Raw genomic sequence first — 57,671 nt, 5'->3', positions numbered from 1 at the left:
AAATTGGTGAAGATGGCAAAGCTGTTGCGATGGATGAAATGCTAAATCTTGAAAATTTAATGGATGCATTAGGAATTGATTCCGAGCAGCTTCAAAAATTAGTACAACAGTTGCTAGGAGACGATAAAGAAGCTAAAGATGTATGGGAGCTTTTAGCACTAGTAGATGTTCAGGCGCCAATGTTACAAGCACAAGTTGTTGCAGCATTACAGGGTGAAGGGCAAGTAACACCAAAAGAGGCAACACAATTACTTCAAGTATTAAAGCTAGCACAATTAGTTGGACAAAAGACGGATCTAACAGCTCAACAAGAAAGTTTGTTATCTAACGTTAAAGATCTTTTAACGACGATGCAAACACAAGTGGAGACAATTCAATCTGCTCAGCAAGTGACAACCAAAACTACCTTAACATTACCGATACAGGGCTTTCAGAAAGTGGTTCAACAAGTAGTTCAACAAGTTGAGGCTACTCAGAAGACTGACACAAGTGCTAATGAAATGGTGACATCCAATACAGTTCAAACAAAGGCAGATACTTTCGAAGTAACACTGCCAGCAGCAAGGCCAGCACAGTCTGAAGCATTACTGAAAGAGATGCAAGCAATCATCAATAGAGCTCAAATCTCTAATGCACAAGGTATTACGCGTTTAACATTGAAATTGTATCCTGAAAATCTAGGGACAATTCGTATTGAACTTGTACAAAATGACGGTGTACTTACAGCGCGACTACTTGCTTCAACTGCTCATGGACGTGAATTACTTGATAGTCAGTCACATCAACTTAAGCAAGCCTTTGTACAGCAAAATATCCAAGTGGATCGTCTTGATATTGCTCAATCATTACAAGATGCAGATCGCCAACAACGCGATCAAAGCTTCTTCAATAATTTCTTTAAGCAACAGCAGGAAGATGAGCAACAGCAAAATAATGACGATGATGATGAAGGCAAATCCTTTAGTGATTACCTAATAAACGAGGAGGTGTAAATATGGCAGATACAACGACAAATACAACATATTCAACAATAACTGATGACTTATATTATTCAAATTATCAGAAACCAACAAAGCAAACAGGTAATAGTGAACTTGGGAAGGATGCTTTTCTTCAATTACTCATTACGCAATTACAACACCAAGATCCAACAAATCCAATGGACGACCGAGAATTTATTTCTCAAATGGCTCAATTCTCTTCATTAGAGCAAATGCAAAATATGACGAAGGCAATGGAATCATTACTGGCTTCCCAGCAGCAAACGCAAATGATGAGTTATTCATCCTTTATTGGTAAGGAAGTGAAATGGCATGAGGTTACCGATGAGAAGGATGAAAAAGGTGATTTTGTTATCAATGAAGGAACGGGCGTTATTGAATCATTAAAATTTGTTGATGACAGTGTAGTGTTCACGTTGGCTGATGGTAAGGAAATAACTCCTGGCAATATCTCGGGGATATTGGGTGGTTCAGGAACGGCTTCAAATGGCAATAACATCACGGAATCGCCACTAGTACAGGCTAGTAAACTAATTGGTAAAAATGTTACGTATATGGACGGCGAGCAAGAACTACAAGGACGTATCGTTTCTGTAACAAATAAAGATGGCGTTATTCATTATGTATTAGACAATGACAAAAAATTAACTGATAAAGAATTTACTGTAATTAGCGAATAAAGGTGGAGAAGAATGATGGACAAGTTTTCAATTCATCGTGTACCCTTGCATCCATCTATTCGTCAAACGCAACCTACAGCTATAAAATCACAGCAATCGTTTAAAGCGCATTTACAGGAAGCTACCAATCAACAAGAGTTAAAAGTGAGTAAGCATGCGCATGAACGTATCATCGAGCGTAATATAGCGATTTCTGAACAAGAGTGGCAGGTTGTATCGGATAAGGTATTTGAAGCACACTCTAAAGGTGTCAAACAGCCATTAGTCTTGATGGATCAAGCGGCTTTAATTGTCAGTGCTAAAAACGCTACTGTCATTACAGCAATGGATCGCACGGAGGCAAAGCAACAATTGTTTACAAATATTGATGGCACTATAGTGCTTTAAGGGCTGGACCTTTGATAGGAAGCCTAGGTGTGCTGATTGATCGAGGCACCCAATTATAAACGAAGGGAGAACGACATTATGTTACGTTCTATGTATTCAGGTATTTCAGGTCTTAAAAACTTCCAAACAAAACTAGACGTTATTGGTAATAATATTGCTAACGTTAATACTTACGGCTTTAAAAAAGGTCGTGTAGTTTTTAAAGATTTAATCTCTCAAATGAATTCAGGTGCATCTTCACCGACTCAAACTCGAGGCGGTGTCAACGCTATACAGATTGGGTTGGGGGCACAGCTAGCGGCTATTGATACAATTCATGGTTCTGGTTCACTACAAACAACTGCACGCGTATTAGATTTAGCTATTTCTGGTGATGGTTTCTACATGGTGGGCGACGCAAATGGCTCTCCAAATGATGAGGGGGTAATTGACGATGAGGGATATAGCAATATTCTCTATACACGTGCTGGTAACTTTTATTTAGACAGAAATGGTTATTTAGTAAATGCTGATGGTAAATATTTAGTTGGTCACGCAAGTGACGAGCTATCAATTTCAGAAGATGAAACAATTGATGGTTCTGCTGCTGATGAACAAAAGGCTGATAATGGATTAGCGGATATCGAAGGTAATATTACAGAAGAGATGGATTTTGCCGCCGATATTTCGCCAATTCGAATCCCTACAACTGCTCAAAAAATGTCTATTGGACAAGATGGTACTGTTGAGTATGTTGACTACAAAGGGGACCGTCAATATGCAGGACAGCTAATACTTGTTAAATTCCCGAATGCTGGAGGCCTTGAAAAAGTTGGAGGTAACTATTATCAATCTACAGCTAACTCTGGGGACCCATATGCCCAAGTAGCAACGGTGGCAGGAATTGGTTCTGTTGAATCTGGCTTCCTTGAAATGTCTAACGTAGACCTTTCAGAAGAATTCACAGAAATGATTGTTGCACAACGTGGTTTCCAATCGAATACTCGTATAATTACAACTTCAGATGAAATTCTTCAAGAGTTAGTAAACTTAAAACGATAGGTTAAAAGAATTAAATTATTTTTAGTTCTGTCGCCAAGTGCGTGTAGGAATGCTTTATTCACGCATATATTACTAGGACAACTTCTTAGTAAGGCAAGCTGGTGTCAGACTGCCAAAACATAATTTCATATGAGGGAGGGTCGGGCCGGCTCTCATGCTAGACCCGGCCCTATTTCAATGATTGAACTAACACGTCTAAATGGCAAAGCATTCACATTGAATGCTTTATACATAGAAACGGTCGAATCTTTTCCTGATACGACCATAACATTAACGACTGGAACCAAAATCATTGTTTTACAGAGTGAAGATGAGGTGCGACAAAAGGTAACAGCCTTTTATAAAAATATACAAATACTATCAAACCCGCATCTACGAGGTGAAGAAGATGAAGAATAACAAAATGTTGACGATGATTATCATCGTACTAGTAGCAATCATACTTATCGGGGGTGTTGCTTTTGTATTGTTTACTCAATTCAATAAGCCATCAGGATCTCTTGAACCGACGATTGATGAAATCGTAGTAGCATCTGTTGAAATTCCGGAAATTACAACTAATCTAGCCGATAACAGAGTTGTGCGTATGTCTTTAAAAATTCAAACATCCAATAAAGATGCTGCTGCTGAATTAACGAAGCGTACTTTCCAAGTGCAAAACATTGTAATTCAAGAGCTTTCCGAAATGGAGCAAAAAGATTTAGAAGGTAAACAAGGTAAACAAATTTTCCAAAAATCATTAAAAACAAGATTAAATGAATTGATGCAAGAGGGAGAAGTTCAGGAAGTTTATTTTACCTCCTTCATCACTCAATAAAACACAAACTGCTTGAAATGGAGGTGGGCAAATGGCAGGAGATGTGTTATCTCAATCTGAGATAGATGCGCTGCTTTCCGCGATATCAACCGGGGAAATGTCAGCCGATGACATAAAAAAAGAAGACGAGGGGCGCAAGGTTAAGGTCTATGACTTTAAACGAGCACTTCGCTTCTCAAAAGATCAAATCCGAAGTTTGACCCGTATACACGAAAATTTTGCACGACTACTGACAACATTCTTTTCTGCACAGCTAAGAAGTTATGTGCAGATTACTGTTGCTTCGGTGGACCAAATACCATTTGAAGAGTTTGTTCGTTCGATTCCGAACATGACACTCATTAATGTGTTTGAAGTGCCGCCATTAGATGGTAATATATTGATGGAAATAAACCCAAACATTGCCTACTCAATGTTGGATCGTTTAATGGGTGGTAGCGGGGCGAGTCATAGTAATGTGGATAACTTAACAGAAATTGAAACAAAAATTATGACGAACCTTTTTGAGCGTTCATTCGACAATTTACGCGAGGCCTGGGAAAATGTTGCAGAAATCGATCCGATTTTAGTAGAGCTTGAGGTCAATCCTCAATTTTTACAAATGATTTCACCCAATGAAACGGTTGTCGTTATTTCATTAAATACGATAATTGGTGAGACAAGCGGTATGATTAATATTTGTATCCCGCATGTTGTATTGGAACCAATTGTTCCAAATCTTTCAGTTCGCTACTGGATGCAGACAAATACAAAAGAGATGTCTCCAGAGCAAACAAAGATGCTTGAAACACGTGTTAAACAAGCAAAATTACCTCTTTCCGTTGAACTAGGTATTACAGACATCACTATTGAGGATTTCCTTACAATGCAAGTTGGGGATGTTATTCAGTTAGAACAAAAAATTGAAGATCCACTACTATTAAAGGTAGGGACATTACCGAAATTTACAGTTCAACCAGGAAAGCAAGGCAAAAAATTAGCAATCCAGATTATCGACCCTTTGAAAGGAGGAGACGAAGATGAGTGATGAAATGCTCTCCCAAGAAGAAATTGAAGCGTTATTAAGGGGCGAAACGTTGGAAGATAAAAACAGCGGCACTGAAGCTTCTACAAATGATGACATGAATGATATGCGAGTAGAGGATTACCTCGATTCGTTTGCACAAGATGCATTAGGTGAGGTAGGAAATATATCTTTTGGTAGCTCTGCCACAGCACTTTCAGCGTTATTAGGTCAAAAAGTAGATATTACTACCCCAAGTATTTCAATGATTAACCGTAATAAATTAGAAGAGGAATTTCCTCATCCTTATGTAGCAGTACAAGTTGAATATACGATTGGTTTAACAGGTATGAATTTACTTGTTATTAAACAATCTGATGCAGCGATAATTGCTGATTTAATGTTAGGTGGAGATGGATTAAATCCGAAGCCAGACTTAGGTGAGATTCAGTTAAGTGCTGTTCAAGAAGCTATGAACCAAATGATGGGTTCTGCAGCTACTTCGATGTCGACAGTATTCAACAAAAAAGTGGATATTTCACCACCGACAATCGATTTAATGAATATTTCCCAAAATGAAGGCCGAGAAAATATCCCAGAAGATGATTTACTCGTAAAAGTATCCTTCAGATTGAGAATCGGTAATTTAATTGATTCAAATTTAATGCAATTATTACCGTTGAAATTCAGCCAAAATATTGTCAAATCTCTATTAGGAGAAACCGAATCAATCGAGGAACCTGTGGCAGCGACGATTGCACCTGAAGCGCCAATAGCACCGCAGCCTGTGCAACCACAAGCACCTGTCACATTACCAACACAGCCAGTATATCAACAGCATGAAGCGCAAGCACAGCAACCAATGTATCAAGAACAACAACAGATACCTTATGCAACTAGACCAGCTCAACCAGTCAATGTTCAACAAGCGCAATTTGCTAGTTTTGATACAAATGTAGTCTCGCAATCTGAAGCTAGAAATTTAAATATGCTACTTGATATTCCATTGCAAGTTACTGTAGAGTTAGGACGTACGAAACGTTCTGTTAAAGAGATTTTAGAACTATCTAGTGGTTCGATTATTGAACTAGATAAATTGGCTGGTGAACCAGTTGATATTTTAGTAAATAGCCGTTTAATCGCTAAAGGTGAAGTCGTTGTTATTGACGAAAACTTCGGTGTCCGCATTACAGATGTTTTAAGTCAAGCAGAGCGTTTGAATAATTTAAGATAGTTTCAATTGGAGGAGTTAACCATGTCTAAAAGAATTTTGATTGTAGACGATGCTGCATTCATGCGCATGATGATCAAGGATATTTTATCGAAAAATGGGTTTGAAGTTGTTGGGGAGGCAGCTGACGGTTTACAGGCTGTTGAAAAATACAACGAATTAAAACCAGATTTAGTAACGATGGATATTACGATGCCTGAAATGGATGGTATTGCCGCTCTTAAAGCTATTAAGGGTTCAGATCCGAGTGCAACTGTAATCATGTGTTCAGCAATGGGACAACAAGCAATGGTAATCGATGCAATTCAAGCTGGTGCGAAAGACTTTATCGTTAAGCCTTTCCAAGCTGATCGTGTAATTGAAGCGATTCAAAAAGCTCTAGGATGATCGCATGCAAATGTTAAAATCATTTCGTCTAACGATGATTTTCGCATTTCTTGTATCCTTCCTATTTTTGTACCCTACACCCGCTTCTGTGTATGCAGAATCTGATACGAATAGTGTCGATGATTGCATTAATAAACCAGAAGCTTGTTATGGAGATAATAGTGATCCAGCTGCTAAGGAAAATTCAAATCTATCAGCAGCTGGAGACATATCTGCATGGGAATACATAAAAATGGTTTTGGCGCTTATTTTTGTTGTAGCTTTATTTTATGGGTTGATGAAGTTTTTAAATAAAAGAAATTTAAACTTTCAACGCAACCAAATGGTACAAAATTTAGGCGGTTTATCGTTAGGTGCACAAAAGTCAGTACAGTTATTACAAGTTGGTAAAACACTCTATTTAGTTGGGGTCGGTGAAAATGTCCAGCTGTTACGTGAAATTACTGATCCTGATGAAGTTGCAACACTTTTAGCACTTTATAATGAACGACAAGAACTTGCAGCAACATCACCGTATATTGCAGAAGTATTATCTAAGTTTAAGAGAAAAAATAGTGAGAGTTCATCAACACAACAAAATCAAGACTCGTTTGGTGAACTATTTGAAAAAAAGATTTCCGAAATTAAACAGGAGCGCAGTGAAGAACTGGAGAGATGGAAGCAGAAGGAGAATGATGATAAATGAATGATGCAATCAGTATTTTTTCTAACAGCGATCCGACAAATGTCTCAAGTGCTGTGAAGCTCCTCTTGCTATTGACAGTTCTTTCTCTGGCACCAAGCATTTTAATTTTAATGACTTCGTTTACACGAATTGTTATCGTTCTATCGTTTGTCCGTACCGCGCTGGCGACACAGCAAATGCCTCCAAATCAGGTCATTGTAGGTCTTGCCTTGTTTTTAACTTTCTTTATTATGGCGCCAACTTTTCAAGAGGTTAATAAAGAGGCATTACAGCCGTTATTTTCCGAGGAAATTGGGATTGAGGAAGCATATGATCGGGCAAGTGTACCTTTTAAAGAGTTTATGAGTAAGCATACAAGGCAAAAGGATCTTGATTTGTTTTTAAAATATAATCAAGCCGAAAAGCCAGCGTCTGTAGAAGATATTCCTCTTACAATGCTTGTACCTGCGTTTGCATTGAGTGAGATTAAAACAGCGTTCCAAATAGGGTTTATGATTTTTATACCATTCCTAGTAATCGACATGATTGTAGCGAGTACGCTAATGTCGATGGGGATGATGATGTTACCACCGGTTATGATTTCATTACCGTTTAAGATTTTATTATTTGTACTCGTCGATGGCTGGTACCTCGTGATGAAATCCTTACTACAAAGTTTTTAGGGGATGATACAGTATGACAGGTGAATTGGTTATTTCAATTGCAGAGCGTGCCATTACGATTATCCTTCTAACAAGCGGTCCGCTATTATTAGTTGCATTAATCACTGGTTTAGCGGTAAGTATTTTTCAGGCAACAACTTCGATTCAAGAGCAAACTTTAGCATTTGTTCCAAAAATCATCGCTGTATTAGTGGCTATCGTATTTTTTGGTCCATGGATGTTATCACAGGTGACAAGCTATGCGAGAGACATTTTTGAGAATTTAACGCGTTATATAGGGTGAGTAGATGAATGAATTAATCCCGCATTTTACGGTTTTCTTATTAGTACTTGTTCGCATATCGGCATTTTTTGTCACTGTGCCTTTTTTCTCTTATAGAACGATTCCGCAACAAGTCAAAATTACTCTCGCACTAGTTTTAGCTTGGATGATGTATTACACAATTGACGTCGAGCCATTTGTATTAAATGGTGATTACATACTTTTAGTGATGAAGGAAGCACTAATTGGACTATTACTTGGTCTAGTAGGCTATATCATTATGTCGGCCATTCAAATTGCCGGAAGCTTTATTGATTTCCAAATGGGGTTTGCCATTGCCAATATTATTGACCCACAAACAGGTGCACAAAGTCCGTTAATTGGTCAGTTTTTTAATATGCTAGCATTCCTCTTATTATTAGCAATAAATGGACATCATATGATTCTGGATGGTATTTATTATAGTTATCAATTCTTACCGATGGATCAGGGATTTCCTAATTTCGAAAATGACGATTATATTAAATTTATCATGACCACATTTACTGCTGTTTTTGGGATAGCCTTCCAAATGGCTGCTCCTGTAGTAGCAACATTATTTTTAGTCGATCTGGCACTAGGAATAACAGCAAAAACTGTGCCACAATTAAATATTTTTGTTGTTGGTTTTCCTATTAAAATTGGTGTTAGTTTTTTAGTGTTATTCACTATGATGGCTGTAATGATTCAAGTTATTCAAAAGCTAATTACCATTATGATTTATGCTATGCGTGATTTTATGGCTATTTTAGGTGGTGGATAAAATGTTGCTACTACTGGACTTAGATTTACAGTATTTTGCGGGAGAAAAAACGGAAAAGGCGACACCCAAAAAACGTCAAGATGCTCGAAAAAAAGGTCAGGTTGTCAAAAGTCAGGATATTTCCAGTGCGATTGTTATGCTCATGGTATTTATCTTTCTATTTTTCTTTGCAGGTTCACTGCGAGATGATCTCCTTGCTTTTTTTAGACAAACTTTTATTCATAACATACGCGTAGAATCACTTACCATTGATAGTGTAATGCGTTTATTTACAGAAACATTAGTACAAATGGCTTTTATTGTTGTTCCAATCATGGCAATTGCATTTGTTGGAGCATTAGCAGGTAACTTTCTACAGTTTGGCTTTCTATTTACATTAGAGCCGATGAAATTTGATTTAAAAAAAATGGACCCGATTAAAGGCTTGAAAAAAATATTTTCTGTTAAAGCAATTGTAGAGCTTTTAAAGTCAGTATTAAAGATTGGGTTCATCGGCGGCGTTACAACCATTATTATTTGGACAAATTTACCAGAGGTTTTAGCACTATCCTTTAAAAGCCCCTGGATGACTCTTATTACAGTAGGTAAGCTTGTTGGTATTATGGGAATAGCAGCGTCCCTCGTTTTACTTTGTGTATCCACTTTAGACTGGATGTATCAAAAACATGATTACGAAAAAAATCTTAAAATGTCTAAGCAAGATATTAAAGATGAATATAAAAATAGTGAGGGTGACCCGCTGATTAAATCGAAAATCAAACAACGTCAACGCGAAATGGCGATGCGTCGTATGATGTCAGAGATTCCAAGCGCTGATGTAGTTATAACAAACCCTACTCACTATGCGATTGCCCTCAAGTATGATGAGGAAAGTATGGATGCCCCACGTGTCGTTGCGAAGGGAACAGACTTTATCGCTCAGAAAATTAAACTGATCGCCAAAGAACATGATGTCATTATGGTTGAAAATAGACCATTAGCACGAGCAATGTACGATCAGGTAGAAATCGGCGATCAGGTACCAGATGAGTTTTTCAAAGCAGTAGCAGAAGTACTTGCTTATGTTTATCGAATTAAGCGGAAAATTTAAAGCTTTTATGTAGGAGGGACACAAATGAAAGTTCGCGATATAGGGGTTTTAGGAGCGGTTATTTTAATCGTTGCGATGCTCATCATCCCTCTTCCTCCGTGGATGTTAAGTTTCTTAATCGTCATTAATATTACATTAGGATTAATCGTACTTTTAACAGCAATGAGTATGAAGGAAGCGTTAGACTTTTCTATTTTTCCCTCAGTGATTTTACTGTTAACCTTATTCCGACTGGGACTGAGTGTTTCCACAACACGTGCCATTTTAGCGAATGGTAATGCTGGTGCTGTTGTTGAAACCTTTGGTGATTTTGTAGTCGGCGGGAATGTACTTGTTGGTTTAGTTGTATTCTTAATCCTTGTGTTAATTCAGTTTATCGTTATTACAAAAGGAGCGGAGCGTGTTGCAGAGGTAGCGGCACGTTTCACGCTTGATGCGATGCCTGGTAAACAAATGAGTATTGATGCTGACTTAAATGCAGGAATTATTTCCGAGCGGGAAGCACGTGAACGACGCGATAAAGTAGCGGGTGAAGCGGACTTCTACGGAGCGATGGATGGTGCCACAAAATTCGTAAAAGGGGATGCCATTGCCTCAATGGTCATGGTTATTATCAACTTATTATTTGGTATCATCATCGGTGTTGTGCAGATGGGCCTTCCATTTGCAGATGCAGCAACTCATTTTTCTAAGTTAACAGTTGGGGACGGTATTGTCTCACAAATTCCTGCGCTACTTATCTCTACAGCGACAGGGATTGTTGTAACACGTGCATCTTCTAAGGGAAGCCTTGGTGAAGATATTACAGGGCAGCTTTTTGCTCAAGCGAAACTGCTCTATGTATCAGGTGGTACAATTGTTTTACTTGGATTATTTACGCCAATACCTAACTTGATAACACTTCCAATTGGTCTATCACTAATTGTTGGTGCTTATATGATGGATCGTAAGAAACCAGAGGATGAAGAAGAATTACTTGAAATTGAGGAAGAAGTGGCAACAGACGGCATGAAGAGCCCTGAAAACGTTGTGAATTTATTAAATGTGGACCCAATTGAGTTTGAATTTGGCTATGGTTTAATACCGTTAGTAGATGCTGCTCAAGGCGGAGACTTATTAGATCGAGTCATCATGATACGTCGACAGTTAGCATTAGAATTAGGAATTGTCATTCCGGTTGTCCGTATTCGTGATAATATTCAATTACAACCAAATGAATATCGAATTAAAATAAAGGGTAACGAAATGGCACGAGGTGAACTGTTACTGGATCATTATTTAGCAATGAGCCCAGGAGACGATGATTCTATCGAAGGAATTGACACAGTAGAACCGTCATTTGGACTTCCGGCTAAGTGGATTACAGAGCAAGTTAAAGAAGATGCTGAAATGTTTGGCTATACAGTTGTTGACCCACCGAGCGTTGTGTCAACACACTTAACAGAAATGATTCGTGCAAATGCTTATGAATTACTTGGTCGTCAAGAGACGAAGCAGCTAATCGATCATTTACGTGAGACGCATCCAATTTTAGTTGAAGAATTAACACCTACACCATTATCAACAGGTGAAATTCAAAAGGTATTGGGAAAACTTCTTCGAGAGAATGTTTCAGTTCGTAACCTACCAATTATTTTTGAGACACTAGCTGACTATGCAAAATTAACGAGCGATACCGATATATTAACAGAGTATGTACGTCAATCATTAGCACGTCAGATTACGTCCCAATACGTAGGAGACAGTTCATCATTGAAGGTCATAACTGTTTCAGGTACGGTAGAGAAATTGATTGCAGATAGTATTCAACAAACTGATCATGGAAATTACTTAGCGATGGATCCACAAGATTCTCAAACCGTGCTAGAGACTATTGCTACAGAAGTAGAAAGAGTATCCTTTATGGAACAATCTGCAATTATCTTATGCTCTCCAGCAGTTCGTATGTACTTACGTCAACTAACGGAGCGTTACTTCCCACAAATTCCAGTTTTATCATATAATGAACTTGATTCTACGGTTGAAATTCAAAGCGTTGGGGTGGTGAATGTTGAATGAAAATGAAAAAATATTATGCATCTTCCATACCAGAGGCGATGAAGCAAGTGCGTGCTGAATTAGGCGAGGACGCTGTCATTTTGAATTCAAAAGTAGTAATCACAAAGAAATTTTTTGGAATCATTAAAAAGAAAAGTTTTGAGGTTGTGGCAGGAATCGATTCAGTGGGGCCAAGTAATTTGGCTCCAGCTCCTGCGGTTTTACCTATAACAACACCAAAAAAAGAAAATGCAAGGCTACAAGAGATTACGAGTGCTGTTCAAGCTAAAATACACCAAGTACAGCCACAGCATGATGCGACTTTGCAAGAAGAAGCTAGCATTCCTGAAGAATTGAGGAAGGAAATTGCAGATTTAAAATCTTTAATGCAATCTATGCATAAGAAGACTACCCAAGCTCAATATCCCGATGAACTCTTACCTTTCATTGAATACTTAAGACAGCAGGAGCTAAGTGAGGAGCTCATCACAACGATTGGTGATGAGCTTTTTATGCATTTTAAAGAAGCGTCAGAAATCAATTTTTCACAATGCAAGTTGATTACGAAAAATTTATTGCGTAAAAGTCTTGAGAATCATCCAATCGGAGGCTTATCTTACGAAAAAAAATATATTAATGTTCTAGGTCCAACAGGCGTTGGGAAGACAACGACAATTGCGAAAATGGCAGCTAGAGCGGTTTTAGAGAAAAAGAAAAAAATAGGATTTATAACGACAGATACTTATCGGATTGCTGCAATTGAGCAATTAAAAACGTATGCTGGACTTTTGCAGGCACCTGTTGAGATTGCTTATAATGCAACAGATTTTGAACAAGCAATCCAAAGGTTGGCGCATTTAGATTTAGTGTTTATAGATACAGCAGGCCGGAATTATAAAGAAGTAAAATATGTTGATGATTTACAACGTCTCATAAAATTTGATGACCAAGCTGAATCCTTTTTAGTACTTGCCATGACGACGAAAGAAAAGGACATGGTCAACATTGTGGAGCAATTTAAGCAATTACCAATTGAAAAATTCATTTTCACAAAGATTGATGAAACAAATTCTATTGGCACATTGATTAATTTAATGATTAAATATAATAAAGGACTTGCTTACTATACAAATGGTCAAGAAGTACCAGAAGATATTGAGGAAGCTGATCTAGAAGCAGTGCTTAATTTGTTTTTCCAAGGTGAAGAAAAATGAGAGACCAAGCTGAAACATTACGCTTGAAAATGCTGAAACAGCAAGGTGATTTAGGTAGAGCTATTGCGGTTGTAAGTGGCAAGGGTGGGGTAGGTAAAAGTAACTTCACCATGAACTTTGCAACTACGTTAGCGAAAAAAGGGAAAAAAGTTGCAATCGTTGATATGGATATTGGTATGGGGAATATCAATATTTTAATTGGAAAAAATGCTTCTTATAGTTTAAAAGATTACTTGGAAGGAAATAAGTTACTAGATGAGGTAATGTTTGAGGGTCCTTATGGTTTAAGGTATATTTCAGGTGGGTCTGGTATGTCAGGTGTCTTTGAGTGGTCAGAGGTCATGTTTGATCGACTCATACATGCTTTTGAGCAACTTCAAAAAAACTTCGATTACATTTTATTTGATATGGGGGCAGGGGCTACTAGTTGGTCATTAGATTTACTTACTTCAATAGATGAAATTATTGTTATATCAACAGCTGAGCCCACCTCAGTTACAGATGCATATTCGATGATGAAATATATTCATGTACGAGATGCGGACAAGCTATTTTATATACTCTGTAACCGAGCTTTTAGTAAAGAAGAAGGAATGGAGACCAATGAACGATTAAAACTCACGATGAAGCGTTTTTTGGACAAAGAGGTTACTATATTAGGCTCATTACCAGAAGATTCTGTTGTGCGTAAGGCTGTGCGCGAGCAAGTACCTTTTTCACTTGCTTATCCAGACGCACTTATTTCAAAGACACTTCAACTCATAGTAGCTCGTTTTATGGAACACCGTGCTGAGGAAGTTCACGCACATGATCAGTCAGCGAGTAAGTTTTTATCTAAATTAAGAAGTATTTTTTCGAAAGGGCGTGATTAATTGGACTTTTTACATAAAAGCAAGCTATTAGTTGTTGATGATTCTGCTTTTATGAGGAAGCTAATTAGTGACTTTTTTGTTGGCAATTCAAAGGTTGAAGTAGTTGGAACAGCACGAAATGGGAAAGATGCGATAAAAAAAATCCAAACATTGAAGCCGACAGTTGTGACAATGGATATTGAAATGCCTGAAATGAATGGACTTGATGCTTTACAAGAAATTATGACCATATGTCCAGTACCTATTGTTATGCTTTCCAGTACAACTCAACAAGGGGCTGAAAATGCATTGACAGCAATTGAATTTGGGGCAGTAGATTTTGTCGCGAAACCGAGCGGAACAATTTCTCTTGATTTACATAAAATCCAAACTGAACTTGTCCACAAGGTTGAACAAGCATCATTGGTACCTATTTCGAAATTGAAAAAACCTTCTGGTAGTAAAAGACAACAAGAACTGGCATTAAATGCGAGTACCATAAGAAGAGAACTACTGAATGAAGGAAGGATAACGCCTTCTGTCAATGTTACCTCTACTAGGGTAAAACTATCGAAGCAACGTGTAGAATGGAGTAAAGCAGGTAGGAAAATTGTTCTGATTGGTACTTCCACTGGTGGACCAAGGGCGCTGCAAGAAGTAATTACAAAAATTCCTAAGTCTATTCAAGCGCCAATTTTAATTGTCCAGCATATGCCAGCAGGATTTACAAAGTCACTTGCTACTCGTCTTGATCAATTGAGTGAGATCACCGTAAAGGAAGCTGAGCAAGGTGATATTCTCCAAAATGGAGTGGCATATATTGCACCTGGTGGGTATCATATGAAACTTCGAAAAGTAGGTACCTCCTTTGGGGTTGTCCTTGATAATCATGAACCACCTAGATCTGGACATCGCCCTTCTGTAGATGTGATGTTCGAAGATGTGAGCCAATTTAATGATTTTGATAAGGTAGCAGTTATTATGACAGGTATGGGCCAAGATGGCACTAACGGTTTAAAAGCACTAAAAAGTACCGGGAATGTGATTGCTATTACTGAGTCAGCCGAAACTTGTATAGTGTATGGTATGCCAAAAGCAGCAGTGGAAACGCAGCTTGTCGATGAAGTTGCAGATGTAGATGATATTGCACAAACAATAATGAAATATTTGCCTTAAAAGGGGTGTCCTCTTATGGAAGTCAATCAATATTTAGAGATGTTTATCGAAGAAAGTAAAGAACATTTACAAGCGTGTAGTGAACATTTATTAGAACTAGAAAAAAATCCGGAAGATTTGACAATTGTTGGGGAAATTTTCCGCTCTGCACATACATTAAAAGGTATGTCTGCAACAATGGGCTTCGAAGATTTAGCAGATTTAACACATAAAATGGAAAACGTATTAGATGCAATCCGTAACGAGAAAATTCATGTAACTCCTGAAATTTTAGATGTTGTATTTGAGTCTGTAGACCATCTTGAAGAAATGGTTATGGATATTGCGAATGGTGGAGATGGCAAGCGAGATGTATCTTCAACTGTAGCTCAGTTAAAGCGTATTGAATTAGGTGAGGAAGCGATTCAGGAAGTAGTTGCAACTACTGAAATACCAGCTCCTGTTGAAGCAAGTTCAAGTGTTTTGGAATTTGACAGCTTTGAACAAACGGTTATTACACAATCGGCTGAGCAAGGTTTTAATGCCTTTGAAATTTTAGTGAGATTACGCGAAGACTGCCTTTTAAAAGCAGCGCGTGTATTCATGGTGTTTGAGATATTGGAAAAGGATGGAGATGTTATTAAAGCAAATCCATCTGTAGAGAAGCTTGAAGACGAACAGTTCGATCAACAATTTTATGTTGCATTTGTAACAAAAGAATCTGCTGAAGATATGCAGAAAAAGATTATGAAAGTTTCGGAAGTTGAAGAAGTTGTTATAGTACCTATCAATCAAAAGCAATTTAGTGAAAAACAATATCAAGCAATTCAAGAAGTTGCAGCAACGGCTACAGCAACAGTAGAAGCGAAGACTACACCTGTTACTGCACCTGAAAACAATACATCAGCAGCTAAGCCTGCCAAAGCGGCAGCTCCTGCTAAGGCTGATAAGAGTCATGCGCCTGTTGGTAATAAAACAATTCGTGTGAATATCGAGCGTCTTGATATTTTAATGAACTTATTTGAAGAGCTTGTAATAGATCGAGGACGACTACAGTCTATTGCGACTGAGGTTAATCATGGCGAATTAAATGAAACGGTAGAACGTATGAGCCGCGTTATGGGTGACCTACAAACAATTATTTTAACGATGCGAATGGTACCAGTTGAAACAGTATTCAACCGCTTCCCAAAAATGATTCGTCAACTGTCTCGTGATCTTAACAAGAAAATTAACCTTGAAATTATTGGTGCTGAAACTGAGCTAGATCGTACAGTTATCGATGAAATTGGGGATCCACTTGTTCATTTAATCCGAAATTCTGTGGACCATGGTATTGAAAATCCTACAGCTCGCCGTGCTAAAGGAAAGCCAGAAGAAGGAACGGTTGAACTACGTGCTTATCATAGCGGTAACTATGTCTTTATTGAAATTGAAGATGACGGCGCGGGTATTAACCGTGAAAAAGTACTAGCGAAAGCTATTTCAAAAGGTATTGTTACACAAGAACAATCATATTCAATGTCAGATAAGCAAATCAATGAACTTATTTTGGCTTCTGGGTTCTCAACAGCAGATGTCATTTCTGACGTATCTGGCCGAGGCGTTGGATTAGATGTTGTGAAAACAACAATTGAATCATTGGGTGGAAATATCTCTATTGAATCTACGCAAGATGTAGGATCAATTTTCTCTATTCAATTACCACTAACATTATCGATTATTTCTGTAATGCTTGTGGAAATCGAAAAAGAGATCTATGCAATTCCACTTTCATCAATTATTGAAACTTCAATTATCCGTTCATCAGAAATCATGAATGCGCATAATCAAAAAGTAATTGACTTCCGTGGCAAAGTTGTACCACTAGTATTTTTAGAAGAAATCTTTGAAGTACCTCGCAAAGAGCAACAGGATGACGAATTCCATTCAGTGGTCATCGTTCGAAAAGGTGAGAAGCTTGCAGGTTTAGTAGTAGATTCATTCATTGGACAACAAGAAATTGTACTGAAGTCATTGGGCAATTACTTAACGAATATCTTTGCAATTTCAGGTGCAACAATTTTAGGTAACGGGAAAGTGGCCTTGATTGTAGATTGTAATGCACTTATTAAATAAGGTGAATGAATAAGAGAGGTGTAAACAATGACAAACGCAGTGGAACAAGAAAGTATTAAAGTGATTGTTTTTCAATTAGCAGATAAAGAATATGCGATTCCAGTGTCCCATGTACAAGGAATTGAAAAATTAATGCATATTACTCGAGTACCAAAAACAGCGAAGTATGTAAAAGGTGTTATCAACCTACGCGGTGTCGTAACACCAATTGTGGATTTACGTGAGCGCTTTGAATTACCTATCTCGGAACATGAAGAAACAACTCGCATTATCATTATTTCGCTTGAAGATATGGAAGTAGGCTTTGTAGTAGACTCTGCAAATGATGTTTTAGACATCCCTGCAAGCTCCATTGAACCGCAACCAGAAGTAGTGGGTTCCCTTGAAGAAGAGTTTATTTCAGGAGTGGCTAAAATAGATAAACGTTTATTAATTTTATTGCATTTAGAGAAAGTACTAAATCCACTAAAGTAGGGATCGATAATGACATTTAATCAAAAGATTACATCGCTACATTTAGATGTATTAAAAGAAATTGGAAATATTGGTGCTGCGCATGCTGCGACAGCACTTTCCAATTTACTTGGTAAAAAAATAGATATGCGGGTACCAAAGGTTGAGATGGTGTCATTTAATGACATGATGGAGCTTGCTGGAGGATCTGAAAATGTCGTAGTAGGCATCTATTTGCGCATCGAAGGTGATGCTGAAGGCAGTATGTTCTTTATCCTACCGATTGAACAAGCAAATCGTTTTATCCGTCGCCTCATATATGATGAATCATTCGACTTTAAAAAACGACCTGTTTCAGAGTTAGGGTTATCAGCAATGCAAGAAATGGGTAATATTTTATCTGGGTCATATTTATCCGCGTTATCAGATTTTACAAATTTAAAAATTTATCCAACTGTTCCGGGATTAAGCGTTGATATGTTTGGAGCTATTATTAGTATTGGCTTGATTGAATTATCACATGTTAGCGATAATGTTATCGTAATAAACACATCCATTTTTGAAGACGGTGTTGAAGACCAAGAAACGGTAAGGGGACATTTCTTCTTACTACCAGATCCAGACTCATTTGATGCTATTTTTAAAGCATTGGGAGTTTCATAGATGATGCTAAACAGTTATGGACAAGTTATTAAAGTTGGAATTGCACAAATGGATGTAGTAAAGTTACCAAACACTATCAGAACATCAGGTCTTGGATCTTGTGTAGGTGTTATTTTATACGATGAGTCAAAAAAAATTGCTGGTTTAATACACGTGATGTTGCCAGATTCGAGTTTAGGTCGACAAGAGTCAATTAATGTAGCTAAATTTGCTGACACAGGCATTGAGGCTATGATAGACCTATTAAAATTAGAGGGCGTGCAAAAATTCAAGCTAAAGGCAAAAATTGCGGGAGGTGCGCAGATGTTTCAATTTACATCAGATAAAGACTCCATGCGTATCGGTCCACGCAATGTAGAAGCTGTAAAACAAGAGCTGAAGCGACATAGCATTCCATTAGTTGCTGAAGATACTGGTGGTAATAGCGGTAGAACCATTGAATTTAATCCTGCGACGTCAACATTACATATCCGAACGGTTAACCAAGGAGTGAGCGAAATATAATGTTTGGTTCTATTTTTTACAACCTATGGGGAGCGTTAATTGCCTTTTCTATTTATTTTTTTAGTACATTTCAAAAACCATTTACACCACTACGTATTATCATAGGTTCACTTGTAACGGCCATAATTGTGTTTTTTGTTATGTATATTGTTCGTTTTTTAATCTCTTATGTTTTGTTCACACCAGAGGTTAATGAAGAAGCGATTGTTGAAGGTGAACTAGAAGAAAGTGAAATTGACAATCGGGAAGACGAACAACAAGAAGCGCATACAGCGAGTTCAACAGTTGAATTTCAAGATGAGAACTCAGAGGAAATTGCACAAGTAGTACGGACAATGATGCACCGAGAAGATGAACAGCAAGTAAATGCATAAAGCAGGGAGTCGCAAATAGCGGCTCTTTTTTTGTATCTAGATTAACAAATAACTGGGATACAGTTTTCATGTGCAAAAAGGCAAAAATAAAACAAAGGAATATATGAGAGACTTAGAGAAACAAATGAAATTATAGTCGATTCTTGTTATAATATAGGAAAGATGGCAGCAGTTTATTGATTTTTAGCTAGTTGTGAATCAAGGATATTAATGCATGCTTATTCTGTAATGGTATTTTGTAAGTGCTGGTAGTTAATGGCAAACAGGCACGAATGCGTTTTCTAAAGAGAGGTGGATTTCATGACACAACCAATTCTGAATGATGAACAAAATCTGTGGAACCGCTGGATACATGAGCGCGATCCAGATGCTGGCGATTTACTTATAAAAAAATACATTTCCTTAGTATCTTATCATGTACAACGTATCGGTGCGAGTTTACCTAAGAGTGTATCCCGAGATGATTTAACGAGCTTAGGCATGCTAGGTCTTTTTGATGCGTTGAATAAATTTGATATTAATAGAGACTTAAAATTTGATACATATGCTTCTTTTAGGGTAAGAGGAGCAATTATAGATGGTTTGCGTAAGGAAGATTGGTTGCCACGATCTGCGCGTGAAAAGGCAAAGAAGTTAGATGCACAAATTGAACAATTAGAACAAAAATATATGCGGCATGTAACGCCAGAGGAACTTGCTGAGCATATGGATTTACCTATTGATGAAGTTTACCAAACTGTACAAGAGCATTTCTTTTCAAATGTTCTTTCCATTAATGAGCAACAAGATCAGGAAGAAACGGATGGAAAGTCGTTTGTTATCCGAGATGATACTACTAAAACTCCTGAGCAGGTAATTATCAAATCGGAATTATTGGATGATTTAGCTGGAAATATCCAAAAGTTAAATGAAAAAGAACAGCTAGTGCTTAGCTTATTTTATACTGAGGAATTAACATTAACAGAAATTGGTGAAATGCTTGAGTTATCTACATCACGTATTTCACAAATCCACTCTAAGGCACTATTAAAATTACGGAAATTGTTATCTAATGAGATGATTAATGCGTAATATTCTTATAAATACATACCGTTGAAGGAGGGGTTCTAATGAGTTTAAAGGGTGTCGAACTACAAATAGCTATACCTAAGACTTTTGAAGCGGGGAAAATGGCAGATCAGGCACAGCAACAAACTTTAGCCCAACAAGCGCATGCGAATGAAGCGTTAAAAAAAGAAATAGAACGCAAGCAAAAAGTTGTAAATACTTCTGAAGGTATGGATGAAATTAGTGAAGATGAAGAAGCGGGTGGCGAGTACATTAAAGGTACCCGAAAGAAAAAAAACAAGGATAACGGCAAGAGCGAAAAACAGGCGCAGCATCCGTTTAAAGGGAATTTTGTGGATTTTAGTGGATAGGAGTTTACTATGACAACCATACTAATTGCGGTTCTATTTTTTTTACAAATACTTTCATTTTATTTCCTGATTATTTTAAATACGAAATTAGCAAAGTTTAAGGACTTAGAAAAAAAACAGGAACGTTTAATGCGTGAAATGGATGATACTATCAGTGTCTATTTAGCTGATATGAAAGATGAAAATGACCGCCTAATTCAAGAGTTGCAAAGAGTTTCTAAGTTAGAAACTAAAACGAACGTAGTACAACAGACAGAACAGATTGTGGGACAAAAGGAGCAACCTCAACTGCTTTCACCGAAAAAAGAACAAAGCACAATAGACGGTTCTATTAATCTAGATAATGAACCGCGAATGTATATGCCTAAAAATATTGTAGCTAGTGCTTATTCACGACAGCAACAGACTGGAGCTAAGGCAGTAAAGTCAGCTCAGCAATCGACTGATGTAATAATCAAGGAAGAAGCAAAGCCATTAACAATGGAACAACAGGTTATTGAATTAGCGAAACAAGGAAAAACACCGGAAGAAATTGCCAAACAGCTTCAAAAAGGAAAAACAGAAATCGAGCTTTTATTGAAATTTCATAGCTAAAAGAGTTGCGAATAGGGTAAAGCTATGATATAGTTGCAAATGGTGTTATTACTACACACGCATTTTGATGTAGTAAGTGGTGCTCTAAGTATAGGGTAGCTTGTTGCAAGTGATAAATGCGGAGGATAAAAACCAAACATACTAGGAGGAAATTCACATGTCAGTAATTTCTATGAAACAATTACTTGAAGCTGGTGTACATTTCGGTCACCAAACTCGTCGTTGGAACCCAAAAATGAAGAAATATATCTTCGTTGAGCGTAACGGGATCTACATCATCGACTTACAAAAAACTGTTAAAAAATTAGAAGAAGCTTATGACTTCATGCGTCAAGTTGGTCAAGACGGTGGTAAAGTTCTTTTCGTTGGTACGAAAAAACAAGCACAAGAAGCGATCAAAGATGAAGCTGAACGTTCAGGCAACTACTACATCAACCAACGTTGGTTAGGTGGTACTCTTACAAACTTCGGTACAATTCAAAAACGTGTTGCGCGTATGAAAGCAATCGAAAAAATGGAAGAGGATGGAACTTTTGAAGTTCTACCTAAAAAAGAAGTAATCCAACTTAAAAAAGAACACGAACGTCTAATCAAATTCTTAGGCGGTATCCGTGATATGCACGATCTTCCAGACGTAATGTTCGTGGTTGACCCACGTAAAGAACGTATTGCTGTTGCAGAAGCTCGTAAATTAAACATCCCTCTAGTAGGTATTGTTGATACAAACTGTGATCCAGATGAAATCGACTACGTAATCCCTGCTAATGATGATGCTATTCGCGCTGTTAAACTTTTAACTGCTAAAATGGCTGACGCTTTAATCGAGTCAAAACAAGGTGAAGAGGAAGCTCCAGCTGTAGAAGCTGCTGCTGAGTAATTCACATTTACAAAAAGGTGATAAGTGGCTCAAAACCCTTATCACCTTTTTTAGAACCTATCACTAAAATTTGTTCAACCAATTTGAGGAGGAAACACTAAATGGCAAACATTACTGCACAATTAGTAAAAGAATTACGCGAAAAAACTGGCGCTGGAATGATGGATTGTAAAAAAGCATTAGTACAAACTGATGGTGATTTAGAAGCTGCAATCGATTTCCTACGTGAAAAAGGGCTTTCTTCAGCTGCTAAAAAAGCTGACCGTATCGCTGCAGAAGGTACAACTTACATTTTAGAAAAAGGTAACGAAGCAATCATCCTAGAAGTAAATGCTGAAACTGACTTCGTTGCTAAAAACGATAAATTCCAAGTATTAGTTGCTTCTTTAGCTGAACAATTACTTACTGCTAAACCTGCATCAGTTGAAGCTGCATTAGAGCTTTCAAATGCAGAAGGTGTAAAAATTGTTGACCAAATTTCAACAGCAGTTGCAACAATTGGTGAAAAAATCACTCTTCGTCGTTACGAAGTAAAAACAAAAACTGATGCAGATGCATTCGGTTCTTACTTACACATGGGCGGCCGTATTGGTGTATTAGTGACTTTAGAAGGCTCTACAGATGCTGCTGCAGCAAAAGATGTTGCTATGCACATCGCAGCAATCAACCCAACTTATGTTTCTCGCGATGAAGTTTCTGCAGAAGAGGTTGAACGTGAGCGTAAAGTATTAACTGAACAAGCTCTTAACGAAGGTAAACCAGAAAACATCGTAGCAAAAATGGTTGAAGGTCGTCTTGGTAAATATTTCGAAGATGTTTGCTTACTTGACCAAACATTCGTTAAAAACTCAGATCAAAAAGTACGTGATTTCGTTGCTTCAACTGGCGGTTCTGTAAATAGTTTCGTACGTTATGCTGTTGGTGAAGGTATCGAAAAACGTGAAGATAACTTCGCTGAAGAAGTAATGAGCCAAGTTAAAGGAAACTAATTTAGCTTGCATTTGATCCTAATCAAATAATATCTAGATTTTCTAGACAAAAAAATGGGGAACACAACATAGCGTGTTCCCTATTTTTCCGAAAAGAGCGAAAAAAGATATAATTTTCTATTCTGCCTTATTCACAACTAGCAATTATTGTTATATATACTATAATGGAAAAGGGAATAGAGATGTTTTAAATAAAGTCTGACGGAGGTTTACAATGAGTGTGCCACAATATAAACGAGTAGTTATAAAATTAAGTGGTGAAGCGTTAGCTGGAGAAGCGGGCTTCGGTTTATCACCAAAAATAATCAAGGCTGTTGCAGAGGAAGTAAAAGAAGTAGTAGATCTTGATGTAGAAGTTGCTGTTGTTGTAGGTGGCGGTAATATATGGCGTGGGAAAATAGGTAGTGAAATGGGAATGGATCGTGCAGCAGCCGACTATATGGGAATGCTTGCAACGGTAATGAACTCCTTAGCATTACAAGATGCCCTAGAAAAATTAGGAATTGAAACGCGTGTACAATCATCTATCGTGATGACACAAGTAGCAGAACCATATATTCGTCGTAAAGCAGTTCGTCATCTAGAGAAAAAACGTGTAGTAATTTTTGCAGCAGGTACGGGTAACCCGTTCTTCTCTACAGATACAACTGCTGCATTAAGAGCAGCAGAAATCGACGCAGATGCTATTTTAATGGCAAAAAATAATGTAGATGGTGTTTATTCTGCAGATCCAAAGGTAGATACAACTGCCATTAAATATGATACACTCACATACTTAGACGTTATTCAACAAGGTTTACAAGTAATGGATTCAACAGCTTCTACTTTATGTATGGATAACGATATTCCGTTAATTGTCTTCTCAATTACGGAACCAGGTAATATTAAACGTGCCGTACAAGGCGAGAAAATTGGAACAGTTGTTAGGAGGAATGCATAATGGCTAAACAAGTTTTAGAACAAGCTAAAGAAAAAATGAACAAAACAATTGCTGCTTTTTCGCGAGAGCTAGCATCAATCCGTGCAGGTCGTGCAAATGCATCTCTATTAGATCGCATTACTGTTGATTATTACGGTGCACCAACACCAATTAATCAAATTGGAGGTGTTTCTGTACCAGAAGCACGTTTACTAGTCATTACACCTTACGATAAAACGATATTAGGTGAGATTGAAAAAGCAATTATGAAATCAGACATTGGTATTACACCAACAAACGATGGTTCAGTTATTCGATTAATGATCCCTGCTTTAACAGAAGAGCGTCGTAAAGATCTTGTAAAGCAAGTGAAAAAAGAAGCTGAGGATGCAAAAATCGCTGTCCGTAACGTTCGTCGCGATGCTAATGATGATCTAAAAAAACTTGAAAAAGCTGGCGAAATCACAGAAGATGATCTACGTGGCTATGGTGAAGATATTCAAAAATTAACAGATGAATTCATTGTAAAAGTAGATCAAGTAACGAAAGAAAAAGAAAAAGAAATTTTAGAGGTGTAAGCAGCACGCTTTGCATATCTATGATGGAACTTTTTGATGAGATGAAGGCGTCCTATATATATCAGGACGTCTTTTCTCTTTATCTTCATTCAGCAAATATGTACTGTGCGAAAGCGAAGCGGCAGCGACAATAATGAATGCCTTCTTTAAAATGTGAATAGTTCTAAAATAAGCTAGTTCATACATAGTCAATCTAGAGGGAAAAAAAAGACAAAAAGCACTTTTGTTTGTTATGATAGGTTAGTATACGTCCGATTAGTTGTAGTGGGGGAGTTAGCATGTTTAAAAAGCTATTAGGTAAACAAATAAATATGGATACACTATCATTGGAGGATCGCGTTGCCCTTGCTAAAAGCGAGCCGATTCCTGCCCATGTAGCGATTATTATGGACGGAAATGGACGTTGGGCGAAGAAACGTGCCATGCCACGTGTTGCTGGGCACCATGAAGGTATGAAGACGGTACGAAAGGTAACTAGATTTGCATCAGATTTAGGTATTAAAGTATTAACGGTATATGCGTTCTCTACAGAAAATTGGAAACGACCAAAAAAAGAGGTTGATTTTCTAATGCGTCTACCTGTTGAATTTTTAGGCTCCTTTTTACCTGAAATGATGGAACGTAATGTACGTGTCGAAATGATTGGGGACCCAACTTTGTTGCCTGCTCATACACAAAAAGCATTGTATGAGGCGATGGAGGAGACAAAACATAATACAGGGTTAATTTTGAACTTTGCGCTGAATTATGGGAGTCGTTCGGAAATGGTTGGTGCCATGAAAACAATGCTTGAAAAAGTGCAGGACGGTCAATTAACGATGCAAGATATAACAGAAGAATGCTTGACATCACATTTAATGACGGCCCATCTGCCCGAGCCAGATTTATTAATTCGTACAAGTGGTGAAGTACGACTAAGTAACTTTATGTTATGGCAGCTCGCCTATACGGAATTATGGTTTACAAATACATTGTGGCCAGATTTTAGTGCGGAAAACTTACTGGAAGCGGTGGAAAACTATCAAAAGCGTAATCGCCGTTACGGTGGGTTGAAGGGAGAAGAAACAACTTGAAACAACGAATCATCACAGCAATAGTTGCAGCAGCGCTTTTCATTCCATTTGTTATTTATGGAAAAGTGCCATTTACACTACTTGTGCTTGCAATGGCTGTTGTCGGCTTTTATGAAATACTAAAAATGAAAGGCATTTCGCTTTTCTCAGTGCCTGGTTTTTTAGGGCTACTAACATTAATAATCCTTGTTATACCAAAGGACTGGTCAAGTAAAGTAGTAGATGCAATTGGCTATTCTTCCAATTTGATGGTTGTCTATGGTCTAATGATGCTATTGCTTATTTACGTAGTCCTTGTAAAAAATAAAATTACATTCGATGAAGTTGCCTTTATTTTATTAGGCGCGTTTTATGTTGGCTTAGGCTTCCATTATTTAATCGAAACACGAAATTACGGGTTAGAGTTTGTTGTCTATTGCTTACTTGTAGTTTGGACAACAGACTCAGGTGCATATTTTGTGGGAAGAAAGCTCGGCAAAAATAAGCTTTGGCCAGAAATCTCACCAAAGAAAACAGTAGAAGGGTTTATAGGTGGGATTGTCACTGCAGTAATCTTTGCTGTTGCCATGCAAGCCATATATCCATTTGCGAATGGCTATGTATCGCTGGTTTTCATTACAATTTTTGCGTCAATTATTGGTCAAATGGGTGATTTAGTGGAATCTGCTATAAAGCGCCATTTTGATGTAAAGGATTCAGGCAAAATTTTACCTGGGCATGGCGGTATTTTAGACCGCTTTGATAGTCTATTATTCGTCGTGCCTTTACTCCATTTTTTACATCTTTTTTGGAGCTAAGAACAGCGGAAGCATTCCTCTCTAGATGAAGAGGCTAAATAATCGTGCTATATCGCTTAGATAGAAAAAAGGGGACAACTTGTCGTGAAAAAAATAAGTTTACTTGGTGCAACTGGTTCAATCGGTTGGCAAACCTATGATATTTTAAAAGAACAACGCGATGCCTTTCATTTAGTGGCATTTTCTTCAGGAAAAAACATCGAAAAAACTCGTGAAATGATCGAAACTTTGAAGCCTGAGCTGGTATCTGTTCAATTAGAAGAGGATGCACTTTCGCTTGCTAAAGAATATCCACAGGTTCATTTTACTTTTGGAGCAAAAGGGCTGGTAGAAATAGCTACCCATCCTGACTCAACAGTGCTTGTAAATGCTGTTCTTGGTAGTGTTGGTCTAGAATCGACATTAGCTGCTATTCGTATGGGTAAAACCATTGCTATTGCTAATAAAGAAACACTTGTAACTGCTGGACATTTAGTAATGGCAGAGGCAAAGAAATACAATGCTACAATTTTACCTGTTGATAGTGAGCATTCTGCGATTTTCCAATCGATGAATGGTGAAAATCCGAAAAATATTGAAAGATTAATCATCACAGCTTCAGGTGGTAGCTTCCGTGACAAAACCCGTGAGGAATTGAAGCACGTAACGGTTGCAGATGCGCTAAATCATCCAAACTGGTCAATGGGTGCGAAGATTACGATAGATTCAGCTACAATGATGAATAAAGGTTTAGAAGTAATTGAAGCGCATGTCTTATTTGATATGCCTTATGATAAAATTGATGTACTTTTGCATAGAGAAAGTATTATTCACTCCCTAGTTGAGTATCATGATACTAGTGTCATTGCACAGCTTGGTACACCGGACATGCGTGTCCCTATTCAATATGCATTAAGCTATCCAGATCGTATGCCGCTGCATAACGGGCAACGACTTAATTTAGCGCAAATCGGTCAGTTACATTTTAAAGAAATGGATTTTGAACGTTATCCAGCATTGCGACTGGCATATGAGGCTGGGCGCACAGGCGGTACAATATTAACAGCGATGAATGCAGCGAATGAAGCGGCAGTCGCGGCATTTTTACAAGGTAAAATAACATTCCTTGAAATTGACGAGACGATTGAGCGTGTAATGCAGGCACATAACAACATATTAGTGCCAGATTTGCAAACAATTTTACATGTAGACGGTGAAACAAGAAAAACAGTGTTAGACATGGTAAAATAATGAGAGAAAGATATCGTTAACTATTCGCTTTTAAAGGTGGGGTATTATGCAAACAGCCATTTCATTTATTTTAATATTTGGCTTGCTCGTATTCTTCCATGAATTTGGTCACTTCCTATTTGCCAAACGTGCGGGAATAATGGTTCGTGAGTTCGCTATCGGTATGGGACCAAAAATTTATGGAAAAACACATGGTGAAACACTCTATACGATTCGTTTATTGCCAATCGGTGGTTATGTTCTTATGGCTGGTCAGGACGTGGATGGCACCGAATTACAGCCAGGCTACCGTGTTGGGCTCATAGTAAATGAGGATAATGTTGTAAAGAAAATTATTTTAAATCAAAATAATAAGCAATTACCAGACTTGTTATTTCTGGAAGTTGAACGAGCTGATTTAGAGCGAGATTTATTTGTTGAAGGCTATGATGAAGAAGATCAATTAGTTCGTTATAGTGTTGCAAGAGATTGTATGCTTGTAGAAAACGGTAGAGAAACGTTAATTGCGCCATATGATCGTCAATTTAATGCTAAAACAGTCGGTCAACGTGCTATGACAATCTTTGCAGGTCCGTTATTTAACTTTATATTAGCATTTTTCATCTATCTACTGATTGGATTAATTAATGGTGTCCCGACATATGAACCAATTATTTCAGATGTAGTAGCAAGTGACCCAGCTGCACAAGCAGGAATGCTTGCAGGCGATAAGGTAACAGCCATCGATGGACAAGCAATTAATAAATGGCAAGATTTAGCTAAAAATGTCCAGGATCGTCCAGGTGAAACCATTAATGTAACAGTTGAACGAGATGGACAAACAAAAAGTCTTACAATGGCCGTTAAAGAGATGAAAGATGAAAATACCGGGGATGTTTATGGTCAAATCGGCGTGCAATATGAAAGTCCTAGGGTTTATAATCCGTTAAAGGCTGTCGTTTACGGTGTTCAAGAAACATATAGCATGACAATGCGTATATTTGAATTACTCGGCATGCTTATTACGGGGAAATTTACAATTGATGCACTGTCAGGACCTGTTGGGATTTATAAAACGACCGAGACTGTTGCGACATGGGGTATTTTTGCTTTAATGAATTTTGCAGCTATGTTAAGTATCAACCTAGGAATTATGAACTTATTGCCATTACCAGCACTTGACGGTGGTCGCCTATTATTCTTTGGTTTCGAAGCAGTGCGAGGCAAACCAATCGATCGTCAAAAAGAAGGTATGGTCCATTTTGTAGGTATCGTCCTATTAATGATCTTAATGGTAGTAGTCACATGGAACGATATCCAACGATTTTTCTTTTAACTAAGTTAACTTAATTTAGTTAAAGCCCCAGCGAATGACACATTACGCTAAAGTGAAAATTATTGAAAAAATATAGCTTTGAGCGCAATTTTTTTGAAACATTGCGTTCAAAGCTAAATTTGTTTATGCTAATTAGAGTATAAACTTATCTATTAAAAAAGGTGGAACACTGAATGAAGCAAAGTAAAACATTTATCCCAACGCTACGTGAAGTACCTGCTGATGCAGATGTAAAGTCACATAAGCAATTACTACGTGCAGGGTTTATTCGTCAAAATACAAGTGGGGTATACTCGTATTTACCGCTTGCAAAACGTGTGTTATCAAAAATTGAAAACATTATTCGTGAAGAAATGGAAGCAATCAATTCGATTGAACTTTTAATGCCAGCATTACAATCTGCTGAGCTATGGCAGGAATCTGGTCGCTGGGAAAAGTATGGTCCAGAATTAATGCGATTGAAAGACCGTCATGACCGTGACTTCGCATTAGGACCAACTCATGAAGAAGTCATTACAACTTTAGTACGTGATGAAATTAAATCATATAAAAAATTACCGTTAACACTTTATCAAATTCAAACTAAATTCCGTGATGAAAAACGTCCTCGTTTTGGCTTACTACGAGGAAGAGAGTTTATTATGAAAGATGCATATTCGTTCCATGCATCGCGTGAAAGCTTAGATGAAACATATGAAGATATGTATCGCGCATATTCAAATATTTTCTCTCGTCTTGGCTTAAACTACCGAGCAGTAATCGCAGATGCAGGTTCAATCGGTGGGAAAGGTACACATGAATTTATGGTGCTTTCTGAAATTGGAGAAGATACAATAGCATACTCTAATACGTCTGATTATGCTGCAAACATCGAAATGGCAGAAGTTATTGTAGACTACCAACCTTCAGCGGAAGCCTTAAATGCTCTTGAAAAAGTGGCTACACCAGAACAAAAAACAATTGAAGAAGTTTCGGCTTTCTTAAATGTTGAGTCTTCAAATGTTATTAAATCATTAGTATTTGACGTTGACGGTGACTTAGTTGTTGTACTTGCTCGTGGAGATCACGAAATTAATGATATTAAACTAAAAAATGCGCTGGATGCTGGTTCTGTTGAACTTGCTAGTGAAGCTGCAATTCAAGATTTATTAGGCTGTGGTATTGGTTCTATTGGGCCTGTAAAATTACCAGTAGACGTAAAAGTAGTAGCTGATCAAGCCATTAAATCAATCCACAACGGTGTAGCTGGTGCAAATGAAGATGGGTTCCACTTAGTAAATGTTAACCCAGAGCGTGATTTTGCAGTGAATGAATACTTAGATATTCGTTTTATTCAAGAGGGAGATCCATCTCCAGATGGACAAGGTATCATTAAATTTGCAGAGGGTATTGAGGTTGGTCATATTTTCAAATTAGGAACAACTTACTCTTCAAAAATGAATGGTACATTCTTAGACGAGCAAGGAAAGGCACAGCCATTTATTATGGGCTGCTATGGTATTGGGGTATCTCGTATTTTAGCTGCAGTTGCTGAGCATTTCCAAGATGAAAATGGTTTTGTTTGGCCAACGCAATTAGCTCCTTATGATATCCATGTTGTACCTGTAAATACTAAGGATGAAACACAAGTAGCCTTAGCTGATGAGCTGTATGGTTTATTGAAATCATACCGTTACGATGTACTATTGGATGATCGTGCTGAGCGCGCTGGGGTTAAATTTGCAGACGCAGATTTAATCGGTTTGCCTGTTCGTGTAACAGTAGGGAAAAAAGCAACTGAAGGTATCGTTGAAGTGAAATTCCGTCAAACAGGTGAAACGTTTGAATGGAAAAAAGAAGAGGTCATTGATCGCTTAAATGAATTTTTCCGCAAAAACTAAGTTCCTTTAAAATGGCTGTTCTTAAAAGGATGTAAATGCTTCCTATAGAGGCTTGCCTTTAATTTTGATAAGATAGTAGTAAATAATAATTCGCGACACTTCTGCGGGACAGTGAGCCAAGCAAGAAAGAACAGATACTTAAGTATCTGTTCGGCTTGTGGATCGCCCGCAGAGAGGGAGCGAATTTTTTTCTTCAATTTTCGTCGAATATTTAAGAGAAATAAGAACATGAGGCTTTTTCTTTGGCCTCTTTTTGAAAGTAGGTGTCAAAGATTGGAACAGCAACAAGAGGCAAGAACGAGATTTCAAATGCTCTTGCAGCAACTAGAGTTAACAGATGATGTTTATATGTCCTTTTTTGAAGAAGGTGAATTATCACGTCTAACTGTACACAAAAAGAATAGGCTATGGCATTTTACCATTAAATTACGAGGTATACTGCCGTTTCCTCTATACCAACTTTTTCGTACACATTTAACTGAAAAATTTTCAGCTATCGCTCAAGTTCACACAACTTTTGATACGGTAGAAAAAAATGTCACAGAGGAACTTGTCCAAGCATATTGGTTAACTGTAGTAGAACAAATAGATGAGATGGCGCCAACTTTAAAAAATTGTCTTGTATCACAAATGCCTATGTGGAATGGGCAAAAGATTACTTTATCTTGCATGCAAGAAATGGAATTTATGATGCTGAAAACAAAGTATGCAGAAAAGCTTTCCGAAAGCTATGGTCAATTCGGCTTTCCGCATATTGTGATAGATTTTGTGCTTCAAGATAAAACGGAAGAAATGATTGCAGCACAGGAAGCTTTCGTGGAACAGAAGCGCCTAGAGGAGGCGGTTTTAGCTCAGCAAGCGATACAAGATTTCCAAAAACGTGAGCAGGAGAAGAAAGAAAATCCAGCCATTGCCAACCTTGGTGACCGACCATTCCAGCTTGGTATGTTGATTAAAGACGATGAAATCATGGAAATTAAACGCATTGTTGAGGAAGAACGTCGTGTTGTCGTTGAAGGCTTTGTCTTTGATGCAGAAATAAAAGAGCTGAAAAGTGGCCGCTCTTTATTGCAAATTAAAATTACCGACTATACGGATTCCATCATTGTAAAGATGTTCTCACGTGATAATGATGATGCAGAGCTTATGCAATATTTGAAAAAGGGAATGTGGGTAAAAGTCCGAGGCTCCGTACAAACTGACACATTTATTCGTGATCTAATCATCATGGCAAACGATATTAATGAAATTAAAAAAGAAACACGGCAGGACAAGGCTCCAGAGGGCGAAAAACGGGTAGAATTGCATTTGCATACACCAATGAGCCAAATGGATGCTGTAACACCAGTTGATAGACTTGTTGCGCAGGCTGCAAAGTGGGGTCATCCAGCCGTGGCAATTACCGACCATGCTGTTGTGCAATCCTTCCCAGATGCTTATGCAGCAGGGAAAAAGCATGGTATCAAAGTTATTTATGGCTTGGAAGCTAATCTAGTAGATGATGGCGTACCGATTGCTTATGCACCTGAACATCGATTATTAGCTGATGATACTTATGTTGTGTTTGACGTAGAAACGACAGGTTTATCTACAGCTTACGATACAATTATTGAACTTGCCGCGGTGAAAATTAAAGATGGAAATGTTATCGACAAATACGAAAGCTTTGCCAATCCACATCATCCACTTTCTGCGACGACCATTGAACTAACAGGCATTACAGATGATATGGTCCGCAACGCGCCAGAAGTGGAGCAAGTCATTAAGGAGTTCCATGAATTTATCGGAGATGGCATTGTAGTAGCTCATAATGCATCGTTTGATATTGGCTTTTTATACACAGGCTATAAAAAATATGGATTAGAGGGAACAATTCATCCTGTCATAGATACGTTGGAACTTGCCAGATTACTCTTTCCAACGATGAAAAATCACCGTTTAAATACACTATGTAAAAAGTTTAACATTGAATTAACCCAGCATCACCGGGCTATTTATGACACAGAGGCAACAGGTTTTTTACTTTTACAGCTGTTAAAAGATGCAGACGAATTAGGTATCAAATACCACGATGACTTTAATAAGCATATCGGTGGTGGTGATGCTTATAAAAAGGGACGACCAATGCACTGCACAATATTAGCGGTGGATAATGTTGGATTAAAGAATTTATTTAAAATAGTATCTCACTCGCATACAAAAACTTTCTATCGTGTACCTCGTGTTACACGCGCGATACTAGAGCAGTTTAGAGAAGGGTTATTAGTTGGTTCAGGTTGTAGTAATGGTGAATTATTTGAAACCATGATGAATAAATCTCCTGAAGAAGCGGAGAAAATTGCGAGTTTTTATGATTATATTGAAGTTCAACCTAAAGCTGTATATGCACCATTAATTGAGCGCAATGTCGTGCGTGATGAATGGACACTTGAAGATATTATTCGCAAGCTCGTAAAGCTTGGCAAGAAGATTGATAAGCCAGTGGTTGCAACTGGTAATGTCCATTACTTAGATCCAACAGATGGGATGTTTAGACAAATACTAATTGGCTCTCAAGGCGGTGCCAACATATTAAATAGATCAAAGCTACCTGAGGTTCATTTTAGAACGACTGATGAAATGCTTGATGAATTTGATTTTTTAGGACCAGACCTTGCGAAAGAAGTAGTTGTCACCAACTCTCAAAAAATAGCAGATATGATTGGTGATGTTAAGCCAATTAAAGATGATTTATATACACCAAAAATTGAAGGCTCTGATGATGAAGTAACTAATTTAACCTATGAAATGGCTCATCGTATATATGGTGAGGAATTACCAGAAATCGTGAAAGCGCGTATCGAAAAGGAATTAAAATCGATTTTAGGTCATGGATTTGGCGTAATTTATTTAATTTCTGCAAAGCTTGTGAAAAAGTCATTAGCTGATGGTTATTTAGTTGGTTCCCGTGGTTCTGTCGGATCATCATTAGTAGCGACTTTTATGGAGATTACTGAGGTAAATCCACTTCCACCACATTATATTTGTCCAAATTGTAAGCATTCTGAGTTTTTTGATGATGGTTCAGTAAGCTCAGGCTATGACTTACCAAATAAAGATTGTACGGAATGCGGAACACCGTATAAAAAGGATGGGCAAGATATCCCGTTCGAAACGTTCCTTGGCTTTAAAGGAGATAAGGTACCTGATATCGATCTCAACTTTTCCGGTGAATATCAGCCACAAGCTCATAACTACACAAAAGTATTATTCGGTGAAGATTATGTCTATCGTGCGGGAACAATCGGTACAGTTGCAGAGAAAACAGCATATGGCTATGTAAAAGGCTATGCTAATGATAACAACCTGCATTTCCGCGGTGCCGAAGTAGATCGGTTAGTACAAGGTTGTACAGGCGTAAAACGTACAACAGGGCAGCATCCTGGGGGAATTATCGTAGTACCAGATTATATGGATATTTACGACTTCTCACCAGTGCAATTCCCTGCGGATGCACAAGATGCAGAGTGGCGTACAACGCACTTTGATTTCCACTCCATTCACGATAATATTTTAAAGCTTGATATTCTTGGGCATGATGATCCGACTGTGATTCGGATGTTGCAGGATTTATCTGGAATAGATCCAAAAACTATCCCAACAGATGATCCAGTCGTTATGAAGATCTTTAGTTCTCCAGAGTCTTTAGGTGTAACAGAAAAACAAATAGCCTGTAAGACGGGAACACTGGGCATTCCGGAGTTCGGTACCCGTTTTGTACGTCAAATGCTAGAAGATACAAAGCCATCGACATTTTCGGAGCTTGTGCAAATTTCAGGACTTTCACATGGAACGGACGTGTGGCTAGGTAATGCGCAGGAATTAATTCAAAACGGTACATGTGTGCTGAAGGAAGTAATTGGCTGTCGTGACGATATCATGGTTTATTTAATTTACCAAGGGCTAGAACCATCATTAGCGTTTAAAATTATGGAATCAGTACGTAAAGGGAAAGGTTTATCTGAAGAATTTGAAGCAGAGATGCTAGCGAATAAAGTACCGGGCTGGTATATCGAATCATGTAAAAAGATAAAATACATGTTCCCGAAAGCACACGCTGCTGCTTACGTTTTAATGGCAGTTCGTATTGCTTGGTTTAAGGTACACTTCCCAATTCTTTACTATGCAGCGTATTTTACAGTACGTGCAGATGATTTTGATTTAATCGCGATGGTACAGGGCTCACAAATGATCCGTGCAAAAATCGATGAAATCAATATGAAAGGCCTAGATGCTTCAACAAAAGAGAAAAACTTATTAACCGTAATGGAACTAGCTCTTGAAATGTGTGAGCGTGGTATGAGCTTCCAAAAGGTTGACTTATATCGTTCACAGGCTAGTGAATTTGTAATAGATGGTAACTCATTAATCCCTCCATTTGATGCGATTCCTGGACTTGGTACTAACGTTGCTAAAACAATTGTGGCAGCACGTGAGGATGGTGAATTTTTATCGAAGGAAGATTTACAGCAACGAGGTCGTGTTTCTAAAACATTAATCGAATACATGGATCAGTTGGGCTGCTTAGAGGGGATGCCTGACGCAAACCAACTGTCACTTTTCTAAGTATTTAATAAAAGGCAATGGCATTACCTATAATAATGCTTAGGCCACATGCAGGCCTAAGCACAAAGCCAAATCCGGACGCATTGTTTATCTGTAGCGAAAGCAAGCGGCAGCTACAATTATGCCGAGGCATAATTTCAAATTCCAGACACATTTATAGCTAAGTGCAAGTCATGTTTAGAATAAGGAAATTTGCATTGTGCTGTAAACTATGCTATCCTTATGGTAATAATTTGTTGATAGTTTTCCAGCAAAAGAGTGGGGCATTCCCGCTCTTTTCTGTTGTTATACCGTAGCAAAACAAATTTTTGACTAACAGCAGGTAAGACCGTTAAATTTCACCAAAGCAACTGGTGGAATTTCTGTTTTATTATGGTTCATTACAACACCAAGTGATCGTGATGAACTCTTACTACGCTAGAATTTGATAGATACAGGAGGAAACAATGAGCAAAGTACCATCTTTAGTCGAAGAGCTCGCTAAACCAATTGTTGAAGAGTTAAATCTTGAGTTAGTGGATATAGAGTTCGTAAAAGAAGGACGCAACTGGTTTTTACGTGTTTATGTAGATACACCTGGGGGTGGAATTGACATTGACCAATGTGCTCAAGTTAGTGAACGACTAAGTTTGCTGTTGGATGAAAAAGATCCAATTACACAAAACTATTATTTAGAAGTTTCTTCACCTGGAGCAGAGCGTCCATTAAAAAAAGATGCTGATTTTGAAAAAGCGATTGGCAAATTTATTTATGTAAAAACTTATGAGCCCGTCAAGGACATGAAGGAATTCCAAGGCTACTTAACATCATATGATGAACATACATTAGTGATGGAAGTTCGTATTAAAACGCGCAAAATTACAGTAACAATTGAACAAGAGAAAATCGCATTGGCTCGACTAGCCATCGATTTTTAAGCATAATGCATATTTAGGAGTGAAAACAAAATGAGTAGTGATTTGTTAGATGCGCTAAATGCGCTGGAAGAACAAAAAGGAATTTCAAGAGATGTGTTAATTGAAGCAATAGAAGCGGCATTAGTTACAGCTTACAAACGCAACTTCAATCAAGCACAAAATGTTCGTGTAGATCTAAACTTAGATAAGGGCTCTATTCGTGTATTTTCACGTAAAGATGTAGTGGAAGAGGTGGAGGATGATCGTTTGCAAATTTCTTTAGAAGATGCAAAAGCTATTAACCCTGCTTACCAGTTAGATGATGTGGTTGAACAAGAAGTGACACCTCGAAACTTTGGTCGTATTGCCGCACAGACAGCAAAACAAGTTGTTACACAACGAGTACGTGAGGCAGAGCGCGGTTTAATTTACGAGCAATATGTTGACCGTGAAGATGATATTGTGACAGGTGTAGTGGAACGCCTAGATGCTCGTAATATTTACGTAGGTCTAGGAAAAGTGGAAGCGGCATTGCCACAAAACGAACAAATTCAAGGTGAGACATATCACCCTCATGATCGCATCAAAGTCTACATTACAAAGGTTGAGCGTACGACACGTGGACCACAAGTCATTGTTTCACGTACACATCCTGGCTTATTACGCCGCTTATTTGAGATGGAAGTACCTGAAATCTATGAAGGAATTGTAGAAATTAAATCAATTGCTCGCGAAGCAGGAGATCGTTCAAAAATCTCTGTTCATGCGCATAACGAAGAGGTTGATCCAGTAGGTTCATGTGTAGGGGCAAAAGGCGCTCGTGTTCAAACAATTGTCAATGAATTAAACGGTGAAAAAATCGATATCGTTGAATGGTCTGAGGATCCAGTTGTATTCGTAGCAAATGCTCTTAGCCCATCTAAGGTTTTAGATGTTCAAGTAAATGAAGAAGAAAAATCTACAACTGTTGTCGTACCAGACTATCAATTATCACTAGCAATCGGTAAACGTGGTCAAAATGCACGTTTGGCTGCGAAGCTAACTGGCTGGAAAATTGATATTAAGAGTGAAACAGATGCTCGTGACTTAGGTATTTATCCATCTGCAACAAGCACTTTCATACCTGCTGAAGAAGAAAGTGATTTTAATGATGTTGCAGTTGACTTATATCAAGATGACGAAGAATAAGTAAGAAAGCCCGTGTGACTGGTTAGCTGCCATTATTCAGTGGGCGTTCGAGCGCGTCGACTGAATAATGGCAGAGCCTACAACGGAAATTTTACGGATTGATTATTTTAAATTCGATTTATGACCAACGTAGACATGGCTAGTCCACCTCTTACGATATGCTTCAGAGAGGAAAGGTGATTCTTATGGCTGTTAATAAAAAAGTACCTCTTCGAAAATGTGTAGCTACTGGGGAAATGCTACCAAAGAAAGAAATGATTCGTGTTGTTCGTTCGAAAGAGGGCGAGGTAAGTGTTGATGTTTCCGGAAAAAAACCCGGACGCGGTGCCTATGTCTCTAAAACAGAGGAGGCGATTGAAATCGCTCGCAAGAAAAATGTTTTAGGGCACCAACTTGATGTAAAAATCCCTGAAGAAATCTACGATGAGCTAATTTTACTCATTCGTAGGGAGTCTATTATATGATTAATCAAGCAGTGTTTAATTTGCTTGGAATAGCGGCGAGAGCCCGTAAAGTTATTTCAGGAGAAGAGTTAGTAGTAAAGGAAGTCCGCAATGGAAATGCTAAGCTAGTACTGCTTGCAAACGATGCTTCTAAAAACTCTAGCAAAAAAATTCAAGATAAATGCACGTACTACAACGTTGAGTATCATGTAATTGGTGATCGTTATGATCTAGGACATGCTACAGGTAAGGAGGCCCGAGTGGCTTTAGCTATTACCGATAAAGGTTTTGCAAGCAAATTGTCTAGTCTACTCAACGAAAAATAATCGGGGGTGAGCAGATGACCAAAATCAGAGTTCATGAATATGCGAAACAAGTGAATAAAACGAGTAAAGAGGTTATTGAAGCACTAAATAAATTAAATGTAAGTGTAACAAACCATATGTCCATGTTAGAAAAAGACATGGTGGCGAAGTTAAACCAATCATTTAATCCAACTTCAGCGAAGAAAGAAACGAAGCCACCTACTCAAAACGTATCGCAAAAACCACAGCACTCGGTGAAAAAGCAGGAAGGACAAAAGCAGCAATCTGCTTCTTCCAAACCTAAAGCAAACAATCAGCAACAACAAACGTATCAAAACTCAAATTCGTCTAACGAAAAATCTAAGAATACAAAAGGTAATCAAAATCGAAATATGACACAAAATAACAATAATAATAATAATAATAATAATAATAATCGCAGAGGTGGCGGTGGTTATAACCAACGTCCAAAACCAGGAATCCATGGAGGCAAACGTCGCCATCCTAAAACACATCAACCATCTATACCAGTGAAACAAAAGGAATTACCAGAAAAAATTACTTTTGTTGAATCACTTTCAGTAGCAGAATTAGCAAAAAAACTACACCGTGAACCATCAGAAATCATTAAAAAATTATTTATGCTTGGAGTAATGGCAACAATTAACCAAGAATTAGATAAGGATGCAATTGAATTAATTTGCGCAGACTATGGTGTAGAAGTTGAAGAAGAAATCCGTGTAGATATTACGGATTTAGAAACACACTTCGAACAAACAGAAGAAGTTAACGAGGCGGACTTAGCAGAACGTCCTCCTGTAGTGACAATTATGGGTCACGTTGACCATGGTAAAACTACATTATTAGACTCTATTCGCAATACAAAAGTTACAGCTGGAGAGGCTGGAGGTATTACTCAGCATATCGGTGCTTATCAAGTAACTGAAGGCGACAAAAAAATTACGTTCCTTGATACACCAGGACACGCTGCATTTACTACAATGCGTGCGCGTGGTGCGAAAATAACGGACTTAACAATTTTAGTAGTAGCTGCGGATGATGGTGTTATGCCACAAACAGTAGAAGCCATTAACCACGCAAAAGCAGCAGAAGTACCTATTATCGTAGCAGTCAATAAAATGGATAAACCTTCAGCTAATCCAGACCGTGTTATGCAAGAATTAACGGAGCATGGCCTAGTTCCTGAAGCTTGGGGCGGCGACACTATATTCGTACCAATTTCTGCATTAAAAGGTGAAGGCATTGACACATTATTAGAAATGATTTTACTTGTTGCTGAAGTTGGAGAATTCAAAGCAACGCCTAATCGTTTAGCGCTTGGTACAGTAATTGAAGCACAGTTAGACAAAGGTCGTGGCTCTGTTGCAACGCTTTTAGTACAAGACGGAACATTAAAAGTTGGGGATCCAATTGTTGTCGGCCATGCTTATGGGCGAGTACGTGCTATGGTGAATGATAAAGGCCGTCGTGTGAAAGAAGCTGGACCATCAATGCCAGTAGAAATCACAGGCTTAAATGATGTACCACAAGCTGGCGACCGTTTCGTTGTCTTTGAAGACGAAAAAACAGCACGCCAAGTTGGAGAAACTCGTGCAATGTCTGCAATTCAAGCACAACGCTCAGAAAAACAACGCGTAACGCTTGATAACTTATTCGAACAAATGAGTCAAGGCGAAATGAAAGAGCTAAACTTAATTGTTAAAGCCGACGTTCAAGGTACTGTGGAAGCTATGGCTGCATCATTAATGAAAATTGATGTTGAAGGCGTAAACGTGAAAATTATTCATACTGGCGCTGGAGCAATTACAGAGTCAGATATTTCACTTGCTGCGGCTTCAAATGCAATTGTTATTGGTTTCAACGTTCGTCCAGATGTCAATGCAAAACGTGCAGCAGAAGAAGAGGGCGTAGATATTCGTCTACACCGCATTATCTATAAAGTAATCGAGGAAATTGAACAAGCAATGAAAGGTATGCTTGATCCAGAATTCGTAGAAAAAATTATTGGTCAAGCAGAAGTTCGACAAACAATTAAAGTATCAAAAGTTGGTACGATTGCTGGCTCATACGTAACAGAAGGTAAAGTAACTCGTGATTCTGGCGTACGTGTAATCCGCGATAACGTAGTCATTTTTGAAGGTGAATTAGATACACTAAAACGTTTCAAAGATGAAGTGAAAGAAGTTGCAAAAGGTTACGAATGTGGTATTACAATTACAAACTTCAACGACATTAAAGAAGGCGATATTATTGAAGCCTACATTATGGAAGAAGTTAAACGCGTATAATGATTGTCTATGCAGAGGTTGAATTTATCATTCAAACTGCCCATTCGTTAAAGGAAAAGCGAGCTGTCTTACAGCGTATGATTACTCGCACTAAGCAAAAATTTAATGTTTCCATTGCGGAAATTGACCATCAAAATGTATGGCAACGCACAAAAATAGCGCTTGTTGCTGTTTCTTCATCAAAAGAAGCCGCCGAGCGAGAAATTAATCATGCGCTCCACTACTTACAGTCAAATCCATCTTGGGAACAGTTAAATGCGTGGCGAGACTATTTATAAGTAGCATTAGATAGTTGTGTCTCTTATGATGTAATGGAGTACACAACTATCTGTACATCGAAATTGAGGTGACAAACTATGTCTCTACGCTCAAACCGTATTGCTGAGCAAATGAAAAAAGAGCTTGGTGATATTCTTGGCCGTAAAATAAAAGATCCGCGTGTTGGTTTCATTACTGTTACTGGTGTTGAGGTAACAGGTGATTTACAGCAAGCGACTATTTATATTACAACTCTAGGCAATGAACGTGAACGAGAGGAAACACTTAAAGCATTATTAAAAGCTTCTGGTTTCATTCGTTCCGAAATTGGTTCACGAATCCGTTTACGTCGTACACCAGAATTAATCTTTGAATTCGACTCATCGATTGAATATGGGAACCGCATAGATTCGTTACTACGAGGTTTACACGAAGAATAAGCTAACATAAAAAGTCTGCCACATGCATGTCCATGCAGGCAGATTTTTTATATTCAAAGAAATTTGCTTGAGCGAAAAATATCCGAATTTGGATACTGTCAATATACGAAAAACGAATTGATTTAAGGAGGATATTTATGAACGGTATTTTACCACTTTGGAAAGAACAAGGTATGACAAGTCACGATTGCGTCTTTAAATTACGAAAAATTTTACGTACAAAAAAAGTTGGCCATACAGGAACACTTGATCCAGGTGTAGAGGGCGTTCTTCCCATTTGTATTGGTCAGGCAACGCGTATTGCAGAATATTTAACAGATGCAGGAAAGATCTATGAAGCCGTTATTTCAATTGGCCGTACAACGACAACTGAGGATGCAGAAGGAGATACGGTTGAGCAAGATAGTACGATTAAAAAGTTCACACGTACTCAATTGCAGGAGGTTTTAGCCTCGCTAACAGGTGTCATTCATCAGACGCCACCAATGTTTTCAGCTGTCAAAGTAAATGGTAAACGTCTCTATGAATATGCTCGAAAAGGTGAAACTGTCGAAAGACCCTCTCGTCAAGTTACTATTTATGCTCTAGAGCTACTAGATGATGCAGAAGTATACGAAGGTCAAGAGATCACATTTCCCGTCCGTATAGCATGTAGTAAAGGGACATACATTCGCACACTAGCTGTACAAATTGGAGAGGCACTGGGCTATCCTGCGCATATGAAAGAGCTCGTACGCACAGCCTCGGGTACATTTACGCAAGACAATTGCTTTACATTATCACAAGTTGCTGAGCTGATGGAAGCTGAACAAATCGATACATGTATTTTGCCAGTTGAGCATGCATTAACAGACTATCCATATATTGAGATAACTTCTGCTAATGAAAAAGAAATTTTCAATGGACAAGTGCTTCCCGCGGATGCATTATTAAAGATACATGATAAAATTGTTTTTGGAATCAGTGGGAAAGCCATTGCGGTTTATCATGCCCATCCTACAAAGGAAGGGTTGATGAAGCCACATAAGATGTTTCCAACGATAGAGTAGGAGGATTTTTTGTATGGAGGTCATTCATTTAAAATACCCACACCAACTACAGCAACGAGAAAGCATGCAGCCATATTCATTGGCGCTTGGCTTTTTTGATGGTGTACATAGAGGGCATCAGGCAGTTATTCAGGCGGCGAAGGAAGAAGGGGATAAGCGTCAAATTCCGACAGCTGTTATGACATTCGACCCGCATCCTTCCTTAGTGCTTGGCGGCCGTAACGAAAAAGTTTTTTATATCACGTTATTACAGCAAAAATTGCAGCTTTTTGAAGAACAAGGTGTGGATACAGTATTTGTTGTACATTTCACATCTGATTTTGCAAAGCTTTCACCTGCTGCGTTTATAGATACATTTATTCGTGGGTTGAATATTCAACATGTTACAGCTGGTTTTGATTATTCGTTTGGTGCATTTGGTAAAGGCACAATGGAAGATATGCGTGCATGGAGTAATGGGGATTATGGTGTGACAGTTGTTGATAAGAAAACTGACGATATCGAAAAAATTAGCTCAACACGTATCCGTAAGCTTTTGCAAGAGGGCGATATGGAAGCAGCAAGATTGCTGTTAGGACGCCCTTTTGAAATTACAGGAATTGTAGTACACGGTGATAAGCGTGGTCGTACAATAGGTTTCCCAACTGCAAATGTCCAGGCATTAGAGGGAACTTATATTCCAGCAAGTGGTGTGTATGCTGTTCGTCTACTTGTACAAAATAACTGGTATGATGGTGTATGTAATGTAGGCTATAAACCGACATTTAAAGATCCAAATGATAAGCAATTATCTATCGAAGTTCATATATTAAACTTCGAAAAAAATATCTATGGTGAAGAAGTGCATGTTGCTTGGTATAAACGTATTCGAAGTGAACGAAAGTTCGATGGTATTGAAGCGTTGAAAGCACAAATCGAAAAAGATAAACAAGAAGCAATTGAATATTTTAAGCTTATTACTAGATAGATAAAACTTATGCCATATATAAGTTGATTGGAATCGCCCCGTGGAACGGAAATCAACACACATTATGTGATGAGCCTAATTTTTTGAGTTCCAACAGTAAAATGCAAATAAAGTTTATTAAAGTAAATTATTTACTTTAGCATATGAATAGGCTTACGTTAACGCTTGCTTGACCAATTGATTTATGGTAACATTCATAAGTGCATAATATGCTTAACCTTAGCTCGGTATATCGATGACTCCAACGTGTACTGTGCTAATGGGGATTAACAATTATTTAGGAGGTCCATACAAATGGCTATTACAAAAGAACGTAAAAACGAAATTATCGCTGAGTACCGTACACACGAAAGTGATACTGGTTCACCAGAAGTACAAGTTGCAGTATTAACAGAGGAAATTAATGCTCTAAACGCTCACTTACGTACACACAAAAAAGATTTCCACTCTGAGCGTGGTCTTCTTAAAATGGTAGGTCGTCGTCGTCACCTATTAAAATATCTTCGTGAAACTGACGTACAACGTTACCGTGAACTAATCAATCGTTTAGGCTTACGTCGCTAATTGACAAACGAAAAGCGGGATTATTCCCGCTTTTTCTTTATGTTTATAAAGTGAAACATAATCAGTGTCGGTTTTCTTCATCCCCACTGATTATTGGGTTTTTACGGGTAGTTCATCTCCCGCCTATCTTTTTTGCTTTCGCTGATGTTGAGGTGGGAGTCTTGTATCTGACGTTGATTGCAGGAAGCAATTCAGGAAAATAGTGGCGTGATATTGATAGATCCACTTTTAAATAAAGCTGAAAAACACCCTTTCAATCAAATAGAGAAATAAATCCTAAATAAATTGGCAATAACTGAATTTAAATGTATGATTATTTCATGAAATATTTAGCATAGAACAAGCATTTTTGGTACACTTACTATTAGTACATACAGACGAGTAAGTGTTTTTATAATAGAGAGGGGTTCATTGAATGAACGAAAAAAAAGTCTATTCCTACGAATGGGCTGGCCGTCCACTTGTTATTGAAGTAGGACAGTTAGCAAAACAAGCAAATGGTGCCGCATTAGTACGCTATGGTGATACATCTGTACTGGCAACAGCAACAATGTCTAAATCGCCAAAACCACTTGATTTCTTCCCATTAACAGTTAACTATGAAGAACGTTTATATGCAGCAGGTAAAATTCCTGGTGGTTTTATTAAGCGTGAAGGACGTCCATCTGAAAAAGCAATACTAGCAAGCCGTTTAATTGACCGTCCAATTCGTCCGATGTTCCCAGACGGTTTCCGTAACGAAGTACAAGTGATTTCAATGGTTATGTCTAATGATTCAGATTGTACATCTGAAATGGCAGCTATGGTTGGTTCGTCATTAGCGCTAGCTATTTCTGATATTCCATTCGACGGTCCAATTGCAGGCGTACAAGTTGGATATATTGACGGTGAATTCATCGTGAATCCAACAGTGGAACAGTCTAATCAATCAACAATTCATTTATCTGTGGCAGGGAACAAAGATGCTATTAACATGGTTGAAGCAGGTGCATTAGAAGTACCTGAAGAGGTAATGTTAGAAGCAATTATGTTCGGCCATGAAGAAATCAAAAAAATTATTGCGTTCCAAGAGCAAATTGTTGCTGAAGTAGGAAAAGAAAAATTACCAGTGACATTATTTGAAATTGATGAAGCAATTCAAGCAGATATAAAAGCAGCTTGTGAGACTGACATGCATGATGCCATTCAAACGGCAGAAAAACATGCACGTGATGAGGCTATTCAAGCAGTAAAAGAACGTGTTATTGCTTCATATGAAGAGCAAGAAGCTGATGAAGTTACAATGAAGCAAGTATATACAATTCTAGATAAGATGGTAAAAGACGAAGTACGTCGTCAAATTACAGAAGACAAAATCCGTCCAGATGGTCGTAAGCTAGACGAAATTCGTCCACTTTCTTCTGAAACTGGTTTATTACAACGAACTCATGGTTCTGGGTTATTTACACGTGGACAAACACAAGCCCTATCAATTTGTACACTAGGTGCACTTGGGGATGTACAAATTATTGACGGTTTAGGCGTGGAAGAATCAAAACGCTTTATGCATCACTATAACTTCCCTCAATTCTCAGTAGGGGAAACAGGCCCAATTCGTGGACCAGGTCGTCGTGAAATTGGTCATGGTGCACTAGGTGAACGTGCTCTTGAAGCAGTTATTCCAGATGAATCTGTATTCCCATATACAATTCGTTGTGTATCAGAAGTGCTTGAATCAAATGGTTCAACATCACAGGCTTCTATCTGTGCTTCGACGTTAGCAATGATGGATGCGGGTGTTCCTTTAAAAGCTCCTGTAGCAGGTATTGCAATGGGTCTTATTAAAAAAGGAGAGCATTACTCTATTTTAACTGATATTCAAGGTATGGAAGACCACCTTGGAGATATGGACTTTAAGGTTGCAGGTACAGCTAAGGGTGTAACTGCACTTCAAATGGACATTAAAATCGATGGTCTATCACGCAATATTTTAGAGGAAGCATTGACACAAGCTAAAATCGGCCGTATGCACATTTTAGAGTCGATGCTTGCTACGCTTGCTGAACCACGTGAAAAATTATCTCAATTTGCACCGAAAATTGTTATCGTGAAAATCAATCCTGATAAAATCCGCGATGTCATTGGACCTGGTGGTAAACAGATTAACAAAATTATTGAAGAAACAGGCGTGAAGATTGATACAGAGCAAGATGGTACAATTTATATCTCTTCAGCAAATGAAGAAATGAACGCGCGTGCAAAACAAATTATCGAAGACATCGTACGTGAAGCAAAAGTGGGCGAGTACTACCTATCAACTGTTAAACGTATTGAAAAATTCGGCGCGTTCTGCGAAATATTCCCAGGCAAAGATGGCTTACTTCACATCTCTGAAATTCAAGAGGAACGTACAAAGCAAGTAGAAGACGTGTTGAAACTTGGCGATCAATTACTGGTGAAAGTTATTGAAATCGACAAGCAAGGTCGTGTGAATTTATCTCGTAAAGTAGTTATACAAGAGGAAAAAGAACGAGCTGAGCAAGATAAATAATTAGTTATAGAAAAAGGCTGCGTATAATGCGCAGCCTTTTTTAAATCAGGCAAACATGATAGATGGAGGGGATTTTTTGGTACAAGTACATACATGTCAGAACGGTGTGCGTATTGTGTCTGAGCAAATTGATCATGTAAGATCGGTTGCACTAGGTATTTTTGTTAATGCAGGTTCTCGTTATGAGCTACCTGAGGAAAATGGCATTACGCATTTTATAGAACATATGCTTTTTAAAGGGACAAAAACTCGAACAGCTCGTCAGATTGCCGAAGAATTTGACCGAATTGGCGGTGAGTTAAATGCCTTTACATCCAAGGAAAATACTTGTTATTATGCAAAGGTTTTAGATCATCATGCAGAGCTTGCTGTCACAATATTAGCAGATATGTTCTTTAACTCTATATTTGCAGAAGAAGAGTTAGAGAAAGAACGACAAGTAGTGCTAGAGGAAATATTAATGAGTGAAGACGCACCTGATGACGATGTTCATGAAAAGCTATGGGGGGTTATGTATCCAAATGATGCGCTCGGTCGTCCAATATTAGGAACGGCTGCTACTTTAAAAACTTTTACAGCTGATATGATACGTAGCTATATGGCTAAGCATTATGGTCCAGAATCAGTTGTTATATCAATAGCAGGAAATATTTCTGCAAAACTTCTGCAAACAATTGAAGAATTGTTTGGACATTATCAAGCATCACCATTTGCTGTTGCACCTGTATTGACAAAGCCTCAATTTCTTCCAGGAGAGATTGCAAAAACTCGTGATACAGAGCAAGCACATGTGGCCATTTCTTATCCAGCGATTGGCGTAAAAGATCCAGATATGTATAGCTTTATTGCTCTTAATAATATTATTGGTGGCAATATGAGCTCCCGTTTGTTCCAAGAAGTACGTGAGGAGCGTGGCTTAGCATATTCCATTTTTTCTTACCAATCTTGCTATGCAGATGTTGGAGCTTTTACGATTTATGGTAGTACAAGTCGTCAACAACTATCACAGCTACAGCATACAATCGATGCGACATTACTAGATATTGTGGCAGGTGGTGTAACCGAGGAAGAGCTAGATAATGCGAAAGAGCAGCTAAAGGGTAGTTTTGTACTTGGATTAGAGGGGACAGGCGCTCGTATGAACCGCAACGGTACAAGTGAACTAGTTCATGGAAAACATCGTTCAGTAGATGAAGTATTAGCTTCAATCGATGCTGTATCAATGGAATCGGTAGATCGCTTAATAGCAAAAATCTTGAAAGCTGAACCAGCCATTTCGATTATTGGACCTGAAGCTTAAAAATCTGTAGAAGTTGTCCAATAAGTCTCTTATAAAGTAAATTTGTGTGAAATTGAAAAGGCAGAAATGTTGTCAAAAATCAACGTTTCTGCCTTTCGCTATTTACTTATTCCTGGCTAAAATAACCCTTTTAGGAAAATCAGCAAGAAGGCCTGTACTTTTAGTTGACGTTGGATCGTCAATAAATCATTCATACAAGACCTACCATATTCAAACTTTCACATAAAATAGCATGATATCTTCTATTGAAGGCTTTTCAAGGGGAAATACTTCGTGTACTTCATTTTTTAGAACTAATGCTTCTAACCCAAAGGCTCCATTACGTTTTCTTAATATGGCATGTTCCGGTATTGCGCTTACTTCCTCTTTACTACCTTTAAATATTCCGTACTCATAGAGCAGTACGTCCTTACTTTCACTAAATAAAATTTCACCATTGTGAATAAAGGTAATATAGTCAGCAATCTTTTCTAAATCACTTGTTATATGAGAAGAAAATAGGATACTATGTGTTTCATCTTGCATAAATGCTAAAAATAAATCGAGAATTTCATCACGAATAATCGCATCTAGCCCACTCGTTGGTTCATCTAAAATTAACAACTTTGGATGATGTGCCAATGCTAATGCAATAGACAGCTTCATCCTCATTCCTCGAGATAATTCTTTTACCTTCTTCCTCTCTGGAACTTTAAATTGTGCCAATCGCTCAAAATAAAAGCCTGAATCCCAAGTTTTAAATACCTTTTTCATAAATTTGTCGAGCTGCGTCGCATTGAGCGTTTCTGGTACATGTAATTCGTCAAAAACTACACCGATGTCGTTTTTTATCGATATTTCATGTTCGACAATATCCTTGCCAAATAGCAAAACTTCGCCATATTCTTTTTTTAGTAAATTGAGTAAGCATTTAATTGTCGTAGACTTCCCGGCCCCGTTTTCTCCAATAAATCCCATGACGGTGCCTTGAGGTACTGAAAAACTTACATCCTTAAGAGAAAACCCTTCAAAGCTTTTATGTAAATCATGAATTTCAATAGCGTTCATTTAGTGGCCCTCCTCCAAAATTAATGAAAGTAACCCCTGTAATTCTTCTTTTGTCAGTCCTGCTGTTTTGGCTGCTCTTACTGCTTTTTGCATATGCTCTTCAACTTGACGTAATAATTCCTCGCGTAGAAAATCTTGATTTCGTTCTGTGACAAAGCTCCCTTTCCCAGCGACTGTTTCGATAAAGCCATCTCGCTCCAAATCAGCATACGCGCGCTTTGTTGTCATAACGCTAATTTTTAAATCCTTTGCTAGTGCACGAATAGATGGTAGTGCATCACCCGCCTGTAATTTATTTGCTAATATCGCTTCCTTAAGCTGGATGGTTATTTGCTCATAAATCGGTTTATCACTGGCATTACTTAAATGGATATGCACAATTGTTCACCTCGTTTTAACTGTATATGTACACTGTATACATTCTGTAGATTAAATGCAATATTTTCGTACTTTAGGTAAGGGTCACGAATTGCAAAAACTCGGCATATATTGGGGTAACGGTTCAAGGAGGGAGATGAGGCATGCTACTATCAGAGATGGTGGATAAAGAGTTAATTCAAGTCGAGGGTGGCGTACACTTTGGTATACTGGCACATACAGAATGTCTAATAGATGTGCAAACAGGAAAGATACATGGCTTTGAGATTGTCAAAGATAAATTACCATTCCAAAAAAAGAAAGTGAAAGTTAGTGAAATGATACCTTGGCATGAAATTATATTAATTGGAGAAGATCGAATTTTATTTAACAAAACAACGACGGTACAGTCAGAATTTTTACAGTGAGGTGAGCTTTTGGAAAACGAAAAATGGCTTGTTATCGGTGAGGATTCAAGGTTAAAGGAATTAGCTACAATGCTAAGAAGCCCATCGAGAACTGTATTTTATAAAAGAACATCAGTTTGGAATGAGGAGTTAAATAAGCTTGTATTAGAATACCAACCAAATAAAATTATTCTTCCCATTCTGCCACTAAAAATAGAAGTGGAACAACTCTATGGGATATCACAAGTTAAATTTTACACAGGACGTTTAACTATGCATTGGAAGCATTTGCTTGAGAGAAATGAAACGAATTGCTATTTGCAGCAGGAATCTTTTATTTGGCAAAATGCGAGATTAACGGCGGAGGGATTTATCGCCACGTTTTACGGACTCGAGCAGAAATGTATTTACGGACAAAACTTTACTATCGCAGGATTTGGTCGCACCGCCAAAATGCTCGCTTCTTTACTCGTAAAGATGGGTGCTAATGTTCATATTGTAGCGCGTTCGGTTGTACAAGTGAGTGAAGCCAAAGCATATGGTTATAAAGCTTCTAATTTAGATAATCGTGAATGGTCAATTAATGATGGCATTTTTATCAATACGATTCCTGCTAAGTGGATCACTGAATCTTTCCAAGACCATGTTCCAGCGGTTTTATATGATTTAGCTTCGGAGCCTGGCTGCTTAGATATAGATGCAGACCAATTGCAAACGTATGTACTATTGCCGTCGTTACCCGGGAAATACTTTGCACATGATGCGGCTACAATATTGTGCAAGGCAATAGAGGAGGAAGAAAATTGTTAACTGGGAAACGAATTGGTTTAGGTATTACAGCCTCACATTGTACGTATGAGGATGTAGTACCTAAAATTCAGAACTTCATCGATGTAGGAGCAACAGTTATCCCAATTATTACTCACTCCGTTTTACATGCTGCTACACGCTTTGGTACAGGAGAAGAGTGGATTGCGAAAATAGAAGAATTGACTGGACAAAAAGTTATTTCTTCTATTAAAGAGGCAGAGCCATTTGGTCCATCCAATCCTCTGGATGCAATGGTTATAGCACCGATGACTGGCAATAGTATTAGTAAATTTGCAAATGCAGCAACAGATAGTCCGGTGTTGATGGCAGCGAAGGCAACTTTGCGTAACGGTTCACCTGTTGTCCTAGGTATTTCAACGAATGATGCTCTTGGCTTAAATGGCATGAATATTATGAGACTGTTAAACTCCAAAAACATTTACTTTATTCCATTTGGGCAGGACGCACCACACTCAAAACCAAATTCCTTGATTGCTGATTTTGATCAAATGGTTTCCACTGTTCATGAAGCAATTACGCAGAAAAAACAAATACAGCCGCTGTTGATACAATATTTCAAATAATTCATGAATTACACACAATTTTCAGTATTTTTGTGATACAATAGCACACATTATGGAACTTGTATTCAAGGAGAGATGACAGATGACAAAGCAGTTGACAGTTGCGGTTGTAGGAGCAACAGGGGCAGTAGGAACAAAAATGATGGAACAACTAATTAAACGTAATTTTCCAATTGGAACGATTAAGTTTTTAGCTTCTGCACGTTCAGCAGGAAAACCAATCGAATTTAATGGTGAGACATATACAATAGAAGAAGCGACACCAGAAGCTTTTGAAGGCGTCAATGTCGCTTTATTCTCTGCTGGTGGTTCGGTATCAGCTGTGCTTGCACCAGAAGCGGCAAAACGCGGTGCAGTAGTAATTGATAATACGAGCCATTTCCGTATGGATCCAGAGGTACCACTAGTTGTACCTGAAGTAAATCGTGGTGATCTTGCTAAGCATAAAGGAATTATTGCAAATCCAAACTGCTCTACAATTCAAATGGTGGCTTCACTTGAACCAATACGTAATGCATTTGGTTTATCGAAGGTTATCGTATCGACGTATCAAGCAGTTTCAGGTGCAGGTATTTCTGCGATTCAGGAATTAAAGGCACAAAGCGAAAACTGGGATGCAGGTAAGGATGTAGAAGCAAATATTTTACCTTCTGGTAGCGACAAACGTCATTACCCAATTGCTCGTAATGTCATTCCGCAAATCGATAAATTTACAGACAATGGCTTTACATACGAAGAAATGAAAATGATTAATGAAACAAAGAAAATCATGCATGCACCAGAGCTAAATGTTGCTGCAACTTGCGTTCGTGTGCCAGTCGTTTCAGGACACTCTGAATCTGTTTATATCGAAGTTGAGAAAGAAACAACGGTACAAGAGATTTTTGAAGTATTACGCAATGCACCAGGTATCGTATTACAAGATGATATTGCAACACAAACTTACCCAATGCCGATTTTCGCAGAAGGGGAAGATGCTACTTTTGTAGGACGTATCCGTCAAGATTTAGACAATAAAAAAGGATTCCACCTATGGATCGTTTCCGACAATTTATTAAAAGGTGCTGCATTAAACTCTATCCAAATTGCAGAAGCAATGCTTGAGGATAACTTACTATAAAAGGGGTGTAAGGATGAATTTAGGTCGAATAGGAACGGCAATGATTACGCCGTTCAAAGAAGATGGCACGATTAATTATCCAGAACTAGAGCGTATTATTAATCATTTGATTGATAATGGTACTGATTGCATTGTTGCATGTGGCACAACCTCTGAAAATCCAACTATGTCCACAGAAGAAAAAATTGAAGTTGTACGTTTTACTGTTGAAAAAGTTGCGGGTCGTGTGCCGGTTATTGCAGGTACAGGGGATAACGAAACCGCTTATTCAATTGCGATGACGCACAAGGCTGAAGAGAACGGTGCAGACGGTATTATGCTTGTAGCACCATACTATAATAAGCCAAATCAACGTGGTATTTTTGCGCACTTTGAAACAATTGCCAAAGAAACAAATCTACCAGTCATGCTTTATAATGTCCCAGGACGTACAGGCATCAATGTTGCTTATGAAACTTCTGTTGCTTTAAGTAAAATTCCTAATATCGCATGGATTAAAGAAGCGAGTGGTAATTTAGATCAAATGGGCGATATTATTGAGAATGTTGATTGGGATGACAATTTCTTAGTATATAGTGGGGATGATGGTTTAACACTGCCATTACTAGCGATTGGCGGAGCAGGTGTGATTTCAGTTGCTGCCCACGTTGTTGGTAATGATATGCAATTAATGATTAAAGCGTTTGAAGAAGGAAATCATCAGCTAGCTGCCAAAATTCATCGAGCATTATTACCACTAGTACGTGCGCTATTCGCTCAGCCAAATCCTTCGCCTGTAAAATATGCGATGACAAAATTAGGCTTTGATACACTCAATGTTCGTCTGCCAATGGTTGAAATGACAGATGAAGAAAAAGCAAGCTTTGACCAAATTTGGGATACGTATCAAGAAAAAGCGAGAAGCTTTAGAGAAATAAACAGCTATAATTAAATTGAGATTGGCTAATTTATGTTAGCCCCTAAGACTTTAGACAAACTTGAAATTTTGGTTTGTCTAAAGTCTTTTTTAGCATTAAACCAAAACATTTTGTCCATGACATAGTGGAGGGGGAAGAGAAATAGCTTAGATAACGCCGAAATCCGCTCGGGTGTGAGGAAGAACCGCTCAGGTAACGCTGAAATCCGCTCGGGTAAGAAGAAGAAACACTCAGGTTTTGGCACATCCATGCAGAAGAGAAAGTACATCCCGACCTTGATAAATCAGACTTGCTATTGCCGTATCAAAGACTATAAGCCCACCTTTATTTTTATATATTGGCGATAAATTTCTGTTTCCATCATGAAAGATGTATTTTTAATTTGTGCAAAAGCTTTGCAAATCGTATAATGATTGTTAAGTGGTTGCTGTTCGGGATATCTTTTAGGAGGAAATAAATTGACAAAAAAGAAAAATGAATTAATTCGTATCATTCCACTAGGTGGTGTGGGTGAAATTGGAAAAGCAATGTACGTAGTAGAAATTGACGAAGAGCTATTTGTGGTGGATAGCGGCTTAATGTTCCCTGAAGACGAGATGCTGGGCATTGATATCGTAATTCCAGATATTACGTATTTAGAAGAAAATAAAGACCGAGTGAAAGGGATTTTCTTAACGCATGGTCATGAAGATGCAATTGGCTCGATTGCCTACGTATTACAAAAAGTGAAAGCTCCTGTGTACGGATCGAAGTTAACCATTGCACTTGCAAAGGAACATTTAAAGGATTTGCCTGCACCATATCAGGTGAAATTCTTTGAAGTTACAAATCGTAGTCGTATGAATTTTAACTCAACGTATGTGACATTCTTCCATACAACACATAGTATTCCCGATTCGTTAGGGGTAGTGTTCCATACATCTGAAGGAGCAATTGTTCATACAGGAGAGTTTAAATTCGACCAATCAGCGACAGGCAAATTTAAACCTGATTTAGCAAAAATGGCACAGTTGGGCGAAGAAGGCGTATTTATGCTGTTATCTGAGTCATGTGAAGCAGAGCGTCCAGGTTATACGACATCTGAAATTGTGATTGAAGAGCAATTATCAAAAACATTCCATTCAGCACCAGGTCGTATTTTAGTTGCTGTTTATGCATCTAATTTCATCCGTATTCAGCAAGTATTTACACAAGCTCAAAAGTCATTCCGTAAAGTAGTGATTGTAGGAAAACCTTTAGAAAAAGCAGTGGATTTAGGGGTGCAATTAGGCTATTTAACAGTTGAAGAAGATACGATAATCCCAATCTCAGAAATGCATAAATATCAAGATGATGAGATTATTATTATTGCAACTGGTAATAAAGGTGAACCACTAGATGCGCTGGAGAAAGTAGTCCGCAAACATCATCGAGACATTAAAATTAAGAAAAATGATACAGTATTAATTACTTTCACTCCATCTCCTGGTATGGAAGTGCAAATGGCTAATACAATGAACTCCATTGCAAAAGCTGGTGCTGAAATTCTGACATCTAGCAAAAATGTACATGTATCAGGCCACGGTAGCCAAGAGGATTTAAAGCTAATGCTTAACTTAATGCAACCAAAGTATTTTGTTCCTGTACAAGGTGAATATCGCATGCTGATTGCACACTCTAAACTAGCACAACAGCTTGGTATGCAAAAATCACAAATTTTTATCGCCGACAAAGGGGATATTGTAGAATACAAAAATGGTAAAATGCGAATGAGTGGTCGTGTACAAGCTGGTAATGTATTAATCGACGGTATTGGTGTTGGTGATGTAGGAAACATTGTACTTCGAGATCGTAAATTATTATCACAGGATGGTATTTTCATTGTTGTCGTAACATTAAATCGTGCTCAAAAGAAAATTGCATCTGGTCCAGAGATTTTATCGCGTGGTTTTGTATACGTACGCGAATCAGAAGAATTAATGGTAGAAGCTTCTGATATTGCGAGAAATGTTATTGAAAAATACGTAGGTAAAGATACATTTGAATGGACAAACATTAAACAGGAAATTCGAGATACACTAAATACGTATTTATTCCAAAAAACAAAGCGCCGCCCAATGATTATCCCAATTATTATGGAATATTAAAAATGAAAGCTCATCGCTGAAGCATTGAGCAAGAAGTGAATGAAAAAGGATTTTCTAGCCGAATGTGAACGGTGGAAAATCCTTTTTTTTGAAATAATCAAGTTCTACATGTTATTATTCGCTACATATATAGAATGGATTGCAAAAGAAGGTGAAAATAGATGGCGACTAGTAAAAAAAGAAAAGTTACTAAAAGAAAAGAAAAAACAGAAAAAAAAGAAATGCATCCGCTTATGTATGAAATTTTAGGGCTCATCTTAATTGCGTTTGCAGTTATTATGATTTTTGAATATGGCATGATTGGACGTGTTCTACAAACAATAGCGATGTTTTTTTTAGGGAATTTACATTTTGCTGTGCCATTCATGCTTATTTTTATTGCAATGATGCTCATGATTGGGCAGAAAAAAGTAAGCATAAAGGATCGTCTACTATTGGGTATGCTCCTAATTATTATGAGTTTAACAATTTTTAGTCATGGTATTCTTTTTGAACAATTATCAAAATCGGGCGGGTTGTTATCAGAATCGGTGTTGCGAGAATCGTGGCGAATTTTAATTAATACAGACGGTATCATCAATCGAAGTAATGCTCTTGGTGGTGGTATGATTGGTGCACTGTTATTTAGTACACTACATGTATTATTTGAGGCATCAGGGGCAAAGGTCGTGGCATGGGTTATTTTCATTATCGGTTTAATTTTAGTCACGGGAAAAGCACTCGTTCCATTTCTAGCGGAAAAAATGCCTGTACTTTTTGGCAAATGGCAAAAAAAACAGCGAGATAAGAAAAAAAATGCGCCAAAGAAACCAAAAAATCGTCGATCAAGAGTTGAAAGCATGGATGAGATTGCTGCTGTTAATCATGCACCTGAGATACAGGAGGAAGAGGAAATTCCTCATGAACCTATTATTTCTGCTTTTACACAAAATGTATCCCATGAACGAGAAGCGTTTGCGGCAGCAGAATATGAAGAAATTGACCATGGAGAGATCGTTGATGATGTCCATATTCAAGGTGCAGATGCTGTAGAAAATGCAGATTATCAACTACCTTCATATAATCTATTACAATTGCCGCCACAACATGACCAAAGCGGTGAATATTCTGTTATACAGGCAAATGCAAAAAAGCTTGAACAAACTTTGCAAAGCTTTGGTGTAAAAGCCAAAGTGACGCAAGTTCATTTAGGTCCTGCTGTAACGAAATATGAAATACTACCAGATATAGGCGTGAAAGTTAGCAAAATTGTAAACTTACAGGACGATCTTGCCTTGGCACTTGCTGCAAAGGATATTCGTATGGAAGCACCTATTCCTGGGAAATCTGCGATTGGCATTGAAGTACCAAATAGTGAGGTAGCCATAGTGACACTTCGAGAAGTGTTAGAGTCTAAGGATGGAGCGAAGCCAGAAGCGTTGCTACAAGTCGCATTTGGTCGTGATATTACTGGACAAGCTGTTCTTGCCGAGCTCAATAAAATGCCGCATTTACTTGTCGCCGGTTCAACTGGTAGTGGTAAAAGTGTATGTATTAATGGCATTATCGTATCGATACTTATGCGTACAAAACCACATGAAGTAAAGCTGATGATGATTGACCCGAAAATGGTGGAATTAAATGTATATAATGGAATACCTCATCTGTTGGCACCTGTGGTTACAGATGCTCGAAAAGCGTCACAGGCACTAAAGAAAGTAGTGTCAGAAATGGAACGCCGTTATGACCTATTTTCTCACACGGGTACACGTAATATAGAAGGGTACAATGGCCATGTTCAAAAGGTAAATGAGCAAACCGATGAAAAGCACCCAAAATTACCTTATATTGTCGTAATTGTAGACGAGTTAGCTGACTTAATGATGGTTGCATCGAGCGATGTAGAGGATTCCATTACACGTTTGGCACAAATGGCACGGGCAGCGGGGATTCATTTAATCATTGCAACCCAAAGACCTAGTGTCGATGTATTGACAGGTGTTATTAAGGCAAATATACCTTCGCGTATCGCCTTTGCGGTATCGTCAGCCATTGATTCCAGAACGATACTAGATATGGGTGGAGCTGAACGCTTACTTGGACGTGGAGATATGCTATTTTTACCTGCCGGCGCGTCTAAACCAAAACGTGTGCAAGGTGCATTCTTATCAGACCAAGAAGTTGAGTCTGTCGTTAATTTTGTTATAGAACAGCAAAAAGCACAGTATCAAGAGGAAATGATTCCGACTGAAGAAGAAACTATTTTAGAGGAAACGGATGAATTATTTGATGAGGCTGTGCAATTAGTTGTAAGTATGCAGACGGCTTCGGTTTCCATGTTACAGCGCCGCTTTCGAATAGGATATTCGAGGGCTGCTCGCAT

57 protein-coding genes (2 of these 57 cut by a window edge) are annotated in these 57,671 nt (G+C 38.1%); 55 read left to right on the top strand and 2 right to left on the bottom strand.

Annotated features, from left to right (window positions below; all coding sequences use genetic code 11):
- From ACIQXF_RS00945 to ACIQXF_RS00710, 48 genes are all read left to right on the top strand, one after another.
- Positions 1-992, top strand: partial view of a flagellar hook-length control protein FliK gene (locus ACIQXF_RS00945; protein ID WP_402777828.1) — the 3' portion only. It extends 304 nt beyond the left edge of the window; 992 of the gene's 1,296 nt are visible here — the last part of the coding sequence; its start codon lies beyond the left edge, outside the window; the stop codon is at positions 990-992.
- Between the two features lie 2 nt (positions 993-994).
- Positions 995-1,681 carry a flagellar hook assembly protein FlgD gene (flgD, locus tag ACIQXF_RS00940; protein ID WP_402777825.1) on the top strand — a complete coding sequence of 229 codons (687 nt, stop codon included), beginning with the start codon at positions 995-997 and terminating at the stop codon, positions 1,679-1,681.
- A 15-nt stretch (positions 1,682-1,696) separates the two neighbouring features.
- Positions 1,697-2,068, top strand: a complete 372-nt coding sequence (locus tag ACIQXF_RS00935; RefSeq protein WP_402778254.1) for a TIGR02530 family flagellar biosynthesis protein — start codon at positions 1,697-1,699, stop codon at positions 2,066-2,068.
- 78 nt (positions 2,069-2,146) lie between these two features.
- Positions 2,147-3,109 (top strand): flagellar hook-basal body complex protein, encoded by a 963-nt coding sequence (locus ACIQXF_RS00930; protein ID WP_402777822.1) that lies wholly within the window; start codon positions 2,147-2,149, stop codon positions 3,107-3,109.
- 177 nt (positions 3,110-3,286) lie between these two features.
- Positions 3,287-3,508, top strand: a complete 222-nt coding sequence (locus ACIQXF_RS00925; RefSeq protein ID WP_049668748.1) for a flagellar FlbD family protein — start codon at positions 3,287-3,289, stop codon at positions 3,506-3,508.
- Positions 3,498-3,926, top strand: a complete 429-nt coding sequence (fliL, locus tag ACIQXF_RS00920; protein WP_402777819.1) for a flagellar basal body-associated protein FliL — start codon at positions 3,498-3,500, stop codon at positions 3,924-3,926. The genes ACIQXF_RS00925 and fliL overlap by 11 nt, the downstream gene beginning before the upstream one ends.
- Before the next feature lie 31 nt (positions 3,927-3,957).
- Positions 3,958-4,953 (top strand): flagellar motor switch protein FliM, encoded by a 996-nt coding sequence (gene fliM, locus ACIQXF_RS00915; protein ID WP_402777816.1) that lies wholly within the window; start codon positions 3,958-3,960, stop codon positions 4,951-4,953.
- Positions 4,946-6,163, top strand: coding sequence for a flagellar motor switch phosphatase FliY (fliY, locus tag ACIQXF_RS00910; RefSeq protein WP_402777813.1), 1,218 nt, complete (start codon positions 4,946-4,948; stop codon positions 6,161-6,163). The genes fliM and fliY overlap by 8 nt, the downstream gene beginning before the upstream one ends.
- Before the next feature lie 21 nt (positions 6,164-6,184).
- A complete protein-coding gene (locus ACIQXF_RS00905) occupies positions 6,185-6,547 on the top strand; it encodes a response regulator (RefSeq protein WP_008180756.1) in 363 nt (120 codons plus the stop codon).
- A gap of 10 nt (positions 6,548-6,557) precedes the next feature.
- Positions 6,558-7,232, top strand: a complete 675-nt coding sequence (locus ACIQXF_RS00900; RefSeq protein ID WP_402777808.1) for a flagellar biosynthetic protein FliO — start codon at positions 6,558-6,560, stop codon at positions 7,230-7,232.
- A complete protein-coding gene (gene fliP, locus ACIQXF_RS00895; protein ID WP_402777805.1) occupies positions 7,229-7,894 on the top strand; it encodes a flagellar type III secretion system pore protein FliP in 666 nt (221 codons plus the stop codon). The genes ACIQXF_RS00900 and fliP overlap by 4 nt, the downstream gene beginning before the upstream one ends.
- Positions 7,895-7,907: 13 nt before the next feature.
- Positions 7,908-8,177 (top strand): flagellar biosynthesis protein FliQ, encoded by a 270-nt coding sequence (gene fliQ, locus ACIQXF_RS00890; protein ID WP_402777803.1) that lies wholly within the window; start codon positions 7,908-7,910, stop codon positions 8,175-8,177.
- Positions 8,178-8,181: 4 nt separating this feature from the next.
- Positions 8,182-8,958: a flagellar biosynthetic protein FliR gene (fliR, locus tag ACIQXF_RS00885; protein ID WP_402777801.1), complete on the top strand. Its 777-nt coding sequence runs from the start codon at positions 8,182-8,184 to the stop codon at positions 8,956-8,958.
- Between the two features lies 1 nt (position 8,959).
- Positions 8,960-10,048 (top strand): flagellar biosynthesis protein FlhB, encoded by a 1,089-nt coding sequence (flhB, locus tag ACIQXF_RS00880; RefSeq protein ID WP_402777798.1) that lies wholly within the window; start codon positions 8,960-8,962, stop codon positions 10,046-10,048.
- Positions 10,049-10,072: 24 nt separating this feature from the next.
- Positions 10,073-12,106, top strand: a complete 2,034-nt coding sequence (gene flhA / locus ACIQXF_RS00875) for a flagellar biosynthesis protein FlhA (protein ID WP_402777795.1) — start codon at positions 10,073-10,075, stop codon at positions 12,104-12,106.
- On the top strand, positions 12,103-13,299 hold the full coding sequence (gene flhF, locus ACIQXF_RS00870) for a flagellar biosynthesis GTPase FlhF (RefSeq protein WP_402777793.1): 1,197 nt from the start codon (positions 12,103-12,105) through the stop codon (positions 13,297-13,299). Before flhA ends, flhF begins: the two co-directional genes overlap by 4 nt.
- Positions 13,296-14,171 (top strand): MinD/ParA family protein, encoded by an 876-nt coding sequence (locus ACIQXF_RS00865; RefSeq protein ID WP_402777790.1) that lies wholly within the window; start codon positions 13,296-13,298, stop codon positions 14,169-14,171. Before flhF ends, ACIQXF_RS00865 begins: the two co-directional genes overlap by 4 nt.
- Positions 14,172-15,326, top strand: coding sequence for a protein-glutamate methylesterase/protein-glutamine glutaminase (locus ACIQXF_RS00860; RefSeq protein WP_402777788.1), 1,155 nt, complete (start codon positions 14,172-14,174; stop codon positions 15,324-15,326). It abuts the gene before it with no gap.
- Between the two features lie 15 nt (positions 15,327-15,341).
- Positions 15,342-17,423, top strand: coding sequence for a chemotaxis protein CheW (locus ACIQXF_RS00855; RefSeq protein ID WP_402777785.1), 2,082 nt, complete (start codon positions 15,342-15,344; stop codon positions 17,421-17,423).
- Positions 17,424-17,450: 27 nt separating this feature from the next.
- Positions 17,451-17,897, top strand: a complete 447-nt coding sequence (locus ACIQXF_RS00850; protein ID WP_402777782.1) for a chemotaxis protein CheW — start codon at positions 17,451-17,453, stop codon at positions 17,895-17,897.
- A gap of 9 nt (positions 17,898-17,906) precedes the next feature.
- The gene (locus ACIQXF_RS00845; RefSeq protein WP_402777779.1) at positions 17,907-18,539 is read left to right on the top strand and encodes a chemotaxis protein CheC; all 633 of its coding nucleotides are present in this window, start codon (positions 17,907-17,909) and stop codon (positions 18,537-18,539) included.
- Positions 18,540-19,043, top strand: coding sequence for a chemotaxis protein CheD (locus ACIQXF_RS00840; RefSeq protein WP_402777776.1), 504 nt, complete (start codon positions 18,540-18,542; stop codon positions 19,041-19,043).
- Positions 19,043-19,417, top strand: a complete 375-nt coding sequence (locus ACIQXF_RS00835; RefSeq protein ID WP_402777773.1) for a hypothetical protein — start codon at positions 19,043-19,045, stop codon at positions 19,415-19,417. The genes ACIQXF_RS00840 and ACIQXF_RS00835 overlap by 1 nt, the downstream gene beginning before the upstream one ends.
- Before the next feature lie 300 nt (positions 19,418-19,717).
- Positions 19,718-20,488 (top strand): FliA/WhiG family RNA polymerase sigma factor, encoded by a 771-nt coding sequence (locus ACIQXF_RS00830; RefSeq protein ID WP_402777770.1) that lies wholly within the window; start codon positions 19,718-19,720, stop codon positions 20,486-20,488.
- 38 nt (positions 20,489-20,526) lie between these two features.
- Entirely contained in the window at positions 20,527-20,835 is a 309-nt protein-coding gene (locus ACIQXF_RS00825) for an RNA polymerase subunit sigma (RefSeq protein WP_402777767.1), read from the top strand.
- 9 nt (positions 20,836-20,844) lie between these two features.
- A complete protein-coding gene (locus tag ACIQXF_RS00820; protein ID WP_402777764.1) occupies positions 20,845-21,429 on the top strand; it encodes a hypothetical protein in 585 nt (194 codons plus the stop codon).
- Between the two features lie 157 nt (positions 21,430-21,586).
- Positions 21,587-22,306, top strand: a complete 720-nt coding sequence (gene rpsB / locus ACIQXF_RS00815) for a 30S ribosomal protein S2 (RefSeq protein WP_402777761.1) — start codon at positions 21,587-21,589, stop codon at positions 22,304-22,306.
- Between the two features lie 101 nt (positions 22,307-22,407).
- Positions 22,408-23,295 carry a translation elongation factor Ts gene (tsf, locus tag ACIQXF_RS00810; RefSeq protein ID WP_402777758.1) on the top strand — a complete coding sequence of 296 codons (888 nt, stop codon included), beginning with the start codon at positions 22,408-22,410 and terminating at the stop codon, positions 23,293-23,295.
- 214 nt (positions 23,296-23,509) lie between these two features.
- Complete coding sequence (gene pyrH, locus ACIQXF_RS00805; RefSeq protein WP_223552612.1) at positions 23,510-24,235, top strand: UMP kinase; 726 nt, start codon at positions 23,510-23,512, stop codon at positions 24,233-24,235.
- A complete protein-coding gene (gene frr, locus ACIQXF_RS00800) occupies positions 24,235-24,792 on the top strand; it encodes a ribosome recycling factor (protein ID WP_402777753.1) in 558 nt (185 codons plus the stop codon). The genes pyrH and frr overlap by 1 nt, the downstream gene beginning before the upstream one ends.
- 278 nt (positions 24,793-25,070) lie before the next feature.
- Entirely contained in the window at positions 25,071-25,865 is a 795-nt protein-coding gene (locus ACIQXF_RS00795) for an undecaprenyl pyrophosphate synthase (protein WP_402777750.1), read from the top strand.
- Positions 25,862-26,662: a phosphatidate cytidylyltransferase gene (locus ACIQXF_RS00790; RefSeq protein ID WP_402777747.1), complete on the top strand. Its 801-nt coding sequence runs from the start codon at positions 25,862-25,864 to the stop codon at positions 26,660-26,662. Before ACIQXF_RS00795 ends, ACIQXF_RS00790 begins: the two co-directional genes overlap by 4 nt.
- An 84-nt stretch (positions 26,663-26,746) precedes the next feature.
- Positions 26,747-27,892, top strand: a complete 1,146-nt coding sequence (gene dxr / locus ACIQXF_RS00785; protein WP_402777744.1) for a 1-deoxy-D-xylulose-5-phosphate reductoisomerase — start codon at positions 26,747-26,749, stop codon at positions 27,890-27,892.
- A 46-nt stretch (positions 27,893-27,938) separates the two neighbouring features.
- The gene (rseP, locus tag ACIQXF_RS00780; protein WP_402777741.1) at positions 27,939-29,207 is read left to right on the top strand and encodes an RIP metalloprotease RseP; all 1,269 of its coding nucleotides are present in this window, start codon (positions 27,939-27,941) and stop codon (positions 29,205-29,207) included.
- A 173-nt stretch (positions 29,208-29,380) separates the two neighbouring features.
- On the top strand, positions 29,381-31,087 hold the full coding sequence (locus ACIQXF_RS00775) for a proline--tRNA ligase (RefSeq protein WP_402777738.1): 1,707 nt from the start codon (positions 29,381-29,383) through the stop codon (positions 31,085-31,087).
- 273 nt (positions 31,088-31,360) lie between these two features.
- On the top strand, positions 31,361-35,692 hold the full coding sequence (locus tag ACIQXF_RS00770) for a PolC-type DNA polymerase III (RefSeq protein ID WP_402777735.1): 4,332 nt from the start codon (positions 31,361-31,363) through the stop codon (positions 35,690-35,692).
- Positions 35,693-36,138: 446 nt separating this feature from the next.
- Positions 36,139-36,609, top strand: a complete 471-nt coding sequence (gene rimP, locus ACIQXF_RS00765) for a ribosome maturation factor RimP (RefSeq protein WP_402777732.1) — start codon at positions 36,139-36,141, stop codon at positions 36,607-36,609.
- A 30-nt stretch (positions 36,610-36,639) separates the two neighbouring features.
- Positions 36,640-37,776 carry a transcription termination factor NusA gene (gene nusA / locus ACIQXF_RS00760; protein WP_402777729.1) on the top strand — a complete coding sequence of 379 codons (1,137 nt, stop codon included), beginning with the start codon at positions 36,640-36,642 and terminating at the stop codon, positions 37,774-37,776.
- Between the two features lie 185 nt (positions 37,777-37,961).
- Entirely contained in the window at positions 37,962-38,240 is a 279-nt protein-coding gene (rnpM, locus tag ACIQXF_RS00755) for an RNase P modulator RnpM (RefSeq protein ID WP_402777726.1), read from the top strand.
- On the top strand, positions 38,237-38,545 hold the full coding sequence (locus tag ACIQXF_RS00750; RefSeq protein ID WP_402777723.1) for a YlxQ family RNA-binding protein: 309 nt from the start codon (positions 38,237-38,239) through the stop codon (positions 38,543-38,545). Before rnpM ends, ACIQXF_RS00750 begins: the two co-directional genes overlap by 4 nt.
- A 14-nt stretch (positions 38,546-38,559) precedes the next feature.
- The gene (gene infB, locus ACIQXF_RS00745) at positions 38,560-40,833 is read left to right on the top strand and encodes a translation initiation factor IF-2 (protein ID WP_402777720.1); all 2,274 of its coding nucleotides are present in this window, start codon (positions 38,560-38,562) and stop codon (positions 40,831-40,833) included.
- A complete protein-coding gene (locus ACIQXF_RS00740; RefSeq protein ID WP_402777717.1) occupies positions 40,833-41,111 on the top strand; it encodes a DUF503 domain-containing protein in 279 nt (92 codons plus the stop codon). The genes infB and ACIQXF_RS00740 overlap by 1 nt, the downstream gene beginning before the upstream one ends.
- Positions 41,112-41,189: 78 nt before the next feature.
- On the top strand, positions 41,190-41,531 hold the full coding sequence (rbfA, locus tag ACIQXF_RS00735) for a 30S ribosome-binding factor RbfA (protein WP_402777715.1): 342 nt from the start codon (positions 41,190-41,192) through the stop codon (positions 41,529-41,531).
- Positions 41,532-41,668: 137 nt separating this feature from the next.
- Positions 41,669-42,580 carry a tRNA pseudouridine(55) synthase TruB gene (gene truB, locus ACIQXF_RS00730; RefSeq protein ID WP_402777712.1) on the top strand — a complete coding sequence of 304 codons (912 nt, stop codon included), beginning with the start codon at positions 41,669-41,671 and terminating at the stop codon, positions 42,578-42,580.
- 13 nt (positions 42,581-42,593) lie between these two features.
- Positions 42,594-43,547, top strand: a complete 954-nt coding sequence (gene ribF, locus ACIQXF_RS00725) for a riboflavin biosynthesis protein RibF (protein WP_402777709.1) — start codon at positions 42,594-42,596, stop codon at positions 43,545-43,547.
- 294 nt (positions 43,548-43,841) lie between these two features.
- On the top strand, positions 43,842-44,111 hold the full coding sequence (gene rpsO, locus ACIQXF_RS00720; protein ID WP_036121378.1) for a 30S ribosomal protein S15: 270 nt from the start codon (positions 43,842-43,844) through the stop codon (positions 44,109-44,111).
- 415 nt (positions 44,112-44,526) lie between these two features.
- A complete protein-coding gene (gene pnp / locus ACIQXF_RS00715) occupies positions 44,527-46,641 on the top strand; it encodes a polyribonucleotide nucleotidyltransferase (protein WP_402777704.1) in 2,115 nt (704 codons plus the stop codon).
- A gap of 76 nt (positions 46,642-46,717) precedes the next feature.
- Entirely contained in the window at positions 46,718-47,941 is a 1,224-nt protein-coding gene (locus tag ACIQXF_RS00710) for a M16 family metallopeptidase (RefSeq protein ID WP_402777701.1), read from the top strand.
- Between the two features lie 210 nt (positions 47,942-48,151).
- On the opposite strand, the gene ACIQXF_RS00705 is transcribed toward ACIQXF_RS00710, so the two are convergent.
- Complete coding sequence (locus ACIQXF_RS00705; RefSeq protein WP_402777698.1) at positions 48,152-48,988, bottom strand: ABC transporter ATP-binding protein; 837 nt, start codon at positions 48,986-48,988, stop codon at positions 48,152-48,154.
- Complete coding sequence (locus ACIQXF_RS00700; protein WP_402777695.1) at positions 48,989-49,366, bottom strand: GntR family transcriptional regulator; 378 nt, start codon at positions 49,364-49,366, stop codon at positions 48,989-48,991.
- 143 nt (positions 49,367-49,509) lie between these two features.
- Between ACIQXF_RS00700 and ACIQXF_RS00695 the strand changes: the two genes are divergently transcribed.
- From ACIQXF_RS00695 to ACIQXF_RS00665, 7 genes are all read left to right on the top strand, one after another.
- On the top strand, positions 49,510-49,773 hold the full coding sequence (locus ACIQXF_RS00695) for a YlmC/YmxH family sporulation protein (protein WP_370075185.1): 264 nt from the start codon (positions 49,510-49,512) through the stop codon (positions 49,771-49,773).
- A 9-nt stretch (positions 49,774-49,782) separates the two neighbouring features.
- Complete coding sequence (locus tag ACIQXF_RS00690) at positions 49,783-50,562, top strand: dipicolinate synthase (protein WP_402777692.1); 780 nt, start codon at positions 49,783-49,785, stop codon at positions 50,560-50,562.
- On the top strand, positions 50,556-51,146 hold the full coding sequence (locus ACIQXF_RS00685; RefSeq protein WP_402777689.1) for a dipicolinate synthase subunit B: 591 nt from the start codon (positions 50,556-50,558) through the stop codon (positions 51,144-51,146). The genes ACIQXF_RS00690 and ACIQXF_RS00685 overlap by 7 nt, the downstream gene beginning before the upstream one ends.
- A gap of 82 nt (positions 51,147-51,228) precedes the next feature.
- Entirely contained in the window at positions 51,229-52,266 is a 1,038-nt protein-coding gene (locus tag ACIQXF_RS00680; protein ID WP_402777686.1) for an aspartate-semialdehyde dehydrogenase, read from the top strand.
- Positions 52,267-52,279: 13 nt separating this feature from the next.
- The gene (gene dapA / locus ACIQXF_RS00675; protein WP_402777683.1) at positions 52,280-53,197 is read left to right on the top strand and encodes a 4-hydroxy-tetrahydrodipicolinate synthase; all 918 of its coding nucleotides are present in this window, start codon (positions 52,280-52,282) and stop codon (positions 53,195-53,197) included.
- Positions 53,198-53,641: 444 nt separating this feature from the next.
- A complete protein-coding gene (locus ACIQXF_RS00670) occupies positions 53,642-55,309 on the top strand; it encodes a ribonuclease J (RefSeq protein WP_402777680.1) in 1,668 nt (555 codons plus the stop codon).
- A gap of 161 nt (positions 55,310-55,470) precedes the next feature.
- Positions 55,471-57,671, top strand: partial view of an FtsK/SpoIIIE family DNA translocase gene (locus ACIQXF_RS00665; RefSeq protein WP_402777677.1) — the 5' portion only. 85 nt of this gene lie beyond the right edge of the window; the window shows 2,201 of its 2,286 coding nt (coding positions 1-2,201); the start codon lies at positions 55,471-55,473; its stop codon lies off the right edge, out of view.

This window comes from Lysinibacillus sp. NPDC097231 (genome assembly GCF_044761885.1).
GTDB lineage: Bacteria > Bacillota > Bacilli > Bacillales_A > Planococcaceae > Lysinibacillus.
This window is presented reverse-complemented; position numbering and strand designations above follow the sequence as displayed.

Excerpts from the sequence above, each read along its gene's own strand:
- flgD (WP_402777825.1), top strand. The coding sequence starts at position 995 with ATGGCAGATACAACGACAAATACAACATATTCAACAATAACTGATGAC.
- ACIQXF_RS00935 (WP_402778254.1), top strand. The coding sequence starts at position 1,697 with ATGGACAAGTTTTCAATTCATCGTGTACCCTTGCATCCATCTATTCGT.
- ACIQXF_RS00930 (WP_402777822.1), top strand. The coding sequence starts at position 2,147 with ATGTTACGTTCTATGTATTCAGGTATTTCAGGTCTTAAAAACTTCCAA.
- ACIQXF_RS00925 (WP_049668748.1), top strand. The coding sequence starts at position 3,287 with ATGATTGAACTAACACGTCTAAATGGCAAAGCATTCACATTGAATGCT.
- fliL (WP_402777819.1), top strand. The coding sequence starts at position 3,498 with ATGAAGAATAACAAAATGTTGACGATGATTATCATCGTACTAGTAGCA.
- fliM (WP_402777816.1), top strand. The coding sequence starts at position 3,958 with ATGGCAGGAGATGTGTTATCTCAATCTGAGATAGATGCGCTGCTTTCC.
- fliY (WP_402777813.1), top strand. The coding sequence starts at position 4,946 with ATGAGTGATGAAATGCTCTCCCAAGAAGAAATTGAAGCGTTATTAAGG.
- ACIQXF_RS00905 (WP_008180756.1), top strand. The coding sequence starts at position 6,185 with ATGTCTAAAAGAATTTTGATTGTAGACGATGCTGCATTCATGCGCATG.
- ACIQXF_RS00900 (WP_402777808.1), top strand. The coding sequence starts at position 6,558 with ATGTTAAAATCATTTCGTCTAACGATGATTTTCGCATTTCTTGTATCC.
- fliP (WP_402777805.1), top strand. The coding sequence starts at position 7,229 with ATGAATGATGCAATCAGTATTTTTTCTAACAGCGATCCGACAAATGTC.
- fliQ (WP_402777803.1), top strand. The coding sequence starts at position 7,908 with ATGACAGGTGAATTGGTTATTTCAATTGCAGAGCGTGCCATTACGATT.
- fliR (WP_402777801.1), top strand. The coding sequence starts at position 8,182 with ATGAATGAATTAATCCCGCATTTTACGGTTTTCTTATTAGTACTTGTT.
- flhB (WP_402777798.1), top strand. The coding sequence starts at position 8,960 with ATGTTGCTACTACTGGACTTAGATTTACAGTATTTTGCGGGAGAAAAA.
- flhA (WP_402777795.1), top strand. The coding sequence starts at position 10,073 with ATGAAAGTTCGCGATATAGGGGTTTTAGGAGCGGTTATTTTAATCGTT.
- flhF (WP_402777793.1), top strand. The coding sequence starts at position 12,103 with ATGAAAATGAAAAAATATTATGCATCTTCCATACCAGAGGCGATGAAG.
- ACIQXF_RS00865 (WP_402777790.1), top strand. The coding sequence starts at position 13,296 with ATGAGAGACCAAGCTGAAACATTACGCTTGAAAATGCTGAAACAGCAA.
- ACIQXF_RS00855 (WP_402777785.1), top strand. The coding sequence starts at position 15,342 with ATGGAAGTCAATCAATATTTAGAGATGTTTATCGAAGAAAGTAAAGAA.
- ACIQXF_RS00850 (WP_402777782.1), top strand. The coding sequence starts at position 17,451 with ATGACAAACGCAGTGGAACAAGAAAGTATTAAAGTGATTGTTTTTCAA.
- ACIQXF_RS00845 (WP_402777779.1), top strand. The coding sequence starts at position 17,907 with ATGACATTTAATCAAAAGATTACATCGCTACATTTAGATGTATTAAAA.
- ACIQXF_RS00840 (WP_402777776.1), top strand. The coding sequence starts at position 18,540 with ATGATGCTAAACAGTTATGGACAAGTTATTAAAGTTGGAATTGCACAA.
- ACIQXF_RS00835 (WP_402777773.1), top strand. The coding sequence starts at position 19,043 with ATGTTTGGTTCTATTTTTTACAACCTATGGGGAGCGTTAATTGCCTTT.
- ACIQXF_RS00830 (WP_402777770.1), top strand. The coding sequence starts at position 19,718 with ATGACACAACCAATTCTGAATGATGAACAAAATCTGTGGAACCGCTGG.
- ACIQXF_RS00825 (WP_402777767.1), top strand. The coding sequence starts at position 20,527 with ATGAGTTTAAAGGGTGTCGAACTACAAATAGCTATACCTAAGACTTTT.
- ACIQXF_RS00820 (WP_402777764.1), top strand. The coding sequence starts at position 20,845 with ATGACAACCATACTAATTGCGGTTCTATTTTTTTTACAAATACTTTCA.
- rpsB (WP_402777761.1), top strand. The coding sequence starts at position 21,587 with ATGTCAGTAATTTCTATGAAACAATTACTTGAAGCTGGTGTACATTTC.
- tsf (WP_402777758.1), top strand. The coding sequence starts at position 22,408 with ATGGCAAACATTACTGCACAATTAGTAAAAGAATTACGCGAAAAAACT.
- pyrH (WP_223552612.1), top strand. The coding sequence starts at position 23,510 with ATGAGTGTGCCACAATATAAACGAGTAGTTATAAAATTAAGTGGTGAA.
- frr (WP_402777753.1), top strand. The coding sequence starts at position 24,235 with ATGGCTAAACAAGTTTTAGAACAAGCTAAAGAAAAAATGAACAAAACA.
- ACIQXF_RS00795 (WP_402777750.1), top strand. The coding sequence starts at position 25,071 with ATGTTTAAAAAGCTATTAGGTAAACAAATAAATATGGATACACTATCA.
- rseP (WP_402777741.1), top strand. The coding sequence starts at position 27,939 with ATGCAAACAGCCATTTCATTTATTTTAATATTTGGCTTGCTCGTATTC.
- ACIQXF_RS00775 (WP_402777738.1), top strand. The coding sequence starts at position 29,381 with ATGAAGCAAAGTAAAACATTTATCCCAACGCTACGTGAAGTACCTGCT.
- rimP (WP_402777732.1), top strand. The coding sequence starts at position 36,139 with ATGAGCAAAGTACCATCTTTAGTCGAAGAGCTCGCTAAACCAATTGTT.
- nusA (WP_402777729.1), top strand. The coding sequence starts at position 36,640 with ATGAGTAGTGATTTGTTAGATGCGCTAAATGCGCTGGAAGAACAAAAA.
- rnpM (WP_402777726.1), top strand. The coding sequence starts at position 37,962 with ATGGCTGTTAATAAAAAAGTACCTCTTCGAAAATGTGTAGCTACTGGG.
- ACIQXF_RS00750 (WP_402777723.1), top strand. The coding sequence starts at position 38,237 with ATGATTAATCAAGCAGTGTTTAATTTGCTTGGAATAGCGGCGAGAGCC.
- infB (WP_402777720.1), top strand. The coding sequence starts at position 38,560 with ATGACCAAAATCAGAGTTCATGAATATGCGAAACAAGTGAATAAAACG.
- ACIQXF_RS00740 (WP_402777717.1), top strand. The coding sequence starts at position 40,833 with ATGATTGTCTATGCAGAGGTTGAATTTATCATTCAAACTGCCCATTCG.
- rbfA (WP_402777715.1), top strand. The coding sequence starts at position 41,190 with ATGTCTCTACGCTCAAACCGTATTGCTGAGCAAATGAAAAAAGAGCTT.
- truB (WP_402777712.1), top strand. The coding sequence starts at position 41,669 with ATGAACGGTATTTTACCACTTTGGAAAGAACAAGGTATGACAAGTCAC.
- ribF (WP_402777709.1), top strand. The coding sequence starts at position 42,594 with ATGGAGGTCATTCATTTAAAATACCCACACCAACTACAGCAACGAGAA.
- rpsO (WP_036121378.1), top strand. The coding sequence starts at position 43,842 with ATGGCTATTACAAAAGAACGTAAAAACGAAATTATCGCTGAGTACCGT.
- pnp (WP_402777704.1), top strand. The coding sequence starts at position 44,527 with ATGAACGAAAAAAAAGTCTATTCCTACGAATGGGCTGGCCGTCCACTT.
- ACIQXF_RS00705 (WP_402777698.1), bottom strand. The coding sequence starts at position 48,988 with ATGAACGCTATTGAAATTCATGATTTACATAAAAGCTTTGAAGGGTTT.
- ACIQXF_RS00695 (WP_370075185.1), top strand. The coding sequence starts at position 49,510 with ATGCTACTATCAGAGATGGTGGATAAAGAGTTAATTCAAGTCGAGGGT.
- ACIQXF_RS00680 (WP_402777686.1), top strand. The coding sequence starts at position 51,229 with ATGACAAAGCAGTTGACAGTTGCGGTTGTAGGAGCAACAGGGGCAGTA.
- dapA (WP_402777683.1), top strand. The coding sequence starts at position 52,280 with ATGAATTTAGGTCGAATAGGAACGGCAATGATTACGCCGTTCAAAGAA.